We start from the raw sequence: 56891 nt of genomic DNA, 5'->3' as shown, positions 1-56891 counted from the left end.
CCTGGTGCTGGCCCGCCATGCACGGCAGGCGGGGCGCGTGGTGGCGGTGATCGCCTTGCCGGGCAAGCCACCTTCAACCGTGCTGGCACAGCGTGCAGCATCGGATTTCAAATCCGACGGCGGCATTGTCATGGAATTCGATGGGGCCCTGCCCGAGGCGGATATCTGGGTCGATGCCCTGTTCGGGCTGGGCTTCGACCGCGCGCCCGAAGGCGCGGCGCAGGCGCTGATCGCCGCCGTCAATGCACAGGCAGCACCGGTGCTGGCGCTGGACGTCCCCAGTGGCGTGGATGCCGACCGCGGCGCGGTGCCGGGTGTGGCGGTGAACGCCGCGCTGACCCTGCAGTTCATCGTGGCGCATCGCGGCCTGTATACCGGGGATGCGCTGGATCATTGCGGGCAGAAGGCGTTGGCACCGCTGCAGCTGCCAGCGGCTGCATGGCAGGGCGCATCGCCCGCCGCGGAGCACTGGACACAGGCGCGTTTGCCGGCACTGCTGCCACCACGCCGCGCCAACACTCACAAGGGCGAATCCGGGCATGTGCTGTGCGTCGGCGGCAACCATGGCAGCGGTGGGGCCATCGCGATGGCAGCCGAAGCGGCACTGCGTGCCGGTGCGGGGTTGTTGAGCCTGGGCACCCGGCGCGATCACGTCGGCCCGTTGCTGGCTCGGCTGCCCGAGGCCATGACCCATGCGCTTGAAGATGGCGATGTGCTGCCGGCGCTGCTGGACAAGGCCAGGGTGGTGGCGATCGGCCCCGGCCTGGGCCAGGACGAATGGGCGCGCGCACTGTTTGCGCGGGTGCTGGCCGGCGACAAACCGCTGGTGGTTGATGCCGATGCACTGAATCTGCTGGCGCAGGATCCGCGCGCGCTACCGGACGCCATCCTTACGCCACACCCGGGCGAGGCCGCGCGCCTGCTCGGCTGCAGTACCGCCGACATCCAGGCCGATCGCTACCGCTGTGCGCAGGCGTTGGCCGAACGCTTCCACGCCGTGGTGGTGCTGAAGGGCGCGGGCAGCATCGTGACGGCCCCAGGGCAGGCGCCCCGACTGATCGCTGCAGGCAATCCCGGCATGGCCGTAGGGGGCATGGGCGACCTGCTCACCGGCATCATTGCCAGCCTGCGCGCGCAGGGGCTGGCCGCCTTCGACGCTGCCGCCGCTGGTGCACTGCTGCATGCGCTCGCTGGCGACGCTGCGGCCGCCGACGGCGCACGCGGCCTGCTTCCCACTGATCTGCTGGTGCCGCTGCGGCGACTGGCCAACCCGGAACGCTCTTCATGACTGATTTCTTCCTTGCCGACAGCGACGCAACCGAACTGCTCGGGCAGTGGCTGGCGGCGACCCGACCGCCGCAGGCGCTGATCGAACTGCGCGGCGACCTCGGTGCCGGCAAGTCCACCACGGCCCGTGCACTGTTGCGCGCGCTGGGTGTGCAGGGTGCCATCCGCAGCCCGACCTATACCCTGGTCGAGCGCTATCCGCTGGCCAGTGGCGGCGAGGCCTGGCACCTGGACCTGTATCGCATCGGCCAGGCCGGCGAGCTGGATTTCCTTGGCCTGGATGAGGGCAGCGCGGTGTTGTGGCTGGTCGAATGGCCCGAGCGGGGCGCCGGCGCGTTGCCACCGACCGATCTGGTGGTAGCGCTGGAAATCGAGGGTCAGGGACGCCGCGTGCGTCTCACTGGGGCCAGCGACGTGGGGAATGAATGGCTGAAACGGCTCCCTCAAGGGGGCGACTTGCAGGCCATTTCTGTCGGCTGACGAGAACAAACACCGGCAGGTTACGGATTATTAAGGAAAAAGGTGTTGCATTCCGTTCAGCGCGGTGATTGAATCCTGAGCCATGCGCCCGGGGAACCGTCTCATCGCCATCTGTGCTGCCGTCGGACTGGGTCTGGCGAGCGTCAGTGCGTGGGCCGGTGAGGTCCGCCAGGTTCTGCTGAATACGGGCGCCACCGGCACCCGTGCCGAGATTTCGCTGGTCGGTAGTGGCGGTTACAAGACCCTGTCGCTGGCCGGACCGAACCGCCTGGTGGTCGATTTCCCGGACTCCAGCGCCATACGCAACCTGAAGATGCCGGCTGCGCAGGGCGTGGTTACGGCGGTGCGGACTGGACAGCCGGTGCCGGGGACCTTCCGTGTCGTTTTCGACCTCGCTGAATCGGTGGCGCCGTTCCGCCCGCAGATGCAGCGCGAGGGCAATGAATCCAAGCTGGTGATCGAATGGCCGGGCGATGGCCCGGCCGTGGCCGCCAGCCGTCCTGCAGTGACGCCGGCGGTGCAGCCGCAGGCACCGGTGGCCACGCCCGCGCCGACCCCGGCCGAAAGCGCGCAGTCGCGTACCGATGCCGCGCGTGCGACCGCGCTGCTGACCGCGCAGGTGCGGCAGCAGGCCAGTGCCACTGCTGCCGCACCGGCCACGCCGACCCCGGCGCCGTCCACTGCACCAGCCCAGGTTGCGGCTGCCGGTACCGTGGCCAGCAGCTCGCCTTCTTCCTCGCCGGCCGCGATCCTCGCCGGCCAGCGCACCGCCGCCGTGGTGACCACGCCGCCGGCGACCGTACCGGCACCGGCACCGACGCCGGTGGAACCGCCGCGTCCGGCCATGCCCAGTGATGCCTCGCGCATCCGCATGCAGGCCGGCATGCGTCATCTGGTGGTCGCCATCGATCCCGGCCACGGTGGCCAGGATCCGGGCGCGATCGGCCCGACCGGCAAGCGCGAAAAGGATGTCACCCTCGCGGTGGCCCGTGAGCTTGCCCGCCAGGTCAACGCCACGCCGGGCCTGAAGGCGTACCTGACCCGCGACAGCGACGTGTTCATCCCGCTGCCGATGCGCGCGCAGAAGGCGCGTGCGAACAAGGCCGACATCTTCATTTCGATCCACGCCGATGCGGCCGAAAACCGTTCGGCCACTGGCTCGTCGGTCTATGTGCTGTCGACCAAGGGTGCTTCTTCGCAGCGCGCCCGCTGGCTGGCGGACAAGGAAAACGCGGCCGATCTGGTGGGTGGCGTGCGCCTGCAGCAGACCGAGGGCACGCTCGCCAACGTGTTGCTGGACCTGGCCCAGAGCGGTTACATGAAGGCCTCCGAAGACGCCGCCGGCCACGTGCTGGGCGGCCTGAAGCGGATCGGCAACAACCACAAGCCGAACATCGAACGCGCCAACTTCGCCGTGCTGCGCACCTCGGACATGCCGGCCATGCTGGTGGAAACCGCGTTCATCTCCAACCCGGACGAAGAGCGCCGCCTGATCGATCCGGCCTACCAGCGCAAGATTGCCGGTGCCGTGCTCGACGGTGTGCACACCTTCTTCAGCCGCCAGCCACCGCCGGGGACGCTGTACGCGGCCCGTGCCCAGGCCGAGATCGACGCCGCCGGCACCATGGCCGGCGGCAGCAAATAACCCGCTTCCCGTAGGGCGCGGTAGAGTCGACTGTCAGTCGACTACGCGCGCAGCGCGGGTTTCTCGGTGCCCGGTGAGGAGCAGTCGACTGACAGTCGACTCTACCGCGCAGCGCGGGGGGCGGTGCCCGGAGAAGAGCAGTCGACTGGCAGTCGACTCTACATGCAGCTGCTCCGCTATCATCGACCCATGAAGTCTGCTGCCCATCCTCTCCCATGAGCGCGCCCGGCCCGCGTCCGATCCGGCCGTTGCCGGAAATCCTGATCAACCAGATCGCCGCCGGCGAAGTGGTCGAACGTCCTGCATCGGTGGTCAAGGAACTGGTCGAGAACGCGATCGATGCCGGCGCCAGCCGTGTCGACATCGACCTGGAAGAGGGCGGTGTCCGCCTGATCCGCATCCGCGACAACGGCAGTGGCATCGCACCGGAACAGCTGCCACTGGCGGTATCGCGGCATGCCACCAGCAAGATCGCCGACCTCGACGACCTTGAATCGGTGGCCACGCTCGGTTTCCGTGGCGAAGCACTGCCCTCGATCGCCTCGGTCAGCCGCTTCACCCTGTCCTCGCGTCGCGCACATGACGAACACGGTTCGGCGCTGCAGATCGAAGGCGGCAAGATCGGCGACGTCACGCCACGTGCGCATGCACCGGGTACCACGGTGGAAGTGCGCGAGCTGTTCTACAACGTACCTGCGCGACGCAAGTTCCTGCGCGCCGAGCGTACCGAACTGGGCCATATCGAAGAATGGTTGCGTTCGCTGGCGCTGGCGCGACCGGATGTCGAGCTGCGCGTGTCGCACAACGGCAAGGCCTCGCGCCGCTACAAGCCAGGCGACCTGTATTCCGATGCGCGGCTGGCCGAAACGCTGGGCGAGGACTTCGCCAACCAGGCCGTGCGCGTGGACCACAGCGGCGCGGGCCTGCGCCTGCATGGCTGGATCGCGCAGCCGCATTACTCGCGGGCCAGCGCTGATCAGCAGTACCTGTACGTCAACGGCCGTTCGGTGCGCGATCGAAGTGTCGCCCATGCGGTGAAGATGGCGTACGGCGATGTGCTGTACCACGGCCGGCAGCCGGCCTATGTGCTTTTTCTGGAGCTGGACCCGACCCGCGTCGATGTCAACGTGCACCCGGCCAAGCATGAAGTGCGCTTCCGTGATTCGCGGCTGGTGCACGACTTCGTCTACCGCACACTGAAGGACGCGCTGGCTGATACCCGTGCCGGCATGTCGGTGCAGGAGATCGGTGCGGGTCCGGTGCATCCGGTGGACACCGCTGCTGCATCGATGGCATCGAGCGCGGGCGCGTCGGGTTTCGGGCTGGTGCGTGGGCCTGCGCCGGGTGCCGGATCAGGCGGCGGTGGTGGTGGTTTTTCCGGCTGGCGCCCGCAGCAGCCCCTTGGGCTGCAGGTGGCTGATGCGCCGGCGGCCTACGCCGCGCTGTATGCCACGCCGGCCGGTGCCGAACGCGGGGCGGCGCTGCCGCCGATGCCCACCGAGAACGGACTGCCGGTCACCAGTGCCGATGCCGGTGTGCCGCCGCTGGGCTATGCGATCGCGCAGCTGCATGGCATCTACATTCTGGCGGAGAACGCAGAAGGCCTGATCGTGGTCGACATGCATGCCGCGCACGAGCGCATCGGCTACGAGCGCCTGAAGAACGCGCACGACGGTATCGGCCTGCAGTCGCAGCCGCTGCTGGTGCCGATCACGCTGGCAGTGGGCGAGCGCGAGGCCGACACGGCCGAAAGTGAAGCCGAGACGTTGGCGGCGCTCGGTTTCGAGGTGACCCGTGCCGGCCCCGGATCGCTGCATGTGCGCAGCATTCCAGCGCTGTTGGCGCATGCCGAACCGGAAGGGCTGCTGCGCGACGTGCTGACCGACCTGCGCGAGCATGGCCAGAGCCGCCGCGTGGCCAGCGCACGTGACGAACTGCTGTCGACCATGGCCTGCCACGGTGCGGTGCGTGCCAACCGGCGCCTGACCGTGCCGGAAATGAACGCGCTGCTGCGCGACATGGAAATCACCGAGCGGTCCGGCCAGTGCAACCACGGCCGGCCGACCTGGGCCCGTTTTTCGCTGGCGGAAATCGACCGCTGGTTCCTGCGCGGACGTTGAGGGGAGCATCGATGCGTTATCGGGGAATGGGCGGCCTGCTGGCCGCCTTGCTGTTGGCCGCGTGCAGCCCGGCGACACCGCCGGCGCCGAAGGTCGCTGAAGATCCGGCCTATGCGGCCGCGCAGCAGCAATGGCGGGTAGCCCGTTACCAGGACCTGACCCGGCCCGATGGCTGGACGGCCCTGGTCGGCCTGCACTGGCTGCAGAACAAATCGCACTTCGTCGGCAGTGGTGCCACCAATGGCATCCGCCTGACGGTCGGCCCGGACAAGCTGGGCCTGCTACGTCGCGAGGGCGGCCAGTGGTGGTTCACGCCCGAAGCCGGTGTGGACGTCGGCCATGACGGCCAACCGGTGCGTGGTCGTATCCGCGTCGACACCGACAAGGATCCACAGCCGACGCTGCTGGCCTTCGACGGTGGCAAAGGCCAGCTCAGCATCATCCGGCGCGGGCCGCGCGATGCGCTGCGGGTCAAACATGCCGATGCGCCGGCGCGCCGTGATTTCGCCGGGCTGGAGTACTGGCCGGGTGGTCCGGACTGGCAGGTGCAGGCACGTTTCATCCCGCATCCGGCGGGCAAGACCCTGCCCATTGTCGACATCACCGGCCTGACCACCGAGATGCCCAATGCGGGCGCGGTCGAATTCGAACGCGATGGCCGCACATGGCGGCTGGAGGCGATCGGAGCCACCGGGCAGCCGCTGTTCCTGATCTTTGCCGACCGCACCAGTGGCCGCGGCAGTTATCCGGCCGGGCGCTACCTGGATACCGATGCACCCTCTGCCGACGGCACGGTACGCATCGATTTCAACCATGCCTACAACCCGCCGTGCGCATTCACCGCCTATGCCACGTGCCCGCTGGCGCCGCCGGAGAACCGGCTGGACCTGCGCATGGAAGCGGGCGAGAAGGCCTACCACCTGTCTGAAGGAGAAGGCTGAGATGCCGTTGAAGCAACTGTTCCGTGCAACGCTGCTGATGGCAGCGCTTGCAATCGCACCGCTGGCACCGGCGCGCAATGCACCGGCCGCCGACGCCGCTGCCACGGCGGCAGCCAAGCCGCCGGTGCCACTGCTGTGGAAGGTGACCGGCCCGGGTGATTCACGCGTGTACCTGCTTGGATCATTCCACCTGTTGAAGCCGCAGGACTACCCGCTGTCGCCCGACGTCGAGCAGGCCTTCGAGGCTTCGAAGCGGGTCGTGTTCGAACTGTCGCCGGAGGACATGCAGTCGCCGCAGCTGGCCAGTCGCATGGTGCAGGCTGCAGTGCGCACCGATGGCAGCGAGCTCAAGCGCGATCTTGACGCGGCCACTTGGCAGAAGCTGCAGGCGTTTGCATCCGGGAACAAGCTTCCGCTGGCGCAGATGCAGGGCATGAAGCCCTGGTTCGTCGGCCTGAGCATTTCGGTCGGGCAGATGCAGAAGATGGGCCTGGACCCGGCGCTGGGCCTGGACCGTCATTTCATGGAGCGCGCGCAGAAGACCGGCCGCAAGACCGCTGGGTTGGAAGACATCGATACCCAGATCGGCATGCTCGACGGCATGACCGTGCAGGAGCAGCGGCAGATGCTGTCCGAGGCGCTGGACCAGGCGGGCAAGGGCGATGAGCAGGCACGCCAGCTGCACGACGCATGGCGGCGCGGCGATGAGCGCGTGTTGTGGACGAAGATGGCCGCGGAAATGCGCCAGCAGTACCCGCAGCTTTACCAGCGCATCAACACCGGGCGCAACGATGCGTGGGTACCGAAGCTGCTGCCGTACCTGCAGGCCGGGCAGGGTGGCACGCTGGTGGTGGTCGGTACGCTGCACCTGCTTGGCAGTGACGGCGTGGTCGAGAAGCTGAAGGCGAAGGGCTACAAGGTCGAACGCGTATGCACGGGGTGCAAGGCGAAACGTTGATGCTCCGCCGGGGGCACAAAACGAAACGGCGCGCCATCGGGCGCGCCGTTTTCGCATCCGACGGTACAGCGGCTCAGCGGCGGGTCTTGCCGCCGGTGCCAGTACCGGTGCCGGGTTCGTTGGGCTTGTTGCCGGTACCGGTGCCGGTACCTGTGCCACCCGGCCGCGGACCACCGAAACCGGTGCCCATGCTGCGCTGGAATTCCTGCCACAGCTCCAGGTTGCGCTCGGTCAGTTGGTTCATCATCGCCCACGGGGTCTGCCCCAGCAGGTTGCCCATCTGCTGGCGGAACTGCTGCTGCTGGTCCAGGAAGACCTGCATGCTGCGCTCCAGGTAATTGCCCATGAAGCCCTGCAGGGAGTCGCCATAGAAGCGGATCAGCTGGCTCAGCAGCTGGGTGGACAGCATCGGTTCGCCGTCCTGTTCCTGGTCGGCGATGATCTGCAGCAGCACCGAACGGGTGAGGTCGTCGCCGCTCTTGGCGTCACGGACTTCGAAGTCTTCACCGTCCAGGATCAGCTGGCGCACGTCCTCGATGGTGATGTAGCTGGAGATCTCGGTGTCGTAGAGACGGCGGTTCGGATACTTCTTGATGATGCGGGTCGCAGCCATTGAAGCGGTCACTCGTCACAGTAGATGCGCAGCATGGCGCAGTGCAGCAGCCGTTGCAACCGCCTCAGCCCCCGCCAGGCTTGGCTTTCACGGGGGATCATGTTGCGCAACAAGGGTTTGCGTGCTGCGCAGCATGACCATTGGCAGGGGCTGCGGATGTGCGCCGCTGCGGCCGCCAGCGCCGCTTACCAACCCATATGGTGGCCGCCATTGATGTCCAGGTTGCTGCCGGTGATCCACGAGGCTTCCTCTGCGACCAGGAAGGACACGCCGTAAGCGATTTCCTCCGGCTTGCCGAGGCGCCCGGTGGGAATGTCGGCGACGATCTTGGCGCGCACTTCTTCCGGCACCGCCATCACCATGTCGGTGGCCACGTAGCCGGGCGAAATGGTGTTGACGGTAATGCCGAAGCCGGCGTTCTCGCGGGCCAGCGAGATGGTGAAGCCATGCATGCCGGCCTTGGCAGCCGCGTAGTTGGCCTGGCCGTACTGGCCCTTCAGGCCGTTGATCGAGCTGATCTGGATGACCCGGCCCCAGCCCCGCCGGCGCATGCCCTCGATGACTGGGCGGGTGACGTTGAACACCGAATTGAGGTTGGTGTTGATCACATCGTGCCACTGGTCCGCGCGCATGCGATGGAAGGTGGTGTCGCGGGTGATGCCGGCATTGTTGACCAGGATCTCGACCGGGCCCAGTTCGGCCTCGACTGCACGTACCAGTGCTTCGGCACTGTCCGGATCGGAGACATCACCCGGGAAGATCGACACGCTGTAACCGCGTTCGGCCATCGCCTGCTGCCAGGTGCGGGCTTTGCCCTCGTCGCGGTAATTGGTGGCGACCCGGTGGCCCTGGTCGGCCAGGCGCTGGCAGATGGCGGTGCCGATGCCGCCGGTTCCGCCGGTGACCAGTGCGACGCGAGATGTCATGGGATGCTGTCCGGAAATCAGGTGGGGGAGGGGGGATTCTGCAACATCGGCGCGGAAAGTGCGCCGGGTGGCAGCAGGATGTCGGCACGTGGCAGCCGCGCCGGGTCGAAGGCCTGCCGGGCGGCCGCCAGCAGCGTGTCCAGATCGTGCGCAGGTTCCAGTGCCCCGGGTGCCTGGCCGAGCAGCTGCCAAAGTTGGCGCAGCACTGGCAGCGGGCGCGAACTGTCCACCGGCAGTGCGGCCAGCGACTTGGAAAGTTTGTGGCCCGGCGTATCCAGCAGCAGCGGCAGGTGCCAGTAGCGCGGTACTGGCAGGCACAGTGCCTGCTGCAGCAGGATCTGCCGTGCGGTAGAGTCGAGCAGGTCGGCGCCGCGCACCACCTCGGTCACGCCCTGTGCGGCGTCATCGACCACGACTGCCAGCTGGTAGGCCCAGCAGCCATCCGCACGGCGCAGCACGAAGTCGCCGACCTCGGCATGCACGTCCTGCTGCTGCGGTCCACGCAGGCCATCGGTGAAGCGCACGATGCTGCCCGGTTGCACGCGGAAGCGGACGGCGGGGTCCGGTCGAGATTGCCGGGCGACGCAACGATGGTGGATGCCGCCGCTGGCAGTCAGGTCGCTGCGGCTGCAGTGGCAGACGAAGGCCTGGTCGCTGGCAAGCAGCACGTCCAGCACGGCCTGGTAGGCGTCGCCGCGCGCGCTCTGCCAGACGATCGGGCCATCGTGGACCAGGCCGAATGCCGCCAGCGCCTGCAGCTGTGCCTCGGCGGCACCGGGCACAGTGCGCGGTGGGTCGACGTCTTCGATGCGCAGCCGCCACAGGCCACCGTGATGGCGTGCAAGCAGCCAGCTGCCGAAGGCGGCGAGCAGGGATCCGGGGTGAAGCAGGCCGGTCGGCGAGGGCGCGAAGCGGCCGCAGGGAATGGGGGAGATCATGCTGGCTGAATCGTCGGTCAGGTTGGCGCTTGAATTCAAGCTGACCACACCGCAAATTGACCGGTATCGCCCCCTTCCGAGCCGGATTTTCCCATGTTTACCCGCATTGCCCTGTTCCTGGCGACCAACTTCGCGGTCCTGATCCTCGCCAGCATCGTGATGTCGTTGCTGGGGGTCAGTTCGAACCAGATGAGTGGCCTGCTGGTCATGGCCGCGATCTTTGGTTTTGGTGGCTCGCTTATCTCGCTGCTGCTGTCCAAGTGGATGGCCAAGCGCTCCACCGGTGCGGTGGTGATTACCGAGCCGCGCAACCAGACCGAGCGCTGGCTGCTGGCCACGGTCGAGCGCCAGGCCAAGGCCGCCGGCATCGGCATGCCGGAAGTCGCTGTGTACGATGGCCCGGAGATCAACGCCTTCGCCACCGGCGCCAACCGCAACAACGCGCTGGTGGCGGTGTCCACCGGCCTGCTGCACAACATGAGCGAGGACGAGGCCGAAGCGGTGCTGGGCCATGAGATCGCCCACGTCGCCAACGGTGACATGATCACCATGGCGCTGCTGCAGGGTGTGCTGAACACCTTCGTGATCGTGCTGGCCCGCGTGGTCGGCGGCATCATCGACAGCGCGCTGTCGGGCAACCGCGAAGGCGGCGGCCGTGGCTTCGCCTACTTCATCATCGTGTTCGTGCTGGAGATGGTATTCGGCCTGTTCGCCACCATCATCGCGATGTGGTTCTCGCGCCACCGCGAGTTCCGCGCCGATGCAGGCGGTGCCTCGCTGGCTGGCCGCCAGAAGATGATCGCCGCGCTGGAGCGCCTGCAGTTGAACCACGGCCAGAGCACGCTGCCGACGCAGATCGCTGCATTCGGTATTGCCGGTTCGACCGCGAAGAAGCTGTTCATGAGCCATCCGCCGCTGGAAGAGCGCATTGCTGCGCTGCGGGCGTCGACGGTGGCGTAAGTCTTCGCTCCTTGTTAGTGCAGGAACGCCTGGCCCCGCGCCGGGCGTTTTTGTTTGTGGAGAGGCATGCATCGGTAGCGCCGGGCCATGCCCGGCGGAAACGAATCTCCGTGCGCACAAACGAAAACGGCACCCTCGCAGGTGCCGTTTCAGTGAGCCGCGTTACGTGGACGCTCAGAACTTTGCGTCGAACTCGGCAGCGTAACCGGTGTTGACCAGCACCTTCTGCAACGACTCTGCCACCTTCAGGTTGCCGGCCACGATCTGGTGCGTCTCCGGGCCGCGGTTGTCCATGCGGCCCAGGGTGGCGCCCTTGAAGTCGCAGACCTTGCCGCCCGCTTCGCGGACCAGCAGCAGGCCGGCGGCGATGTCCCACGCCTTCACGCCGGCTTCGAAGTAGGCATCGGCACGGCCGCAGGCCACGTAGGCCAGGTCCAGCGCGGCCGAACCAGTGCGGCGGATGTCCTCGCCGTGCACCAGCAGGGCGTCGACCGCCTTCAGCTGGGCACTGGCGCGGCTGCGCTCGCGCGGGGCGAAGCCGGTGTGAATCATGGTGCCTTCCAGATCCTTGCGGTCGGCCACGCGGATGCGGCGGTCGTTCAGCACGGCACCGGCGCCGCGGCTGGCGGTGAACAGTTCATTGCGCAGCGGATCGAAGATGACCGCATCGGTCGGCTCGCCATTCTCGACCAGGGCGATCGACACGCAGTAGTGCGGCACGCCGCGCAGGTAGTTGCTGGTGCCATCCAGCGGGTCGATGACCCACATCTGGCGGCGCTCGCCCTGCACGCCACCTTCTTCACCGAAGATGCCGTAGTCCGGGTAGGCGCGCTTGAGTTCCTTGACGATGACCTTTTCCGCGTCCGCATCCACTTCGCTGGCATAGTCCATCCGGCCCTTCTGCACCACGTTCAGTGCCTCGAGCTTGTTGATGTTGCGCAACAGGACGTTGCCGGCGAGGCGGGCGGCCTTGACCATGACGGTGACGGCGGGTTTCTGCATGGCGTGGGCTCCCGGAAAGGCAGAAGAGATGGACTGGCGGGGGAAAAGAGCGGGTCCGGCGCAGTGGCCGGCCGCACAGTTTACCATTGGTCATCGTCCAGCTCGACCTTTTCCCTGTTCATGTCCCAGTTTCCTGCCGCAACCCGCCTCCGATTCGTCCTGGTCGGTACCCAGCACCCCGGCAACATGGGGGCTGCCGCCCGCGCCCTGAAGACCATGGGCCTGGCCCGCCTGGTGCTGGTCGCCCCCGAAAAGCCGCTCGACGAAGAGGCCTTCCGCCGCTCGGCCGGTGCCGAAGACGTGCTGGGGGACGCCCCGGTGGTGGCTACCCTGGCCGAGGCCGTGGCTGACTGTCGCCTGGTACTGGGCTGCACGGCCCGTGCCCGCCGCGTCCAGCTGGAGGAGTACCTGCCGGCCGATGCTGCCGCCCGTGCGGTGGCCAAGGCGGGCGAAGGTGCCGAGGTGGCACTGGTGTTCGGCCGCGAGCGCACCGGCCTGACCAACGAGGAGCTGCAGCTCTGCCACGCCGCAGTGCACATCCCGTCAGACCCGGAGTTCAGTTCGCTCAACCTGGCCGCCGCCGTGCAGGTGCTGGCCTATGAAACGCGCATGCAACTGCTTGGGGCGCAGCCGGTTGCAGAAACCGAACCCGGCTTCCGCGAACAGGCGGCCAGCCACGAGCAGATGGAGAGCTTCTTCGCCCAGCTGGGTGACACGCTGGACGAGATCGATTTCCACAAGGGCCGCGCCCCCGAGTCGGCGATGCGCAAGCTGCGCCGCCTGTTCCTGCGCAGCGAGCCCACCGAACAGGAAGTGCGCCTGCTGCGCGGCATCCTCGCCGACACCCAGCGCATGGCGCGACTGGCGCAGGCAGGCGGCAAGGACAGCTGACGACGTTCTCATTTTTTCGGGTAGTCTGTCTGGATACCCAGGGGGGGATGAAGCCTGTGTCGGGTCTGCGAAAGGCAATGCAGGGGGGACTGCTGAGCCTGGCCATGGTCCTGCTGGCCGGGACGGTGCGTGCAGCACCGGACCCGGTGCTGGTGCTGGGCCGGATCAGCGATGACCCCAAGGCCCACTACGAGCAGCTGCAACCCCTGCTGGACTACGTTGTGGCTCGCATGCATGACGTCGGCATCCAGGAGGGGCGGATACTGATGGCCCGCGACCCGCAGCAGATGGCCAGCTATCTGCGGCGGGGACGGGTCGACTGGGTCACGGAAACCTCCGGTACGGCAGTGGCGTTGGGCCAGCGCAGCGGCGCTCGCCCCCTGCTGCTGACCGAGCGCAACGGTGTGCGGGAGTACCAGACGGTGTTCTTCGTGCGCAGCGACAGTCCCATCCAGCGGGTGCAGGATCTGCGCGGCCATCGTCTGGCCCTGCAGAACACGGCCTCCACCAGCGCCTATCTGGTGCCGGTGATGACCCTGCTGAACCATGGCCTGTCGCCACAGATCCTGGCCGGGGTGTGGGACGTGCCAGGGCGTGACAGCGTGGGGTATGTGTTCGCGCGCAGCGAGTTGAACATCGCGACGTACGTGCACAAGGGGATGGCGGATGTGGGGGCGGTGAGCAGCGTGGACTGGAATGACGAGCGGCGGGTGCCGGCTGCATTCCGGCGCGATTTCCGCGAACTGCTGCGCACCGAACCATACCCGCGTGCGGTGGAGATGGTCCGCGCCGACCTCGATGCCCGGGTGCGCGATCGCCTGCAGGACGTCCTGCTGCAGGCAGCCAGCGACCCGCAGGCACAGGGCGCGTTGCATCGGTTTTTTGGCACTTCCGGGTTCCACCGTGTCGATGCGCATGCGCAGCAGCGGTTGGATGAATTGAAACAAGGATTGACGCGCGTGCGGATGGAAGTGGAATGAAGTGGCTCGGCTCGGGGATGCAGGCCCGGTTCCTGCTGGCGATGGGCGGAGCGATGGTCGTGGTGGTCGCGATCCTGGCGGTGCTGCTGGGGCGCCAGACGGCGATGCAGAGCGAGGTGCGCACCCTCAGCGGTGGCGTCATCCATGAATTGTTCGATCGCAGCGTGCGCAGCCGCGGCGAGGCGATGGCGCGCGAGTTGTCCGATGCGCTGGCCAACCCACTGTACTACCGCGACCTGGACCAGGTTGGCGTACTCGTGCGCAGCACCGCGCGACAGCCGGTGGTGCGTTATGTACTGGTGTTCGACGAGCGTGGCCGGCTGGTGCACGACGGATCGGTCGAGGTCTCGGGATTCGGCCAGCCGATGGCCGATCCCCTGGCGCCCAAGGCGGCGGCGGCGCAGGCATTGCTGGTGCAGGAATCGCCGAAGGTGCTGGACAACACGATGCCGATCATGGTCGGCAACCAGCGCATCGGCGGCGTCCGCGTCGGCATGGCGCTGGACGAGGTACAGCAACGCGAACAGGCGGCCAATGCCACCCTTGGCGAACGCCTGCAGCTGGTCGGCAGCCGCCACCTCGGATGGTTGCTGCTGATGCTGGGGTTGCTGGTGGTGATTGGCGTGGTGGTGATCATGTACGTGCAGCGCACGCTGGTCGCGCCGATCCGCGATCTGGCCGCAGCCGCGCGCCGCATCGAGGCGGGGGACTATCAGACACCGCTGGCCGAGAACACCCGTGACGACGAAGTGGGTGAGCTGGTGCGCGGCTTCGCCCGCATGCGCGATGCGATCGCCCGCCATGACCGTGAAGTGCGGCACATGGCCTACACCGATGCCTTGACCGGGCTGACCAACCGGCTGGCGTTCCGCGAAGCGCTGGACCATCGGCTGATGGCAGCGCGTGCCGCCAATCACCGGTTGGGACTGTTGTTCGCCGACATCGACGATTTCAAGCGGGTCAACGACACGCTTGGCCATGAGGCCGGTGACGAGGCGTTGCTGCAGTTCGCACAGCGCATCGGTCGTGCGGTCGCGGAAGCGGGCGGTGACGAGGCCCTGCTGGCCCGCTTCGGTGGCGATGAATTCGTGATTCTGGTCGGCGACGGTGACGTGGCCGCCAACGCGCGGCTGCTGGCCGAGGTGCTGGTGCGTGAGCTGGGCAGGCCACTGGTGGTGCAGGGCCGGGAGCTGTTCCTCGGTACCTCGATCGGCGTGACCCTGTTCCCCGATGATGCGGCCGACGCGACGACGCTGCTGAAGAACGGCGACATCGCGATGTACCAGGCGAAGATGGCGGGCAAGAACTGCTACCGCTACTACAGCCGGGCGATGGACCATGCGGTCGAGCGTCGCGTGCACATGGAGCAGGAGCTGCGCGGGGCCTGGGAGCGCGGCGAACTGCGCCTGGCCTACCAGCCGATCTTCCGCATGCGCGACCGTCGCATGGTTGGCGTCGAAGTGCTGCTGCGCTGGCAGCATCCGACGCTGGGCACGATTCCGCCGTCGGTGTTCATCGAAGTGGCCGAGCAGAGCGGGCTGATCGAGATCATCGGCCCGAAGGTGCTGCGTGCGGCCTGCATGGAGGCCTCGCAATGGCCACGTGGCGTGGCGGGCGATGACCTGTTCGTATCGGTCAACGTGTCACCGCGGCAGCTGCGCGGCGGCGAACTGCCGGCGCTGGTCGCGCAATGCCTGCATGAATCCGGGCTGCCAGCGTCGCGCCTGCATCTGGAGCTGACCGAAACCGCCGTGATCGGCGACGAGATGGTTGCCGCGCAGCTGCTGGACAAGCTGCACCGCACCGGCGTGAAGGTCTGGCTGGATGATTTCGGGACCGGCTTCTCCGGGCTCAGTCATCTGCGCCAGGTACCCGTGGACGGCGTGAAGATCGACAAGAGTTTCGTGGCCGACATGCAGCGTGATCCCGACGACCTCGCATTGACCACGGCGATCATCGCCATGGCCCACGCGCTGGGCATCACCGTGGTGGCAGAGGGCATCGAGCAGCAGGCGCAGTTCGAGCTGCTGGCGCAGCGCGGCTGCGATCTGGGACAGGGTTACTGGCTGAGCCACCCGGTCACCGCCACCGAAGTGGTACGGATGATCGAGTCGGGCCTCTGACCTGCTGCCGTTGTCCTGGGATCAGATCCCTTTTCCGCAGGAAAAGGGATCTGATCCCGCCCCCGGATTTACAGCGGGCGCTTGCTCGGGTCGCCCGGCAGCTCGCGCACCAGTTTCGGAATCAGGTAACCGGACAGGCGCGTGGTCAACCCGGCAATCAGTGCCTTGGCCTGGGTGTCATCCACTTCAAAGTGGGCCACGCCTTCGACCCGGTCCAGCTGGTGCAGGTAGTAGGGCAGCACGCCGGCAGCGAAGCTGCGCTCGCTCAGGTCCTGCAGCGCCTGCACGCTGTCGTTGACTCCGCGCAGCAGCACCGCCTGGTTCAGCAGTTGGGCGCCGGTGCCGCGCAGGCGCGCCATCGCGGCGTCCACGCTGGCGTCGAATTCGTTGGCGTGGTTGGCGTGGACCACGATGGCCAGCGGCCACGGCAGGCCGCCCAGCCAGGCCAGCAGCTCCTCGTCCACGCGTTCGGGCAGCACGATCGGCAGGCGGCTGTGGATGCGCAGGCGGCGGATGTGCGGGATCGCGCGCAGTGCGTCGGTCAGCTCGACCAGCTTGTGCGTGGCCAGAGACAGTGGATCGCCGCCGGACAGGATCACCTCGTCGATGTCCGGGTCGGCGGCGATGGCGGCTACGGCCTCCTGCCAGCTACCCCTGGCGGCGTTCTCCGCGCCATAGTCGAAGTGGCGGCGGAAGCAGTAGCGGCAGTTGATCGCGCAGCTGCCGGTGGCAACCAGCAGGGCGCGGCCACGGTACTTCTGGATGACGCCGGTGGCCTTCTTGGCCGCGCCATCGCCCACCGCATCGAAGCTGAACCCGGGCGCGGGACGCATTTCCTCGTCGATCGGCAGCACCTGCCGCAGCAGCGGATCGGCCGGATCACCCTTGCGCATGCGGGCCACGAACCCCTCCGGCACGCGCAGCGCGAACTGGGCCATGGCCGCTTCCGAGACGCCCAGCGCGGCCGGGTCCAGCTGCAGCCGGGCCAGCAGGGCCTGTGGGTCGCGCAGTGCCTGGCGCCAGAGCTGCTGCCAGCGCGCGGGCGCGCCTGGCGACTGGGGCCGGGGGAAGGCGGAAAGCTGCATGGAGAGGGGGCCTGCGGTTATCATGGGGGCAGAAAAACAGTCGCCCACCGGCATCCGGTGGGCTTTCCATTCTAACGGCTCGCCGCACCCGCGGTGTTTCTGCCACTCAGGAGTTTACGCATGGCCAGCTACGGCATGAACGACGTCAAGAACGGGATGAAGATCCTGGTCAACAACCAACCGGCCGTCATCATCGACACCGAATACGTCAAGCCGGGCAAGGGCCAGGCCTTCACCCGCGTGAAGTACCGCCTGATCAAGGACGGCCGTACCCAGGAAGTGACCATGAAGTCGACCGACTCGCTGGATGCAGCCGACGTCGTCGACACCGACATGAACTTCATGTACAGCGATGGCGAGTACTGGCACTTCATGGATCCGGAATCCTTCGAGCAGGTCCAGGCCACCAAGGCCGGCATGGGCGGCGCCGAGAAGTGGCTGAAGGGCGAAGAGTCCTGCGTGGTCACCCTGTGGAACGGTGAGCCGATCTTCGTGCAGCCGCCGAACTTCGTCGAACTGAAGATCACCGAGACCGATCCGGGCGTCCGTGGCGACACCTCGGGCGGCGGCGGCAAGCCGGCCACCCTGGAAACCGGCGCCGTGGTCCGCGTGCCGCTGTTCGTCAACCAGGACGAAGTGATCCGCGTCGACACCCGTTCGGGCGAGTACTCCGCACGCGTCAAGTAATCCGGCGCAGTCGGATTACCTGTAGAGCCGAGCCATGCTCGGCTTTCCGGGCACAACCCGGAACCTGTTGCTGGCGCCCATGGCGCCGCAGCGGACAGCCGCCGGGCATGGCCCGGCGCTACCGCCTCCCGCCAGGCCCTTCTCCAATAGCCAGTGAGCCCGCATGAGCGATAGCCCGCACCTCCCCGAAGCCTGCGACCTGCTCATCGAAGCCGGTTATGTCGTTCCGATCGAGCCGCATGCGGTGGTGCTGGAAGACCATGCCGTGGCCGTGCGTGGCAGCGAGATCGTCGCCATCCTGCCGCGTGCCGAGGCGCGTGCGCGCTTCCGTGCCGCGCAGGTGGTCAGCCGCCCCGAGGCGGCGCTGATGCCGGGCCTGGTCAACGCGCACACGCACAATCCGATGACCCTGCTGCGCGGCGTCGCCGACGACCTGCCACTGATGACCTGGCTGCAGCAGCACATCTGGCCGGTGGAAGCGGCGGTGATCGGCCCCGAATTCGTCGCCGACGGCACCACCCTGGCCATCGCCGAGATGCTGCGCGGCGGCACCACCTGCGCCAACGAGAACTACTTCTTCGGCGACGTGCAGGCCGCGGTCTACAAGAAGCATGGTTTCCGCGCGCTGGTCGGCGCGGTCATCATCGATTTCCCCACCGCCTGGGCCAAGACCGACGACGAGTACTTCGCCAAGGCCGGTGAACTGCATGACCAGTGGCGCACCGATCCGCTGATCGGCACCGCGTTCGCGCCGCACGCGCCGTACACCGTAAACGACGCCAATTTCGAGCGGGTGCGGATGCTGTCCGACCAGCTCGACATGCAGGTCCACCTGCACACCCACGAGACCGCGCAGGAAATCACCGATTCGATCAAGCTGCACGGCCAGCGCCCGCTGGCGCGGCTGGATCGGCTCGGGCTGGTCAACGACCGCCTGATCGCGGTGCACATGACCCAGCTGACCGACGCGGAAATCCACCTGTGCGCCGAACGCGGCGTCAGCGTGGTGCACTGCCCGGAATCGAACCTGAAGCTGGCCTCCGGTTTCTGCCCGGCCTGCGCCCTGCAGCGCGCCGGCGTGAACCTGGCCATCGGCACCGACGGCTGCGCCAGCAACAACGACCTGGACATGTTCAGCGAGAACCGCACTGCGGCGATCCTGGCCAAGGCCGTGGCCGACGACGCCACCGCGCTGGATGCAGCCACCACGCTGCGTGCCTCCACGCTGGGTGGCGCCCGCGCGCTGGGCTTCGGCGACCGCATCGGTTCGATCGAGGTCGGCAAGCAGGCCGACCTGGTCTGCGTCGACCTGTCCGCGCTGGAAACCCAGCCGCTGCACAACGTGCTGTCGCAGCTGGTGTACGCCACCGGCCGCCAGCAGGTCAGCGATGTCTGGATTGCCGGCAAGCCGAAGCTGGTGCAGCGCGAGCTGGTCGGCATGGACCTGCCGGGCATCATCGCCAACGCGCGCCAGTGGCGCGAGCGTATCCGTCATATCCGCGCCTGAACCCTGGCGCTGCAAGGACTTCCCCATGACTGCCCCCCACGCTTCCTCCAATTTCGATCAGGCCGAGCTGGACAAGTTCGCCGCGCTGGCCAACCGCTGGTGGGACGCTGACGGCCCGCAGAAGCCGCTGCATGCGCTGAACCCGGTGCGGCTGAAGTACGTGGCCGACCGCGTGCCGCTGCGCGGTGCGCGCGTGCTGGACATCGGCTGCGGTGGCGGCCTGCTGAGCGAGGCGCTGGCGCAGTCCGGTGCCGACGTCACCGCCATCGACCTGGCCCCGGAACTGGTCAAGGTCGCGCGCCTGCACGCGCTGGAAAGCGGTGCCAAGGTCGATTATCGCGTCCAGGCCGCCGAGGACCTGGCTGCCGAGCAGCCGGGCAGTTTCGATGTGGTCACCTGCATGGAAATGCTCGAGCACGTGCCGGATCCGGGCGCGATCATCGAAGCCTGCAAGCGCCTGCTGAAGCCGGGCGGTCACCTGTTCCTGTCGACCATCAACCGCACCGCTGCTGCCTTCGCGGTGGCGATTGTCGGCGCCGAGTACGTGGCGCGGCTGCTGCCCAAGGGCACACATCACTACCAGGAATTCATCAAGCCGGCCGAGCTGGCGCGCTGGTTGCGCGAGGCCGACATGCAGCTGGTGGATGTCAGCGGCATGGCCTACGAGCCGTGGCGCAACCACGCCCGCCTGAGCAGCCGCACCGACATCAACTACCTGGCCTACGCGGTCAAGCCGGCATGACCTCCCCCGGTTTCCCGCGTGCGGTGCTGTTCGACCTGGACGGCACGCTGCTGGACAGTGCACCGGACTTCGTTGCCACCTGCGATGCGATGCTGGCCGAGCGTGGCCGTGCACCGATCGATCCGGCGTTGTTGCGCCCGGTGGTGTCGAAGGGCTCGCGTGCGATGGTCTCGGCAGCCTTCCCCGAACTGGACACGGCGGCGCGTGATGCGCTGATTCCGGAGTTTCTGCAGCGCTACGAGCGGTTGATCGGCCAGCACGCGGTATTGTTCGATGGCGTTGCAGACATGCTTGCTGCACTGGATGCCGCCGGCACAGTGTGGGGCATCGTCACCAACAAGCCGGAGTACCTGGCGCGGCTGATTGTGCCGCAGTACGGCTGGCAGCAACGCTGTGCGGTGCTGGTGGGCGGCGACAGCCTGGCCGAGCGCAAGCCGCATCCGCTGCCGCTGCTGCACGCCGCGCAGGCGATTGCCGTTGCCGCCGAAGACTGCGTGTACGTGGGCGACGACGAGCGCGACATCATCGCCGCACGCGCTGCCGCCATGCCGTCGGTGGCGGCGCTGTGGGGCTACCGCCTGCACAGCGACGACCCCCTGGCCTGGCAGGCCGACGTGCTGGTCGAGAACGCCGGACTTCTGCAACTGGCCAGCCTCTGGCCGACCCGGCCGGCAACCCCGGCCCAGCCGTAAGGAATGACGTAGTGAGCAGTACCGCGCTGGACAGTTTCCTCGACAAGTGGCGCAGCCGCTGGCCGGAATGGTCGGTGGCCGCCCCGTTCGTGGCCGAATCGCAACGCGAGCTTGCAGTTGCGTGGTTCGCGCTGCTGCAGGAATTCGACGACATGCTCAACACCAGTGGCGACCCGCTGCCAGCCGATGCCAAGCTGGCATGGTGGGGCGAGGAGCTGCGCAGCTGGGCTGCGTACCGGTCGCGTCATCCGTTGGGGCGCCTGCTGGAGCCGGTGCGTGCGCCGTGGGCGCAGCTGGCCGAGGCTCTGCCGGATCTGGTTGAAGCGCGTACCGTCGCGCTGGACGCCGCCAGTGCCGAGCGTGCGCTGGTCAACTACGCTGAAGCCGTGGCTGCGGTCGAGGCGGCGTTGTTCGCGGACAAGCCGCGCACCGGTGCCGGCCGTGCGGTGCAGCTGCAGACCCTGGCCCAGCGCCTGCAGGATGCCGGCGTGGCCGGTGTACCGCGCAGCCTGCTGGATGAGGATTCCAGCACCGCTGCGCAGCGCTGGGCGCAGTACCTGCTGAAGGGGTGGGGCAGCCGCGTACCCGGTCCGCGCCCGCGCCGCGTGTGGTCCAGCCTGGCGCGCGCACGCGTGGCCGCGCAGGCCGCAGGCAAGCCGATCGAAGCCACCCCGGTGCGCACGCTGTTGCGCGTGTGGTGGGCAGCGCGCGGCTGATTGATTCTGGTGGGTGCGGACCTTGATCCGCATGCTGTCTGTAGAGCCGAGCCCATGCTCGGCTCATCTCTGCGCGACAGCCGAGCGTGGGCTCGGCTCTACAACAGCGGCTCACTACCGCACCGGGCGATGGGCGTTACTTCCGCTCCAGCACCAGCAGCGGGTCGATACGGGTGTCGAACCAGTTCATGCCCCAGTGCAGGTGCGGGCCGGTGGCGCGGCCGGTGGCGCCGACCGCCGCAATCAACTGGCCCTGCTCGACGCGATCCCCGACCTTCACGTCGATGCGCGACAGGTGCAGGAAGTTGGAACTGACGCCGAAACCGTGGTCGAGCAGCAGCGTGCCGCCGGTCAGGTACAGGTCCGGGCCGGCGAAGGTGACGATGCCGGCGGCCGGTGCCTTCACCGGGGTGCCGGTGGGCACCGCGATGTCCATGCCGGAATGACCGGCGCCGGGTTGGCCGTTGTAGACGCGCGCATTGCCGAAGCGACCGCTGATGCGGCCCTGCACTGGCCAGATGAAGGTCTGGGTGAAGTCGGTACGGTCGTCATCGCGGGCGCGTGCGGCGGTCACCTGCGCCTGTTCGCGCTTGATCCGCTCGGCAATTGCCGGCGGCGGATTGACCGTCTTCGGCGGCACGCCGTTGACCCGCTCGGTCGGCCAGTCACGCGGCGTCACCGCGATGGTCACGGTTTCGCTGCCACCGCCGGCGCGCTGCACCTGCACGCGCAACGGACCCTTCTCGTCGCGGCCGATGCCGAACACCACGCTGCCATAGCCGCTCACCCGCAGCTGGCGGCCAGCGTACTGGACGCGGCTGCCAGCGGGAACTTTGCCGATCACCAGCGCGCCCTGCGACGCGCTGGCCGGAAACACCACGCGGCTGTCGATCAGGCTGCCGATGCCATCCTGCGCGTTGGCCGAAGATGTGCAGAGCAGGGGCGCAGCCAGGAGCAGCGCCCCGGTCAGGAGAGCCGCGCGCATCAGCGGTCGTAGGTCATGCGCTGGCCGGCCGGCTCGCCGACCAGTTTGCTGCCGTCCCACACCAGCTGGCCGTTGACCCAGGTGGCGGCGACGCGCGAACGGAAGGTCGTGCCTTCAAACGGCGACCAGCCACACTTGGACAGCACGTCCTCGCGCTTGACCGTGAACGGCACGTCCTCCACCAGCACCAGGTCGGCGAAGTAGCCTTCGCGCAGGAAGCCGCGCTCTTCCACGTCGAACAGCTGTGCCGGCGCGTGTGCGAATTTCTGCACCACCTGCTCGCGGGTCAGCTTGCCTTCGTGCACGCGCTCCAGCGCGGCCACCAGTGCGTACTGCACCAGCGGCAGGCCCGACGGCGCCTGCGCGTACGGCTTCTGCTTCTCTTCCCAGGTGTGCGGCGCGTGGTCGGTGGCCAGCACGTCCAGCACGTCGTCGGCCAGCGCGGCGGTGATCGCCTCGCGGTCGGATACTTCCTTGATCGCCGGGTTGCACTTGATCAGGTTGCCCTTGGTCGCGTAATCCGGGCGCGCGAAGTGCAGGAAGTGCACGCAGGTTTCGGCAGTGATCTGCTTGCGACTGCCGTCGGCGCGGATCAGCGGGCCCTTCTCGAACAGTGCCAGCTCGTCAGCGGTGGAGATGTGCAGCACGTGCAGGCGGGTACCGTGCTTGCGTGCCAGCGACATCGCCAGCCGGGTGGACTTGATGCAGGCTTCGCGCGAACGGATGTCCGGGTGCATGTCCGGCGTCAGGGCGTCACCGTACTTTTCCTGGAAGGCCTTCAGGTTGGCATCGATCATCGGCGTGTCTTCGCAGTGCGTGATGATCGGGGTCGGGCATTCGCGGAAGATCGCGTCCAGGGTTTCCGGGTTGTCCACCAGCATGTTGCCGGTGGAGGCGCCCATGAACACCTTCACGCCCGGGGCCTTCTTCGGGTCCAGTGCACGGATCGCTTCGAGGTTGTCATTGCTGGCGCCGTGGTAGAAGCCGTAGTTGGCCCAGGCGCGGCCGCGTGCCAGTTCGTACTTGGCTTCCAGGATGGTCGAATCCAGCGTCGGCGGGTTGGTGTTGGGCATGTCCATGAAGCTGGTCAGGCCGCCGGCCACGGCCGCCGCCGATTCGCTGGCGATGTCGCCCTTGTGGGTCAGGCCCGGCTCGCGGAAATGCACCTGGTCGTCGATCATGCCGGGCAGCAGCCAGCGCCCGGCGGCGTCCACCACCTGCTCGCCGTCGCGCGGCGTGAGCCCGCTGCCGATCTGCGCGATGCGGCCGTTCTCGATGCGCAGGTCGCCGTCGAAGGTGCGGCCTTCGTTGACCATCCGGGCGTTGGTGATGAGGGTGGAGGACATGTCAGTGTTTTCCTGTGCAACGGCAAGAGGGGGCGTGGGTGGATTCGGGCACCGGGTCGAAGCCGCCGGGATGGAACGGATGGCAGCGGCCCAGCCGGCGCGCAGCCAGCCAGCTGCCGCGCAGCGGGCCGTGTCGGGAGATGGCGTCCATCGCGTATTCAGAACAGCTCGGCACGAAACGGCAACGCGGCCCCAGCAGGGGGCTGATGAAGCGCTTGTAGAAGCGCAGCAGGGAAATGAGCAGGCGCGAGATCACCCAGTCATCTTATGCCAGTTGGCATGAAGGCCGCATTTGTGCAGGATGGGCCGTTGGTCGCATGTCGCCGATGGCCTGCGACCGGTACCAGCACCCGCGGGTGCTGGCCAGGTTCCGTACCGCGCAAGGCGGTCCGTGTTCGTCGGACTGCCCCTTGGGCACCTTGACTCCAGGACTGAATGGAGCAGGGTGCCGAGGTTGCTGCTGCGGGACGGGTAGGCTATAAAGGCCCGCTTTCCCGGGCCCCGGGGAATCCAAGGAAGAGCGTTTCGTGGCTGCTAAAAAAACTGCAAAGAAGGCCGCAACGGCCGCCAAGAAAACCGCCAAGCCTGTTGTGAAGAAGTTGGCGGCAAAGCCCGTTGCCAAGAAACCGGCGAGCAAGCCGGCGACCAAGGCAGCGTCCTCGCAACCGGCGGCCAGGAAGGCCACCGCAAAGAAAACGCCGGTCAAGGCAACCAAGCCGGTGGCGAAGAAGGCCGCTGCGCCTGCCAAGGCCAAGCCTGCCGCTGCCAGCAAGAAGGCGCCGGTGGTGAAGAAGGCCGCCAGCAAGGCCGCGCCGGTCAAGAAGGCCGCCGCCAAGCCGGTGGCGAAGAAGGCAGCAGCCAAGCCGGCGCCGAAGGCTGCGGTCAAGCCGGTTGCCAAGCCCGTAGCAAAGAAGGTCGCTGCGGCTAAACCGGTCGCCACGCCTGCCGCTGTAAAGAAGGTTGCCAAGAATGTTGCCGCGCCGGCCGCGAAGCCGACCCCGGCCCCAGTAGTGAAGTCCGCACCGAAGCCTGCTGCCAAGCCGGCTCCGGCCAAGCCTGTCCCGGCCAAGACCGTGGCAGTGGCAGCAGCCCAACCGGCCTCAAAGCCGGCCCCGGCCGCCGCTCCTGCCGCTTCGAAGGCCCCGCAATCCAAGAATCCCGTGCCCGTTTCGAAATCGCCTGCCAAAACCGCCGTGAAATCCGATTCCGCCCCGAAGACCGTGTCGCGCCCTGTCGGCAAGGTTGCCGTGGCCGTCGCCGCCCGCTCGGCTGCACCGGCCCCGCGCAGCAAGTACAAGGTGGTCGAATACAAGACCGACGAGGCCACTGGCCGCCCGATCCTGCCGGCTGGCTACAAGCCGTCCTCGGAAGAGGAATACATGAGCTCGCTGCAGCAGGAATACTTCCGCCAGCGCCTGCAGAACTGGCGTGCGGACCTGGTGGAAGAGTCCAAGCAGACCATCGAGAACCTGCGCGAGGAAGTGCGTGACATCGGCGATGAAGCCGAGCGTGCGACCCGCGAGACCGAGAACTCGCTGGAACTGCGTACCCGCGACCGCTACCGCAAGCTGATCGGCAAGATCGACAGCACCCTCAAGCGCCTGGAAGCGGGCGACTACGGCTACTGCGTCGACACCGGCGAAGAAATCGGCCTGGAGCGCCTGGAGGCGCGCCTGACCGCCGAGCGCACCATCGACGCCCAGGAGCGTTGGGAGCACCTGCAGAAGCAGCAGGGCGACTGATTCCGGTTCGTTGTGATGTCATGCGAAAAGCCCGGCTTCGGCCGGGTTTTTTGTTGGGTTCGGGTTGGCTGCGAAGAGCAGCGCCTTCCGGGTATCGGGGTGAGCCTGCGGGTGGGGTCGGGCAGGACACGCTGCAAGTACATCCCTGTAAGCTCGGCCGCGGCATCCATGCCGCGGACGGTCCTGCCCGGACCCATCCGCAGGCTCTTGACGCTTCCCTGCGTGCGCGGCTGATGTAGAGCCGAGCCCACGCTCGGCTCAGGCCGAAGCCGGAGGATAGGGAAGAGCAAGAGCAAGAACAGCCAAGCATGGCTTGGCTCTACCAGAAGCGGTCATGCGTGCGCTCGCGGCTGTTAGGTCCGCCTTGTAGCGAGCCGAGCACCGCAGGGGAATCAGGGGCGAAGAGGCGGCTCTATCCTGTAGAGCCGACTGCTAGTCGGCTGGCTCTCCGCGCCGTCCCCTGATTCGCCGAGGAGCGCAGGGCACCAGTGCGCAGCACCGGCTCGCGGATGGCGGCGCGTTTCTTTGGTGACTTTCTTGATGGCGCACATCCATGTGCGCCACCCTGCGGGCCGGCTGCGCCGTTCCGCGCTGCTCCTGCAGCACGGTGCGCGCGCAAAGAAAGTGACACCCCGCCGCGGTCGCGGAAGAAGCCCGCCGGGCGCGGCCCGGCGCAACCGCTGCGTGGGCGCACGGAAATGCGCAGCCGAGCATGGGCTCGGCTCTACAGGTTCACTGCAGGTCGCGAAGATTCAGTTTCCGCAGCGTCGGGTTCTTCCACGCGGTGATCCCGGCCACGCTCAGCACCGCGAACCCGCCCAGCACCACCGCCGGCACCAGGCCGAGCAGCTTCGCCATCGTGCCGGCATAGAACGCGCCCAGTTCGTTGGACGAACTGATGAAGATGCCGTTGATCGACGATACCCGCCCGCGCATTTCCTCCGGCGTGGCCAGCTGCAGGATGGTCGAGCGGATCACCACCGACACGCCATCGAACGCCCCGTAGAACAGCAGGATCAGCGCCGACAGCCAGAAGTGCTGCGACAGCCCGAAGCTGATCACGCACAGGCCGAACCCGGCCACCGCGAACAGCAGCACGCGGCCGGCATTGCGGTGCAGCGGGTGGCGGGCCAGCCACAGGCCAACGCACACCGAACCCAGCGCCGGCATCGCGCGCAGGATGCCCAGGCCTTCCGGGCCGTGGTGCAGGATTTCGTGCAGGAAGGCCGGCAGCATCGCCACCACGCCGCCCAGAAGCACCGAGAACATGTCCAGCGCCATCGCGCCGACCATGATCCGGTTGCCGACCACGAAGCGCGCGCCTTCGGCGATGCTCTTGAAGATCGGCGCGGCCGGACCGGTGTGCACTGGCTCTTCCACTTTCAGCGCGGCCAGGCAGGCCATCGCCACCAGCGCGAAGCCGGTGGCCACCGCATACGACAGGCCCTTGCCGCCGAAGCCGACCAGTACGCCGCCCAGCGCCGGGCCGGCGACCATGCCGGCCTGGAACACCACGGCGCCGAGCCCGGCGCCGCGTGCGAACTGGTCGCGGGCCAGCACGCGGGCGAACAGCGCGTTGTAGATGGGCGAGAGGAACGCACGGACCATGCCGGTCAGCGCAATGGCCGCATAGATCGGCCACACGCCTTCAAACGGCAGCCACCCGGTGGCAACGCCGGTCAGCACCAGCGCCGTGGCGATCAGCCCGGAACAGGCGACCATGCCCAGCCGGCGGCGCGGCAGGTGGTCGACCAGATAGCCGGCGAACGGCGCCACGCAGAAGAACGGCAGCACCTCGGCCAAGCCGACCAGGCCCAGCGAGAACGGATTGCGGGTGACTTCGTAGATGTGCCAGCCGACGGTGACTGCCACCACCTGGTAGGACAGCATCGCGAAGATGCGGTAGGCCAGCAGCTTGGCGAAACCGGGCCGGGACAGCAGGCCCAGCGCGGTGTCTTCGGCTGTGGCAGGCTCGCTCACGACGGATCGCGCTGCAGCTGGGCCTGCGCGGTCTCGCGGATGAAAGCCAGCATCGCCGCCACGCCGTTGCTGCGGGTGGGGGAGAGGTGGCGGGCCAGCCCGATGTCCTGGATGTAGCTGGGCTCGGTATCCAGGATTTCCTGTGCCGAGCGCCCGGAGTACACGCGCAGGGCCAGGAAGATCAGTCCGGAGACGATGGCCGAGTCGCTGATGGCGTGGAAGCGCAGCGACTGCGCGTTGCCTTCCGGCACGATCCAGACCATCGACTGGCAGCCCAGCAGGCGGTGCTCTTCGGTCTTCCACTCGTCCGGGAAGGCGGGCAGCTTGCGGCCGAGGTCGATCAGGTACTGGTAGCGCTCGGACCAGTCGCCGAAGAAGCCGAATTCCTCGGCGATGGCGGTCTGGGCCTCGGCGGCGGTGGGTTCAAGCGGGAACGGGGAGTCGGTCACAACAGTCTCTACGGTGGGGGCGTGGCCGGCGGACCGGCCACGGGGCAGGGCAGGTCAGCCGCGCTTGCGCGACCAGCGAACGCCCTGCGGGGTGTCATCCAGCACGATGCCTTCGGCGGCCAGCTGGTCGCGGATGGCGTCGGCACGGGCGAAGTCACGCGCCTTCTTGGCCGCAGCGCGCTCGTCGATCAGGCCCTGGATGCGGGCATCGTCGCCGTCATCGCCGGCGGCGGTACCGAACCACTGCGCCGGATCGGCCTGCAGCAGGCCCAGCGCCAGGCCGGCGCCGAGCAGCTCGCCCTTCAGGCGCGCCTGTTCGGCCTTGTCGGTGGCACGACGCGCCTCGGCGGCGATGCGGGCCACTTCGGCCAGCGCCTGCGGGGTGTTCAGGTCGTCATCCAGGGTCGCCTCGACGCTGGCCGGGATCACCGCGCTGGCTTCGATCGACGCCAGTTCGCGCAGGGTGCCGTACAGGCGGTCCAGGGTGCGCACCGACTGCTCGATCAGGCCATCGGACCAGTCCAGCGGCTGCCGGTAATGGGCCGACAGCAGCGCCAGGCGCAGGGCCTCCGGCGGATGCTGGCGCACCAGGTCATGCACGCGCTCGATGTTGCCCAGCGACTTGCTCATCTTGGCGCCGCCGAAGTTGAGCATGCCGTTGTGCAGCCAATAGCGAGCGAAGATCCTGCCGCCATGGGCGCATTCGCTCTGCGCGATTTCGTTCTCGTGGTGCGGGAACTGCAGGTCGACGCCGCCGGCATGGATGTCGATGGTCTCGCCCAGATGGGCGGCGGCCATCGCCGAGCATTCGATGTGCCAGCCCGGGCGCCCACGGCCCCACGGCGATTCCCAGCCGGGCAGGTCGTCGGTGGAGGGCTTCCACAGCACGAAATCGCCGGGATCGCGCTTGTAGGGGGCGACATCGACACGGGCGCCGGCCAGCATCTCTTCCGGGTCGCGGCGTGACAGCTTGCCGTAGCCGTCGAAACTGGCCACCGCGAACAGCACGTGGCCCTCGGCGGCATAGGCATGGCCGTTGGCGACCAGCTGCTCGATCATGGTGATGATCTGCGGCATGTGTGCGGTCACTTCCGGTTCGATGTCCGGCGGCACCACGCCCAGCGCGGCCATGTCTTCACGGTAGGCGGCGGCGAACTTGTCGGTGATGGTGCTGATCGGCACCCCCTGCTCGCGCGCGGCGGTGTTGATCTTGTCGTCCACGTCGGTGATGTTGCGGGCGTAGCGCAGTGTGCCGAAACGCCGCCGCAGCAGGTCGGCCAGCACCCCGAACACCACCGGGCCGCGGGCGTTGCCGATGTGCACGTAGTTGTAGACCGTGGGGCCACACACATACAGGGTCGGACAGGCCGGATCGAGCGGGGTGAACGGTTCGAGCTGGCGAGTCAGGTTGTTGTGCAGGCGCAGGGTCATGGGGCTGTGGCTGGGGGACAAGCCTGTGATTTTAGAACGTGTCGGCCCCCTTTGGGGACGCCGATTGCCACCGGTGGACGCCGGCTCCACCCAAGGTGGGGTGGGCAGGAGCGGCGTGGACGGGTAATGTTCAGCCCCTTGCGCTCGTCACTGCCTACACTATTGCCGTGTCCTTGCTCCCGTCGCCACTGAAATCCACCGCGTTGCTGACCCTGGCCTGCCTGTCGGCGACGGCCGCCGTGGTCCAGGCGCAGGAGGCCGAGCCGCGCAACCGGGTGGTGATCGTCGAGAACGTGAAGTTCGACTATGCGCAGGTGCTGAACGTCGAGCCGGTGTTCCAGACCCTGCGCGCAACCCGCACCGAGGAGCATTGCGAGCCGATCTCGACCCGTACCCTGGCCCCGGTCAACGTGACCGGTGAAGAGCCGGTCGAGGACAAGGGCCGGATCAGCCGCTTCTGGGACTCAGTGCGCTCGATGTTCAAGCGCAGTGACGAGGAGATCCCCGAGGAGGCCGCGACGGAGACGCCGGCTCCGGCGCCAGCCAACAACGGTCCGATGCTGACCCGCGACTGCCGCATCGTGCCGGTCGGGCGTGAATTCCGCCGGCCGATCGCCTATGACGTGGATTACGTCTACAAGGGCACCAAGTACCGCTCGCGGCTGCCGGAAGACCCCGGCAACCGGCTGAAGATCCGTGTCTCGATCACCCCCTGGGTGGGCCCCGAGCAGGGTGCCGCCGGCAATCCCTGATTCCGTGGCCCCAGCCCCTTGCGCCGGCCCCGGCCGCATGCAAAGATTGTCGGCCATGAAGCTCACCGACTTCCAGCACGACAGCAGCGCAGCCCGACAGGCGTCGGGCATGACCTCGCGTGCCCGTCGACCGGAACCCCACATTCTCGCTGGGTAACCGGAGCTTTTTGCTGTTCGTCCGAAAAAAACCCAGCCCGCCGGCTGGGTTTTTTCGTTTACGCGTTCTGAAAGCTGCAACTGCAATCTTTTCGTTCCACCTTTGCTTCCTGCTTTTCCCTTCCACCGCGCCGGACCCGGCGCTGCCACGCAAGGAAAGATGATGTCCCCCAAGCACTTCCTGAACACCCAGGACTGGAGCCGCAGCGAACTCGACGCGCTGCTGACCCAGGCCGCGCTGTTCAAGCGCAACAAGCTCGGCGACCAGCTCAAGGGCAAGTCGATCGCGCTGGTGTTCTTCAACCCGTCCATGCGCACCCGCACCAGCTTCGAACTGGGCGCGTTCCAGCTCGGCGCCCACGCGGTGGTGCTGCAGCCGGGCAAGGATGCGTGGCCGATCGAGTTCAACCTCGGCACGGTGATGGACGGCGATACCGAAGAGCACATCGCGGAAGTGGCCAAGGTGCTGGGCCGTTACTGCGACATCATCGCTGTGCGTGCGTTCCCCAAGTTCCAGGACTGGGCCTACGACCGCCAGGACATCGTCCTCAACAGCTTCGCCAGGTACTCGCCGGTGCCGGTCATCAACATGGAGACCATCACCCATCCGTGCCAGGAACTGGCGCATGTGATGGCCCTGCAGGAGCACTTCGGCACCCAGGACCTGCGTGGCAAGAAGTACGTGCTGACCTGGACCTACCACCCCAAGCCGCTGAACACCGCCGTGGCCAATTCGGCGCTGACCATCGCCACCCGCATGGGCATGGACGTGACCCTGCTGTGCCCGACCGCCGACTACATCCTCGACGACCGCTACATGGGCTGGGCCGAGCAGAATGTGGCCGAGAGCGGCGGTTCGCTGAAGATCAGCCATGACATCGACAGCGCCTACGCCGGCGCCGACGTGGTCTACGCCAAGAGCTGGGGCGCGCTGCCGTTCTTCGGCAACTGGGAGCCGGAAAAGCCGATTCGCGACCAGTTCAAGCACTTCATCGTCGACGAACGCAAGATGGCGCTGACCAACAACGGCGTGTTCAGCCACTGCCTGCCGCTGCGCCGCAACGTGAAGGCCACCGACGGCGTGATGGATTCGCCGCAGTGCATCGCCATCAACGAAGCCGAGAACCGCCTGCACGTGCAGAAGGCGATCATGGCCGCGGTTGCCGGGCGCTGATTTTTTTCCGATTTAATCATTCCGCCGGGCACGGCCCGGCGCTACCAGGACATACCCTCCCCATGAGCAACAAAGACGTCGTTCTCGCTTTCTCCGGCGGCCTGGATACCAGCTTCTGCGTGCCGTACCTGCAGGAGCGTGGCTACAACGTGCACACCGTGTTCGCCGACACCGGCGGCGTGGATGATGAAGAGCGCGATTTCATCGAGAAGCGTGCCGCCGAGCTGGGCGTCACCAGCCACGTCACCGTCAATGGTGGCCCGGCCATCTGGGAAGGCTTCGTCAAGCCGTTCGTGTGGGCTGGCGATGGCTACCAGGGCCAGTACCCGCTGCTGGTGTCGGACCGTTACCTGATCGTCGATGCCGCGCTGAAGCGTGCCGCCGAACTGGGCACCAACATCATCGCCCACGGCTGCACCGGCATGGGCAACGACCAGGTCCGTTTCGACCTGGCGGTGAAGGCGCTGGGTGACTACCAGATCATCGCGCCGATCCGCGAGATCCAGAAGGAGCACACCCAGACCCGCGCCTACGAGCAGAAGTACCTGGAAGAGCGCGGTTTCGGCGTGCGCGCCAAGCAGCAGGCCTACACCATCAACGAGAACCTGCTGGGCCTGACCATGTCCGGCGGCGAGATCGACCGTTGGGAAGCCCCGGGCGAGGGTGCGCGTGGCTGGTGCTCGCCGCGCAGCGAGTGGCCGGAACAGGCCCTGACCGTCACCCTGAAGTTCGTCGAAGGCGAAGCCGTTGAACTGAACGGCAAGGCGCTGCAGGGCGACCAGATCCTGGCCCAGCTCAACAAGCTGTTCGCCCCGTATGGCGTTGGTCGTGGCGTGTACACCGGCGACACCGTGATCGGCCTGAAGGGCCGCATCGTGTTCGAGGCCCCGGGCCTGGTCTCGTTGCTGGCCGCACACCGCGCGCTGGAAGATGCCGTGCTGACCAAGCAGCAGAACCGCTTCAAGCCGGACGTGGCGCGCAAGTGGGTGGAGCTGGTGTACGAAGGCTTCTACCACGACCCGCTGAAGACTGACATCGAGGCCTTCCTGAAGTCCTCGCAGGCCAAGGTGAACGGTGAAGTGGTGCTGGAAACCCGCGGCGGCCGCGTCGATGCGGTGGCGGTGAAGTCGCCGCACCTGCTCAACACCAAGGGTGCCACCTACGCGCAGTCGGCCGACTGGGGCGTGGAAGAGGCGGAGGGCTTCATCAAGCTGTTCGGCATGAGTTCGACGCTTTACGCGCAAGTCAACCGCTAAGCGGTTGACCACGCATTCCACCTCAACCCCGCGCCGTTGGCGCGCCCCCTTGAACAACAAGGGGGCTCTCCACCAGACGCATTCCGGTAGCGCCGGGCCATGCCCGGCGGAATCCCACAGGATTGTTGATTCATGCTTGAACAGACGCTCGATCACCTGCAGGCCCTGGTGTCCTTCGACACCCGCAACCCGCCGCGTGCGATCACCACCGGCGGCATCTTCGATTACCTGCGCGACAACCTGCCCGGCTTCAATGTCGAGGTGATCGACCATGGCGCGGGCGCGGTCAGCCTGTACGCGGTGCGTGGTACGCCGAAGTACCTGTTCAACGTGCACCTGGACACCGTGCCGGACTCGCCGCACTGGAGTGCCGACCCGCACGTGATGCGGCGCCTGGACGACCGCGTGGTCGGCCTGGGCGTGTGTGACATCAAGGGCGCGGCCGCTGCACTGGTGGCCGCAGCCAATGCCAGCGACGGTGACGCGGCATTCCTGTTCTCCAGCGACGAGGAAGCCAACGATCCGCGCTGCATCGCCGCGTTCCTGGCCCGCGGCATTCCGTACGAAGCGGTGCTTGTGGCCGAGCCGACCATGAGCGAAGCGGTGCTGGCGCATCGCGGCATCAGCTCGGTGCTGATGCAGTTCGCCGGCCGCGCCGGGCATGCCTCGGGCAAGCAGGATGCCGCCGCCAGCGCGCTGCACCAGGCGATGCGCTGGGGCAACCGTGCGCTGGACCATGTCGAATCGTTGGCGTCGGCGCGCTTTGGCGGGCTGACCGGCCTGCGCTTCAACATCGGCCGCGTCGAAGGCGGCATCAAGGCCAACATGATCGCGCCCACCGCCGAAGTGCGCTTCGGTTTCCGGCCGCTGCCGTCGATGAACATCGACGCGTTGCTGGCCACCTTCGCCGGTTTCGCCGAGCCGGAAGCGGCGGTATTCACCGAAACCTTCCGCGGCCCCAGCCTGCCGGCCGGCGACATCGCCGAAGCCGAGAACCGCCGCCTGCTGGCGCGCGACGTGGCCGATGCGCTGGACCTGCCGATCGGCAACGCGGTGGACTTCTGGACCGAAGCCTCGCTGTTCTCGGCCGGTGGCTACACCACGCTGGTGTTCGGCCCGGGTGACATCGCCCAGGCCCACACCGCCGACGAGTTCGTGACGCTGGACCAGCTGCAGCGCTACGCCGGCGCCGTGCACCGCATCATCGCCGCCGGCGCCTGATTCTTTCCTTTCCGACGAAACCGAAATGTCTCCTGCCCTCCAGCCCCATCGCCAGACCCGCCAGACCATCGTGCGCCTGCTTTCCAGCATGGCTAGCGCGAAGGAGATCAGCCAGTACCTCAAGCGCTTTTCGCAGCTGGATGCCAAGCGCTTCGCCGTGGTCAAGGTCGGCGGCGCAGTGCTGCGCGATGACCTCGACGCACTGACCTCCTCGCTGTCGTTCCTGCAGGAAGTCGGCCTGACCCCGATCGTGCTGCACGGCGCCGGCCCGCAGCTGGATGCCGAGCTGTCGGCGGCCGGCATCGAGAAGCAGACCGTGAACGGCCTGCGCGTGACCTCGCCGGAAGCATTGGCGATCGTGCGCCGAGTGTTCCAGCAGTCCAACCTGCGCCTGGTCGAGGCGCTGCAGCAGAACGGCGCGCGCGCCACTTCGATCACCGGTGGCGTGTTCGAGGCCGAGTACCTGGACGTGGATACCTACGGCCTGGTCGGCGAGGTGAAGAAGGTCAACCTGGCGCCAATCGAGGCCAGCCTGCGCGCCGGTTCGATCCCGGTCATCACCAGCCTGGGTGAGACCGCCGGCGGCCAGATCCTCAACGTCAACGCCGACTTTGCCGCCAACGAGCTGGTGCAGGAACTGCAGCCGTACAAGATCATCTTCCTGACCGGCACCGGTGGCCTGCTGGACGAGGCGGGCAACGTGATCGATTCGATCAACCTGTCCACCGAGTACGACCATCTGATCGCGCAGCCGTGGATCCACGGCGGCATGAAGGTGAAGATCGAACAGATCAAGGATCTGCTTGATCGCCTGCCGCTGGAATCGTCGGTGTCGATCACCCGTCCGGCCGACCTGGCCAAGGAACTGTTCACCCACAAGGGCTCGGGCACGCTGGTGCGCAAGGGCGAGAAGGTGCTGCGCGCCACCGTCTGGAACGAACTGGACCTGCCGCGCCTGAAGGGCCTGATTGAATCCAGCTTTGGCCGCACCCTGGTGCCGGACTACTTCGAGAAGACCAGACTGCTGCGCGCCTATGTCAGCGAGAACTACCGCACCGCGGTGATCCTCACCGATGAGGCCGAAGGCGTGTACCTGGACAAGTTCGCCGTGCTCGACGACGCGCAGGGTGAAGGCCTCGGTCGTGCGGTCTGGAACGTGATGCTGGAGGAAACCCCGCAGCTGTTCTGGCGCTCGCGGCATGGCAACCCGATCAACCATTTCTACTACGCCGAATCCGATGGCTGCTACAAGCAGGATCAATGGAAGGTGTTCTGGTTCGGTGCCGATGGCATTGATCGCATCCGCACCTATGTCGACCACTGCGCCAAGCGCACGCCAAGCCTGCAGGGCTGAGCGATGAGCAACCCCGACGCCTGGAATTCGGTACCCACCCTGCGCGGCCAGCACGTGATGCTGCAGCCGCTGCAGATGGAACACGTGCCCGGCCTGCGTGCTGCGCTGGACGGCAGCGGCCTGGACCAGCTCTGGTATACCCAGGTGCCGTCGCCGGAGCGGGCCGAGGCCTATGTGCAGGCCGCGCTGCAGGCGCAGGCCGAGGGCAAGGTGCTTCCGTTCGTGATCTGCGATGCCGCCGGTGAGATCATCGGCAGCACGCGCTTCTACGACATGGATGCGAGCGTGCCGAAACTCAGCCTCGGCTACACCTGGTACACGCCGCGCGTGCAGCGCACCGGGGCCAATACCGAAGCCAAGCTGTTGCTGCTGCAGCACGCCTTCGAAACGATGGGCTGCATCAGCGTGGTGCTGGAAACCAGCTGGTTCAACACCACTTCGCGCGCCGCCATTGCCCGCCTCGGCGCCAAGCAGGATGGCGTGCTGCGCAACCACAAGCGGCATGCCGACGGCACGCCGCGCGACACCGTCATCTTCTCCATCATCGATGCGGAATGGCAGGGCGTGAAGCGCCACCTGCAGTACCGCCTGGACAGTCACGCATGAACGATTCGACTTTCACCCTGGGCATCGTCGGTGCCCGCGGCCATACCGGCGCCGAGCTGATCAAGCTGGTTGCCGCCCATCCGCGCCTGGAACTGGCCTTCGTGTCCTCGCGCGAACGCGCCGGGCAGCGCCTGTCCGATCACCATCCGGAATTCCAGGGTGAACTGCAGTACGAGAACCTGGACGCCGACGCGGTGGCCGCCAAGGGCGTGGATGCGGTGATCCTGGCCCTGCCCAATGGCCTGGCCGCGCCGTTCGTGGCCGCGCTTGAGGCAGCGAAACCGGACACCGTCATCGTCGACCTGTCGGCCGACTACCGCTTCGACAAAAGCTGGTACTACGGCCTGCCGGAGCTGACCCGCGGCCGCTACAACGGCCGGAAGCACATCAGCAATCCGGGCTGCTATGCCACTGCGATGCAGCTGGCGGTGCATCCGCTGCTGGACCTGCTGGCCGGTCCGCCGCAGTGCTTCGGTGTCTCCGGCTACTCCGGTGCCGGTACCACGCCGTCGGACAAGAACAACGTCGACCTGCTGGCCGACAACCTGATGCCCTACGCGCTGACCAACCACGTGCACGAGCGCGAAGTGTCGGTGCAGCTGGGCGTGGCCGTCGAGTTCATGCCGCACGTCGCCCCGCATTTCCGTGGCATCACGCTTACCGCCAACCTGTGGCTGAACCAGGTGCAGACCCGCGAGCAGATCGTCGAGCGCTTCCAGCAGGCCTATGCCGGTGAACCGCTGATCGAGGTGGTGGACGAAGCGCCCTGGGTCAGCCGCATTGCCGGCCGCCATGGTGCCCAGGTCGGTGGCTTCACCCTGGCCCCGGGCGGCAAGCGCGTGGTCGTGGTGGCGACGCTGGACAACCTGCTGAAGGGCGCGGCCACCCAGGCCATGCAGAACCTCAACCTTGCGCTGGGCATCGACGAACTGACGTCGATCCCGCACTGAACCCGCCTTCCGGAGCCCCCATGGCAGACCTTCTTTGGCAGAAGCCCGGCGTCGCCGTCGACGCCCAGATCCAGACCTTCCTCGCCGGCGACGACGTGATCCTCGATCGCGAGTTCTTCCTGCATGACATCGCCGCCAGCGCCGCGCATGCGCAGGGCCTGCAGCACATCGGCATCCTCAGTACCGACGAGCTGGCTGGCCTGCTGCGCGAACTGGAGATCCTGGCGCAGGACTTCCGCGAAGGCCGCTTCGTGCTGGATACCCAGTATGAGGATGGTCACTCGGCCATCGAAGCGCGCCTGACTGAACGCCTCGGTGATGCCGGCCGCAAGATCCACACCGGCCGCAGCCGCAACGACCAGATCCTGGTGGCCACCCGCCTGTGGCTGAAGGAAAAGCTGCAGCGCGTTGCCCAGCTCAGCGCCGAAGTGGCAAAGGTCGCGCTGGACCGTGCCCAGGCCGAGAAGGACCTGCCGATTCCCGGTTATACCCACATCCAGCGTGCCGTGGTGTCCTCGGCCGGCATGTGGTGGGCGGGCTGGGCCGAGGCCTTCATCGACAATGCCATCCGTGCCCGCGACACCCATGCGCTGGTCGACGCCAATCCGCTCGGCACGGCTGCCGGCTACGGCGTGAACCTGCCGCTGGACCGCGAGCACACCACCGCCGTGCTCGGTTTCGCACGCATGCAGATCTCGCCGATCTACGCGCAGCTGTCGCGGGGCAAGTTCGAGCTGGCCGCGCTGGAAGCACTGGGTGGTGCCACGCTGGACCTGCGCCGCATTGCCTGGGACCTGTCGCTGTTCACCAGCGCCGAGTTCGGCTTCGTCGCACTGCCGGCGCAGTACACCACCGGCAGCTCGATCATGCCCAACAAGCGCAACCCGGATGTGATCGAGCTGATGCGCGCCACCCATGCCAGCGTCGCCGCCGCGCGCACCGAGATCGAGCAGCTGCTGTCGCTGCCGTCGGGCTACCATCGCGACCTGCAGTCGTCCAAGGGCGCCATCTTCCATGGCTTCGGCCGTGGCCTGGCCGCGCTGGAGCTGCTGCCGGCGCTGCTGGCCAATCTGGAGTGGCGTGACGACAGGCTGCGCGCAGCGATCGACTCGGGCATGTATGCCACCGACGTTGCCGTGGAAGCGGCCGTGGCTGGTGTGCCGTTCCGCGAGGCCTACAAGGCCGCTGCGGCCGGTGCCGACAGTGCAGGGCAGGGGCGCACGCCGGAAGGCAGCCTGGCCGCTCGCGTGTCGCCGGGTTCGGCAGCCAACCTGCGCCTGGATGAACTGCGCGCGCGCTGGCAGGCGCTGTCCTGATGGCGGGCACGGTCTACCTGGTGTTGGCCATGCGCCGGCCCGGTTTCAATGCCGCCGCCGTGCAGCCGCATCGTGACTTCCTCGATGCGTTGCAGGCGCAGGGAAAGCTGCAGCTGACCGGCGGCTTCGCCGATGGCAGCGGTGGCGCCTATGTGCTGTGCAACGTGGACAGCCTGGCGCAGGCACAGGCCATCGTCGCCACCGATCCGCTGGTGACGATGCAGGCCTCCGACCTGACCGTGCACGAATGGAACACCCGCTGAGGCCCTGACCGATGACCCTGCATGCCAGCCACGTCGCTTCGCCGTTCCCGGAACAGGCGCTGCCGCCGTGGCGGCGTGCGGTGCTGAAAGTCGGCAGCAGCCTGTTGGCGGCCGACGGCGGTGGCCTGTCGCCACGCCATGCGCTGGGCCTGGCGCAGTTCGTCTCTGCCAATGTACTGGCCGGGCGTGAGGTAGTGATCGTATCGTCCGGCGCGGTCGCTGCCGGGCGCGCGATCCTGCCGCGGGCCGATGAGCCCGGCGCGGCGATGGCGGCGCGGCAGGCGCTGGCCGCGCTCGGCCAGGCCCAGCTGATCGGGCTCTGGCAGCGCTTCTTCGAGCGCCCGGTGGCGCAGGTGCTGCTGACCCATGACGACCTGCGCAACCGCCGCCGCTACCTCAACGCCCGCGCCACCCTCAACGAACTGCTGCGGCTGGGCGCGTTGCCGGTGGTCAACGAGAACGACACCGTGTCGGTGGACGAACTCAAGCTTGGCGACAACGATAATCTGGCGGCGACGGTGGCGGCGCTGGTCGATGCCGATGCGCTGTTCATCGCCACCGACATCGACGGCCTGTACAGCGCCGACCCGCGCTCGCATGCCGACGCACGGCCGCTGCACGACGTTGCGGAACTGAATGATGAAGTGCTGGCGATGGCGGGGGGCGCGGGATCACGTACCGGTACCGGTGGCATGCGCACCAAGCTGGAAGCGGCAGCCAAGGCGGGTCGCCTCGGCATCGAGACCTACCTGTTCAATGGACGCAGTGGCGAGGTGGTGCGCGCGCTGGCACAGGATCGCCTGTTCGGCACCCGCATCCACGCCGCGCGCAGCCGCGAGGCCGCACGCAAGCACTGGCTGCGGCACGCACCGCTGGCCGAAGGCGCGATCCTGATCGATGCCGGTGCGGCACAGGCGATGCGCGAGAAGGGCGCTTCGCTGTTGCCTGGCGGCATCACCGGTGCGGAAGGGACGTTCCGCCGTGGCGACATGGTGCAGGTGTGCTGGGACGCATCGCAGGGGCGCGTATGCATCGCCCGCGGTGTCAGCCAGTACGCGGCCGACGACGTGCGCCGCATCGCTGGCCGCCATTCGCGCGACATCCAGGCCGTGCTCGGCTACAACTACGGCGGCAGCGTCGTCCACCGTGACGACCTGGTGCTGCCATGACCGCATTGAAGGATATTCCGATGAGTGACATCGAAGCGCAGGCGCGGGCCTGCCGTGACGCGGCCCAGGTGGTCGCCGGTCTCGACAGTGACGCCCGGCGCGCGCTGCTGCTGGCGATGGCACAGGCACTGGAAGTGAACGCCGGGCTGATCCTGGCCGGCAACGCGCGCGACCTTGCCGCTGCACGCGGGAAAGGCGTGGGCAGCGCCATGCTTGATCGCCTGGCACTGGACCCGCCGCGCCTGTTCGCGATGGCCGAGGCCGTGCGCGAAGTAGCCGGATTGCCAGATCCGGTCGGCCAGGTGACCCGCGATGACGTACGCCCGAACGGAATCCGCGTGCAGAAGGTGCGCGTGCCGCTGGGCGTGATCGCGATGATCTACGAGGCGCGCCCGAACGTGACCGCCGAAGCCGCCGCGCTGTGCCTGAAGGCTGGCAATGGCGTGATCCTGCGCGGTGGCTCCGAAGCAATCCATTCCAACACCGCCATCGCCCAGGCGCTGGCGGGCGCACTCAAGGCCAACGGCGTGCCACCGGCCGCGGTGACGGTGCTGACCGACCTGCGCCGCGAAGCGATGCTGGAATTGCTGCAGCTGCACGAGCTGATCGACCTGGCGATTCCGCGTGGTGGCGAAGGCCTGATCCGTTTCGTCGCCGAACACGCACGGGTGCCGGTGATCAAGCACTACAAGGGCGTCTGCCACTTGTTCGTGGATGCCAGTGCCGACCTTGGCAAGGCCATCGATCTTCTGGTGGATGGCAAGTGCAGTCGTCCGGCCGCCTGCAACTCACTGGAGACCCTGCTGGTGCACCGTGATGTGGCCGAAACCCTCCTGCCGCGCGTGGCGCAGGCACTCGGTGAGCGCGGCGTGGAGCTGCGCGCCGACGCGGCTGCGCAGCCGTTGCTGCCGGGTAGCACCGCAGCCACCGATGCGGATTACGCCGCCGAGTTCCTGGATCTGGTGCTGGCCGTGCGGGTGGTGGATGACCTCGATGCGGCCATTGCGCACATCCGCCGCTATACCTCCGACCATACCGAAGTGATTGCGACCGAAGACGCCGGCCACGCCGAACGCTTCGTCAACGCGCTGCGTTCGGCGGTGGTGATGGTGAATGCCTCATCGCGCTTTTCCGATGGCGGCCAGCTCGGCTTGGGCAGCGAGATCGGCATTTCCACCACACGGCTGCATGCCTACGGCCCGATGGGATTGGAGGCGCTCACCGTCGAGCGTTTCGTGGTGCGTGGCGAAGGGCAGACGCGCAAGTAGATCCACGCCGTGCGTGGATGCTCTTCGCGGTAGACCCCGGTGCCGACCAAGGTCGGCATCTACCAAAGCAAGTGCCGACCAGGGTCGGCACCCACCGGGTTGTCGGGTTACACCACCTCGCGGCGGATGCCCATCGGCCGCGCATGCTCATCCATGTGCAGCGTAGCGCACTTGCAGCCCAGCAGCCGCTCGGCCAGGCCGGTGCTGGCGCCGAGATCGGCGGCTACTTCATTGAGGCTGGCCAATGGCCGTGGCTGGCGCCGCTCGCGGCCACGGAAACGCGCGCGGTTGTACTCGGCCCAGCCGATCAGCAGCACGCTTGCACACAACAGCATCAGCGGCAGCGCGACCAGCACATAGGGGTCGAACTGGTTCTTGCGCTCGTACAGCTGCTGCCAGGCCATCTGCCCGCCGATCAGCCACGAGAGCAGGGTCACCAACGGTGCCCACAGGTAGAAGTAGAACCCCCAGAACGCCAGGGTGACGAAGCCCCAGGCGGTGCGCTGGAAGCGCGGTTGATGATGTGGCTTGCGGATCATCCGCGAGTCGAAGCGGTTGGACGGGTGGTGGGCGTTCATCGGATTCCCCGGTCAGGGCTGGTCCAGGTAGCGCGCTTGCTGCGACGGCGCAGCAGGGTCTTGGGAAGCGCCACCAGGGTGGTGGAAAGGCTGATCAGCCAGTACGCCATCGGGTACCAGATGACCCAGAAGTAGTTGCGTCCAATCTGTGTTTCGTAACGGCGGTCGATGATCAGGCTGCTGGCGAACTGCAGCAGGCAGACCAGGGCCAGGATCACGCCATGCCATTGCGGCAGCAGGCTGGCGATATACAGCTGCGGCGGCATGTCGATGAGCTTGCCAAGCACCCACAACACCACGATGAACAGCATGGTGTAGGCCCAGATCACGCTCAGCACATACTCCAGCAGCACGCCCCACATGCGCCGCTCCTTCCAGTGCAACAGTGAACGCGCATGCCGCAGCATCACTTCCACGCCGCCCTGCGCCCAGCGCAGTCGTTGCCGCCACAGGCCCTTCAGCGTTTCCGGCATCAGGATGAAGCACAGCGCGTTGGGCTCGTAGCGGATGTCCCAGTGCGCGCGCTGCAGGCGCCAGCTGATGTCGATGTCTTCGGTCACCATGTCGTCCGACCACCAGCCGACCTGGTGCAGTGCGGTGCGACGGAAGCCGGCGATGACCCCGGAGATCGTGAAGATGCGCCCGTAAACACGTTGCGCGCGCTTGATCATGCCGATGATCGAGGAGAACTCGGCCACCTGCAGGCGCCCGAGCAGGGTTGAGCGGTTGCGGATGCGTGGGTTGCCGGTGACCGCGCCGACCCGGTTGCCACTGACCAGATGCCAAACCATCCAGTGGAGGGCGTGCTCCTCCAGCATGGCATCGCCATCGATGCACACCAGGTACTCCGAGCGTGCCGCCAGCGCCGCCATGCGCAGCGCATTGGCCTTGCCGAGGTTGCGGTCCAGGTGCAGCACGCGCAGCCGTGGATGTTTCGCCGCCAGCACGTCGAGCCGGGCGCCGGTGTCGTCACTGCTGCCATCGTCGATGGCGATCACCTCGTAGTCGGCCGGATAGCGCTGCGCCAGCGCGGCTCCCAGGGTGTCGTCCAGGTTCTCGGACTCGTTGTGGCAGGGAATCAGCAGGCTTGCGAACGGTGGGTCGACCATCAACGGAGGATCATTGCGCGGGCGCGAATGGCGTTCACGCCGGAAGTAGTAATACAGCCCGCCCGACATCCAGAAGAACGCCATCACCATCGGGTAGTAGAAGGCGAACTGGAACAGGACCTGCAGCAGCGGATGCATGTCCATGTCACTTCTCCGGGTACGGGAAGTTGCCGGCGGACATGGCCGCGCGGGCATCATGGGTGGAGGGCTGGTCGGCGATGAAATCATCCGGATACCAGGCGAAGTGATGCACCCCCTGGGCCTGCAGCCGGCGGATCTGCGCGCGCAGGCGTTCGGCGGGAATCGGCTGGCCGGTGCGCCAATCCACGGTCTGCAGTTCGAACAGGGTGTGCTGCAGCTGGGGATCATGCGCGCGCACCGCGGCCAGCAGCTGGTCCAGCCAGCGCTCGGGGTGCTTGCTGCCTTCCATCCACGGCATCGCCATCAGCGCGGTCTGGTCGTAGGCCTTGTTGAACAGGTCCAGCCGCTGTGCGAACCACGCCTCGCTCTGCGGGCGCAGCACCGGCTCGGCATACAGGTTGCGTACCGTCGCCAGCTTTGGTCGCCAGCGCTGTGCACTGTCGCGGAGGGCCAGGGTGAAGTCGATCAGTGCCTGGGTGCGTGCGCTGCCATCACCGCCGGCCGCCAGCGCCGGCAGTTCCGTGTCGCGCAGGTAACCATCATCATGGAAGAGCAGGCCTTCGAAGTACGAGTTGACGGCCAGATCCTCGTAGATGTCGAGCATGATCTGGCGTGCCTTCGGGTTGGTGAAGTCCAGCCGGTACATGCCGTCGGTATCGCCGTTGTGGATCGCCAATGCCTTCCGCTGCACCGGATCGGGCAGCTCGAACCCGAGCACCGGCAGCCAAGCGTATACCTTCACTCCCGCGCGCGACTTCAGTTGCCAGGCGACCCGGCTGAACAGGTCCGCGCGCATCGGCATGTGCCGGTTGGGGAAGTACAGCGCGTCGGCGGTGTTGTTGCCGTCGGGGTCGGCGAAAGCCTGCAGGTAGACGTGGGTGGGCGATATGCGCTTGACTCGCTCGATCAGCGCATCGAGGTTGCGCGCCTGCTGTGCCGGGTCCGGGTCATACACATCATCCAGGTCGACCTGCAGCGCACGGATGCCATCGAGTGCAACATCGCGGCGCAGCTCGAAGGCCAGCCCCTCCACGGTCGGGTTGTCGCTCACCAGGAAACGCGCCAGCCCGTGCAGGTCGCTGGCCACCGGTGTGCTGCGGCCTTCCAGATCGAAGGATATCGGCATGCCCAGCTGCTCGGCGATGTCGTTGCTCAGCTGGTTGTAGGCGGCATAGGGCCAGACGATGGCGCGCGGGCGTATGCCCAGGTGCTGCTGGATGCGCTGCACGCTACGGCCGAGGTCGGCGCGCAGGCGCTGCTCGTACTGCGCCTCGCTTTCGTAGCTGTGCGTGGTCGGGCTGTAGATGCGGGTGACCACCGCTGGCGTCGAATTGCCCTGCGGATTGGCAAGCACGCCATGATGCAGGTCGTCGGTATGGCTGGCCACTTCGATCAGGCCGCTGTCGTGCATCTGCTTCAGCTGCGCCCAGGTAACGAAGTCATCGTGGCCGAACGGCCGGTAGCCATAGTCGATCGTGCGCCCGGGCGCCATGTCCACGTAATCGGTGATCACCGCCACCAGCGCCGGGTAGCGGTAGGCCTGCAGCAGCGGGAACGCCTTGTCGTAGACGCTGCGCAGGCCGTCGTCGAAGGTCAGCAGCACGGGCCTTGGTGGCAGCGTGGCGCGCCCCTGTGAGGCGTCGATCACCTGCGACAACGACACCGGGTGATAGCCGTGCGCACCCAGCCAGTCCAGGTGCGCGGCGAAGTTCTGCGTGCTCACCGCGTAGGTATCGGCGTCGCCCTTGGCCGCGACCTGGTCGCGGATGTCGTGGTAGCTGAGGATCAGCAGGCCGTTGTCAATGGCATCGAGATGCAGGGCCTGCTGGGCGAACGCCGGCGGCGAGGCGGACAGCAGCAGGAGCACGATCAGTCGCAGGATGCGGGCCATGTCATTCTCCCCAGCGCAGTGCGGCTTCGAAGCCGATATGACGCTCGCGGTGGCCGTCGTAGACCGGCCGCGACCAGCGCACGCCGTACTCGAACACGCGGCCCTGGCCCAGCTGCCATTCGTGCATGTAGGACACCGAAGGGACCAGCGCACTGCCGAAGCCATCCTGCCAGTAGTCACCCAGTGAAACCGTCAGCCGGTGCCGGAAATGGCGCTCGTAGTGCCGCCACAACTGCTGGTCGATGCGCATTCCGATCTCGACCATGCGGTCGCGCTTCGGGTTGAAGTAGGGGGCGTCGTCGCGGCTGCCGCGGCTGGTGTAGGCACTGGCGAGACCATCGATCAGCCAGCGCGGGCGGGTCAGCAGGCGCTGTTCAACGCTGGTGCTGAACAGTTCGCGGTGGTTGCCGTCGTCGTAGCGGAAGCGGCTGGCGCCGAACATCCAGTGGGTCAGCTCGCTGCGCCGGTAGTCCACCTGCGCGCTCACGCTGTCGGCGGTGATGCCGGCCACGCGCGCCTGCATCGAGGCGTCCGGATCGTTGCGTACAGCCACCAGCCCGGCGTGCCAGTAATCGTTGAACTGCCAGCCGACACCAAGACGCAGGCCGGTATCGCCGATGTGATCGTTGGCGCGAAACACCGCTGCTTCTGCATCCAGTCGTCCGAAACGGTAGCGCACGCCGGCACCCAGCCACAGCGGATCAATGCGCTGGTCCTGGAAATCGACCGTGCGGCGGTCGGCGAAGGCAAACAGCCGCCAGCGGTCATCCAGCAACGGCGTTTCCACCTCAAGACCGTAATGGCGGTCGTTGTTGCCCAGTGGCGAGGTGCCACCGCCGCCCGAGCTGCGGCCGATATCCGTCCATGCCTTCACGTGCCAGCCGCGATGCGCGCGCCAGGCCTGGTCCATGCGTTCGACTGCCGGTTGGGTGGGATAGCGCGCGACCAGATCGTCGTGCAGCGGCCGTGCCAGGTCGTCGCGTTGCAGGGCAACGTACGCCTCTTCCATGCCGAGCCGTGGCTCGATGTCGCGTGGGTCCAGCGCATGCGCCATCTGCTGCCGCTGCAGCGCCATGCGTGGCCATCCGCGCATCATGTACACGCTGCCCAGCGCACTCTGCAGGCCGCCGTTGCCAGGTGCGATGTCGACCATCGATTCCAGGTCGTGCTGTGCGGTGCGCAGGTCGCCGCTGTAGGCGCGCACCATTGCCAGGTTCAGGTCGGCCTCGTAGCGCGACCAGTTCGCGTACGGTGACTTGCCGTTGCTCCAGCGCCATGGCGGCTCCTTGTCGCGCCAGGCCTGCAGCAGGTCGATGGCCTTTTCCTGTTGCTCGCTTTCCAGGTAGGCATAGGCCAGTTCCGAATGCGAGGCGTCACGCGTCGGATCGGCGGCTACTGCGGCCTGCAGTACCGGGATGGCTTCCTCCGGGTGCAGGGTGCCCATCAACGAATCACCCACGGCGGGCAGCACGTAGTCGGGCAACGTGTGGCCTTCGGCCTGCAGTGCCCGCGCTTCCTCGCGCACCTGCGCGTGGCGCCCCAGGCGGTTGAGCAGGATCAGCCGGTCCAGGCGGATGCGCAGTGGCGCCTGCGCGGGTGGGGTGCCCTCTGCGCCGACGTAGCGCTGCATGCGCGCCAGGGTTGATTCGGCCTCTTCCAGCCGGCTGTCTTCGCTGCTGCTGTAGGCCAGGCTCCAGACCACCAGCTTGGCCAGGTAGTCGCCTTCGATGCGTTGCTTCTGTGCAGCGTCGAACAGCTGCGGGCGCTGCTGGAGCAGCTCCCAGGCGCGCCAGGCATTGCCGATGTCGCCCAGGGTCAGTACGCGCAGCTTGAACAGCAGATCGTCGTTGGGCTGCTGCTGGCTGGCGCGCTCGATCGCACCGAGGGCATCCAGCCAGCGGGCCTGGTCGCGGTAGCGGCCGATCTCGGCCAGGGCCGTCTCGCGGTCGGGCGGCGCAGCGCTGCTGGCCCAGGCCAGGGCAGTGCAGGCGAGGCCGACGCAAAGCGCCAGCCGACGGTGGACAACCATTGGGGACCCCCTTGGCTTCCGAACCAGACAACCTGAAAAATGTGACGCACATCACATGCCAGATTTTGGGATGGCCGTGGCCTGCGTCACTCCCCTCGCGAACTCCCATCCAGCAGGGATGGGCGGAACCAGGACAGCGACCTGCAATGTCTTGTCTGAAACGAGAGTCCCCCGCACACCGAGTGGTGGCCTGGGCGGCGCTGCCGCCCCCATGCCCGATGCCGGCACGCGGCAAGGAAGGGCATTCGTGGGCACTATCCGCCCGGAATTGTCAGCCCGGCGTCAAAATGCGCAAACGGGCTGACGAGCGGTAGGCGGGACCGTCTGGTGGCCCCGGCCGGTTACCAGAGATCTTCCAGTTTGCGCGGCTTGCAGGCCACCCAGGAGGCGCACAGCATCAGGGTGGCGCAGCCGAACAGGAAGCTGAACGGGAGCGTCCAGCCGTTGCTGACCGTATGCAGCCAGCCGACCAGGAACGGCCCCAGGCAGCTGAAGCTGTAGCCCACGCCCTGCATGAAGCCGGACAGCGCCGCCGAGCCGGTGGGGGTGCGCGTGCGCAGGTTGATCAGGGTCAGCGCCAGCGGGAAGGTTGACGGACCGACGCCGAGCAGGCAGGCCCACAGCAGCGGGGCCTTCATCGGTGCCAGCAGCAGGCCGGTGAAGGCGATCACGAACGAGAAGAAGCCGATCAGCACCAGCGGGAACGGGTTCTGCATGCGAACCGCCATCGATGGGATGACCAGTGAAGGCAGCAGGCCCAGCGCCGAGAACACCGCGACCATCACGCCACCGAAGGCGGGCGTGCCACCGGCCTCGACCACGATGCGCGGCAGCCAGGTGAACATCGAATAGGTCATCAGCGAGGTCATGCCGAACATCAGCGTCATGCTCCAGCCCAGCGACGTGCGCCACACCTTGCCGTGCGGCTGTGCGGTGGGATCGGTGGCGTCGGCCTGCGGCTTCGGTGCGCGCCTGGCCAGCACCAGCCACGGCAGTGCCGCGGCCAGCGCGAGCAGCGCCCACATGCCCAGCGAGACGCGCCAGCCAGCGGCGTTGGCCACTGGCACCGCCAGCAGCGCCGGCAGCATCGTGCCCAGCTGCAGCACGCTGATGTAGAGCGTGCTCATGGTGCCGACCTTGTTGGCGAAGTAGCGCTTGACCAGCGGCGGTACCACCACGTTGCCGATGCCCATGCCGGCCAGCGCCAGCACCGACCCCAGCAGCAGCGTGCCGACGTTGCCGGCGCTGGAGCGCAGCAGCAGGCCGGCCATCGCCATCACCATCGCCAGCAGCGTGGTGCGTTCCAGCCCCAGGCGCCGCGCCAGTGCCGGCGTGGCCACGCCGAACAGCGCGAACGAGGCGGTCGGCAGCATGCCCAGTACGCCGGTCATGGTGGTACCGAAGCCGAACTGCTGGCCGAGCACGTCCAGCAGCGGCGTGATCGAGGTAACCGCGGTGCGCAGGTTGATCGCTGCCAGCAGAATGGCGGCGAAAGCCAGCACGCGCCCGTGCAGCAGCGATGGCGAATCGGAAGTGGAGGAACTCATCGGTGGTCCTTGCAGGTGTCGCACGCCAGGGCAATGGCATGCAGCGCCGGCATCGGTCTACGCCGAAGCGGCAGGTGGGGGAGTGGCGGCTGCAGGTGGGGCCGGCAGCGCGGCCATTGTACGTGCGCGCTCCGGCAAGGTCCCGTCATGCGGGCGGCCTGGCACTGGGTACAAAAAAACCCGGAGGACAGTGATGTCTTCCAGGCTTCTTGGTGACCACCGAAGTGGTCGGGGAGACAGGATTCGAACCTGCGACCTCTACGTCCCGAACGTAGCGCTCTACCAGACTGAGCTACACCCCGAAGGGAGCCGCCTATTCTAGCGATTCACCCCGATGGCGGCAAGGGGTAAATGCTGTTTTCTTCACACTGCCGAAGCAGTGCCACTTCAGGGAACAAAAAAGCCTGGACGACTTCACCAGGCTTCAATGCGACCACGTGAGTGGTCGGGGAGACAGGATTCGAACCTGCGACCTCTACGTCCCGAACGTAGCGCTCTACCAGACTGAGCTACACCCCGAAGGAGCCGCCTAAGATACCGTGTGAAGGCCAGGGCGGCAAGGTTTTTTTACAGCTCAGCGACGATTTTCCTTCTCGATGCGGTTCTGCTCGCGGGCTTCGAACCACATGCCGTTGAGGATGGCCACCGTCGAGGCGAGGCCGGCACCGAGAATCCAGGCGAAATACCACATGGTCGATCTCCTTTGTTCAAGGGATGTGCCGGCCGTGGGCCGGCACACCGTCAATCAGTAAGCGTTCGGGTTGTTGCCCATCTCTTCGGTGGTGGTCTTGCCCTTCAGTACGCGGTACACCCAGGTGGTGTAGGCGAGGATGATCGGCAGGAACACCGCCGTGGCCAGCAGCATGATCCACAGGGTCAGGTGGCTGGACGAGGCGTCCCACACGGTCAGGCTGGAGGTGGGCTGGCTCGAGGACGGCAGCAGGAACGGGAAGATGGCGAAGCCGACGGTCAGGATGATGCCGGCGATGGCCGCACCGGAGGCGATGAAGGCCAGGCCGCCGCGACGGGCACGCAGCAGTACCGCACTGGCCAGCAGGCCGGCCAGGCCGAGCAGCGGGGCCAGGATCGTGGCTGGCATCGCGCTGTAGTTGCGCATCCAGCCACCGGCGGCGCCGAGTTCGGCGGTCTTCAGCAGCGGATTGGTTGCACCATCGGTGACCACCTGCGAGGTGATCTGGTAGCCCGGCAGGCCGAAGGCCACCCAGGCACCGCCCACGGCGAACAGCACGAAGGCGATGATCGCGGCGATGCTGCCGAAACGGGCTGCACGTTCGGCCACCGGGCCGTCGGTCTTCAGGACCAGCATGGCGGCACCGTGGGCGACCAGCATCGACACGCTGAGCAGGCCGGCCAGCAGTGCGAAGGGCATCAGCAGACCGAAGAACGAGCCGGTGTAGAAGATGCGCATGCTGTCATCGAAGTGGAACGGCACGCCCAGCACCACGTTGCCCACCGCCACGCCCATGATCAGCGCCGGGATGAAGCCACCGATGAACAGCGCCCAGTCCCAGGTGTTGCGCCAGCGTTCGCTGGGCATCTTGCTGCGGAACTTGAAACCGACCGGACGCAGGATCAGCGCGAACAGGATCACGAACATCGCCAGGTAGAACCCGGAGAAACTGACCGCATAGAGCGGCGGCCAGGCGGCGAAGATCGCGCCGCCGCCCAGGATCAGCCACACCTGGTTGCCTTCCCACACCGGGCCGATGGTGTTGATCACCAGCCGGCGCTCGGCGTCGTTGCGGGCGACGAAGGGCAGCAGGGTGCCCACGCCCAGGTCGAAACCATCCATCACGGCGAAACCGATCAGCAGGATGCCGAGCAGCAGCCACCAGATCACGCGCAGCGTGGTGTAGTCCAGAAGAATGAAATCCATCTTGGTTCTCCTGCCTCAGGCCTGGCCGGCGGCCGGCGCCGAGGCATTGTGGGAAGCATGCGGCTGGGGCGACTGCAGTGACGGCAGCACCTCGTCCGGACCCTTGCGGATCGCCTTGAGCATCAGCTTGATCTCGACCACGATCAGCGCGGTGTAGATGGCAGTGAAGCCGGCCAGGGTCAGCACGATTTCATGCAGGGCCAGCCCCGATGCTGCATAGAAGGTCGGCAGCACGCCATCGACCGCCCACGGCTGGCGACCATACTCGGCCACGAACCAGCCGCACTCGATCGCGATCCACGGTGCCGGCAGCGTCCACAGGGCCAGCGTGAGGAACCAGCGCTTGTCCTGGAAATTGTTGCGGCAGGAGTAGTAGAAGGCCAGGGCGAAGAAAGCGATGAGGTAGAAGCCGAGGCCGGCCATCACGCGGAAGGTCCAGAACAACGGCATCACGCGCGGCACCGTGTCCATCGCCGCCTGCGAGATTTCCTGCGGGGTGGCGTTGAGGATGTCATCGCGATAGCGCTTGAGCAGCAGGCCGTGGCCCAGGTCCTGCCAGTGACGGTCGAACATCTCGCGCGCTTCAACGTCGTTCTTGTTGGCGCGCAGGCGTTCCAATGCACCGTAGGCCAGCTGGCCGCCACGCACGCGGTGTTCGGCGCGCTCGACCAGTTCCAGGATGCCGGGAATCGGCTGGTTCAACGAGCGGGTGGCGATCAGGCCCATCAGGTAGGGGATCTTCACCGCGTAGTCGTTCTGGTGGGTCTCCTGGTTGGGGATGCCGAAGGCGGTGAAGTCGGCCGGCGCACGCTCGGTCTCCCACATCGCTTCGATCGCGGCCAGCTTCATCTTCTGGTGTTCGCTGGCGGCGTAACCGCTCTCGTCACCCAGCACGACCACCGACAGCGATGACAGCAGGCCGAACGCCGCGGCCACCGCAAACGAACGACGGGCCAGGTCCTTGTGCTTGTTGCGCAGCAGGAACAGCGCGCTGATCGCCATCACGAACACCGCACCGGTCACGTAGCCGGCGCTGACGGTGTGCACGAACTTGGCCTGCGCCACCGGGTTGAACACCACCGCCATGAAGTCGACCACTTCCATGCGCATGGTTTCCGGGTTGAACACCGCACCGGTCGGGTTCTGCATCCAGCCATTGGCCACCAGGATCCAGATTGCCGACAGGTTGGTGCCCAGCGCCATCAGCCAGGTCACCATCAGGTGCTTGACCTTGGTGAGGCGGTTCCAGCCGAAGAAGAACAGGCCGACGAAGGTGGCTTCCAGGAAGAACGCCATCAGGCCTTCGATCGCCAGCGGCGCACCGAAGATGTCACCCACGTAGTGGCTGTAGTAGGACCAGTTCATGCCGAACTGGAATTCCATGACGATGCCGGTGGCAACGCCCATGGCGAAGTTGATGCCGAACAGGACGCCCCAGAACAGGGTCATCCTGCGCCAGATCTCCTTGCCGGTCATCACGTACACGCTCTCCATGATGGCCACCATGAAGGACAGGCCGAGGGTGAGCGGTACGAATAGGAAGTGGTACATCGCGGTCAGCGCGAATTGCAGCCGCGACAGTTCTACGACTGTCTGATCAATCATGGCCTGGCTACCTCGTTGGATAGTGCCGTTGCAGGTGGCGGGAAGGGTGGTCTACGACGTGAATGATGTGACCGACTACTTCAAACAGCCTTGATCCAGATCAATGTATGAACAGGTGCCCCGGTTGATCGTATGCCAACCTGATGAAGACTGCGACCGCCGGCCGCAGGGGCGGGCTGTTGCCTGCGCCTACAATGCCGTGTCTCCCCCGTTGCCCGTGAAGACCTCTTGAGCGCTGCCGAAACGACCCCTGACGGCCTGTACCCGGAAGCTGAAACCGCCCGCCAGCGGCGTGTGCGCACGGCCTGGCTGGCCGACCTGTCACGCTCCGCCCGGGGTCGCCAGCGCCTGGCCGCGCTGTGCATCAGCCTGTCCGGCGCACTGTTGATCGGCCAGGCTGCCGCCATTGCCTGGCTGGTGCAGCAGGTGCTGGTCGAGCGCGCGCCATTGGCATCGGGCCTGCCGGTGCTGGGGGGGCTGGCGCTGGTCCTGGTGCTGCGCACGCTGCTCGGCAGCGCCACCCAGGCTGCTGCCGGTGATGTGGCCGATGCCGCGCGCCTGGCCCTGCGTGAGCGCGTGTTCGCCCGCCTGCTGGGCCACGGTCCGCTGTGGCTGCGGCAACGCCGCACCGGTGAGCTGGGCGAACTGATGCTGCATCACGGCGATGCGATCGAGAACTATTACAGTGGCTTCCTGCCGGTGCGCACCGAAGTGGTGGTGGTGCCACTGCTGATCCTGGCCGCGGTGGCCTGGGTTGATTGGGTGGTGGCGCTGATCCTGCTGTTCACCGCGCCACTGGTGCCGTTCTTCATGATGCTGGTGGGCTGGGGTGCCGAAGCTGCCGGTCGTGCCCAGCTGGGCGAACTGGCGCGGATGAGCGGCCACTTTGCTGATCGCATCAAGGGCCTGGGCCTGCTGCGCCTGTATGGCCGTGGCGAGGCCGAGCTGGAAGGTATCGAGGCCGCCGCCGAAGGGGTGCGCGTGCGTACCCTGAAGGTGCTGCGCATCGCCTTCATGTCGTCCACGGTGCTGGAATTCTTCGCCTCGGTCAGCGTGGCGATGGTCGCGTTGTACCTGGGCCTGAGCTACCTGGGCATGATGTCGCTGCACTCGACGGTGCCGACGCTGGGCGCGGGCCTGTTCTGCCTGCTGCTGGCGCCGGAATTCTACGCGCCGCTGCGGCGCCTGGCCGCGCACTACCACGATCGTGCCAATGCACTGGCCGCTGCTGCCGAGGTGGAACGCCTGCTGCAGTCACTGCCCGAGGAGCATGGCCTGATCGAGAACGAGATCGCACCGCTGGCGGTGGAGCCGGCCGAAGCTGCATTGCCGCCGTTGCAGGCTCAGGGACTGGTGCTTCGCCCGTTGGGCGCGCCGCACGATGTGCTGCACGATCTGGATGTGCTGCTGGAGCCGGGCCAGCGGCTGGCCCTGGTCGGTCCCAGCGGGTCCGGCAAGAGCACGCTGCTGGAAGCGCTGGCCGGTTGGCTGCCGCCGCGCGCCGGCAAACTGCAGCTGCGTCCTGGCGTGCAGGTGGCCTATGCCAGCCAGCGTCCGTACCTGTTCCACGGCAGCATTGCCGACAACCTGCGCCTGGCCGATCCGGGTGCCAGCGATGCGCGACTGCGTGCGGTGGCCGAGGCCGCGCAGGTGCTTCAGTTCGCACAGCGCCTGCCACAGGGGCTGGAGACGGTGATCGGCGAACGTGGCTTCGGCCTGTCCGGCGGCGAAGCCCGTCGCATCGGCCTGGCCCGGTTGTTGCTGCGCGACCCGCAGGTGCTGTTGCTGGACGAACCCACCGCGTTTCTCGACGCCGATACCGAGGCCGCACTGCTGCGCAGCCTGGCGGCCTATGCACGAGGCCGCAGTGTGGTGGTCGCCACCCACAGCCCGGCGGTGATCGCCTGGGCCGATCGCTGCCTGCTGTTGCCGGAAGGTCGCCTGGTGGAACCAGCACAGGCGGTGCGCGCATGAGCCGTTCACCTGATTCGTTGCGTGCGGTGTTCCTGCGCCATCGGCCGCGCCTGCTGCTGACGATCCTGCTGTTGTGGACCACCATGCTGGCCGGCACCGCACTGCTGGGCCTGTCCGGTGGTTTCCTCACCGCCGCTGCATTGGCCGGTGCGGCCGGCCTCGGCAAGGGCTTCAACTTCTTCTCGCCGTCCGCGGGTATCCGCGGGCTGACCATGGCGCGCATCGTGTCGCGCTACTTCGAAAAGCTGGTGGGCCACGACGCCACCCTGCGCATCGCCCGCGACTTGCGCGTGTGGTTCTTCCGCCGCGCGCTGCCGCTGGCACCGGCACGGCTGGGGGCGACGCGCACCGGCGATCTGCTGGCGCGCCTGCTCGGTGACATCGGTGAAGTGGACGGCCTGCTGGTGCGTGCGATCGGGCCGCTGGTGGCGCTGGGTGCGCTGACGCTGGTGGCGGTGGCCTCGGCGGCGCTGATCCTGCCGTCGGCAGCAGTGTTGCTGGCAGTGCTGGCGCTGCTGATCGCCTTCGGCGTGCCGTGGCTGGGTGTGCGCGGCCGCGACGATGAAGAGGCCGACCGTGCCGCGCATCGTGCTGCACTGCGCACCGCCGCCTTTGAAGGATTGGAGGGTGCGGGCGATCTGGCCGCGCTGCATGCCGATGCGGCCTGGCAGCTGAAGGTGCGCGTGGCGGCCAAGCAGCTGGCCGCGCGTGATCGTCGTCGGCGCTGGCGCCTGATCGCAGCCTCGACCCTGCATGGCGTGGTCGCGGGGCTGGGGCTGGTGGCGATGCTGGCGCTGGCGCTCCTCGCGGCCGAACAGCAGCGCATCGCGCCGGAAATGGCGGCGGGCCTGGTGTTCCTTACCGTGGCACTGATCGAACTGTGGGCGGGCATGGGCCTGGCCTGGCAGTCGCTGCAGGCCGGGCGCATCGCCGCCGATCGCCTGCAGGCCATCGTCGAGCAACCGCCGACGGTGGAGGATCCGCAGGCGCCGCAGGCAGTGCCGGAGGCCGCGCGCGTGCATTGGGATGACGTGCATTTCCAGTGGCCGGGTGCGGCGCGACCGGTGTTGTCCGGCCTGCAGTTGACCCTCGCGCCGGGCGAACGAATCGCCATCCGCGGCGACAGCGGCAGTGGCAAGACCACGCTGTCCAGCCTGCTGCTGCGCTTGTGGGATCCGCAGCAGGGGCGAATCACCTATGGTGGCCGCGACCTGCGCGATTTCAGCCAGGCCGACTGGCATCGACAGCTGGCCTGGCTGCCGCAGAACGCGCCGGTGTTTGCCGGCAGCGTGGCCGAGAACCTGCGCCTGGGTGATCCCGATGCCAGCGACGCTGCGTTGTGGGCGGTGCTGCGCCGCGTTCGCCTGGGCGACTGGGCCGAGAACAACGGTGGTCTGCAGACCTGGGTGGGCGAGAACGGCGCGACAATGTCGGCCGGCCAGGCGCGGCGCCTGGCGCTGGCGCGCGCGCTGCTGCGCGATGCGCCGATCCTGCTGCTGGACGAACCCACCGAAGGCCTGGACGTGGATACTGCACGTGCGCTGCTGCAGGATCTTTCCGGGCTGCTGGACGGGCGCAGCCTGCTGATGATCACCCACGACGACCTGCCCGAAGGCGTGGTCGATGCGCAGTACCGGCTGCGTGACGGGGCCCTGGTCCGCGAACTTTGACCGATGCACATCCACGCGCGATGCACCACCACGCGTGGCGTGGATCTCGTGCAGCGCCGCGCCCATGCGCGGCTGCCTCGGTACGGCGCCGAGCATGGGCTCGGCTCTACAGGTTGGCTATCGCGAAAACTCGCGCAGCATCACCGCGATCGAGGCCACGTTTGCCAGCACGCACAGCCAGAACGCCCACTGGAACGTGGCCTTGCGGTGCTTGTGGCGGAACAGCGCCTGGCCCAGCAGCGCGCCGGGCCAGCCACCGGCAAAGGCCAACAGCTGCAGGGTGCGTTCGGGAATCCGCCACTGCTTTCGCTGCGCCGCGCGCTTGTCGTGACCGTACAGGCCGAAGGACACCGCGCTGGCCAGCAGGCACCAACCGCCCAGCCACAGTGGCAGCACGCCGCTGATCATCAGCGCGATCAACGCGCCGAACGCGGCCAGCGCCAGGTTGCGCCGCCAGCCCACTTACAGCGCGTCGAGGAAGCCGCGCACGGCCGGGCCGAAACGATCGAAGTCGACCAGGAAGGCGTCGTGGCCCTGCGGTGACTCCAATCCGATGAAATGCGCTTCAGCGCCTCCGGCACGCAGGCCGTCGGCGACCTGTTGCTGCTGCTGCACCGGGAACAGGATGTCGGTGTTGGCGCCGATGGCCAGCGCCTTCTCCACCCGGATCTTCGCCAGCCCCGCCAGCACATCGCCATCGGCGTACTCGGCCAGGTCGAACCAGTCCATCGATCGGCTCAGGTACAGATAGCAGTTCGGGTCGAAGAAACGCACGAAGCGCCGCGCGTGCCCTTCCAGATAGCTTTCCACCTGGAATTCCAGGCCGAACGGATCATCATCGGTCTGGTCCGAATCCAGCCGCACGCGGCCGAAACGGCCGTCCCATTCCAGTGCCGAGCGATAGGTGATCACGCCCAGCTTGCGCGCCATGCGCATGCCGGACTCGGGATACGCGTCGTCGTCGTAGTGGCCGCCGTTCCAGCGCGGATCAAGGCGGATCGCTTCGCGCTGCAGCGAGCGGATCGCGATCGAGAACGGCAACGCCTGCGCGCTGCCGGAAATGTTGACGTGGCTGCGCGCGATGCCCGGATGCAGCATCAGCACCGCCAGGGCGGTCATGCCGCCCATCGAATTGCCGATCACGCAGGCCAGCCGCTCGATGCCAAGCGCATGCACGACCTCGATGGCGGCGCGTGCGCCGTCTTCGATCGACAGCTCGGGGAAGTCGAGGCGATACGGTTCGCCCGTGGCCGGATTGAGCGAGGCGGGGCCGGTGGAGCCTTTGCAGCTGCCCAGCGAGTTCACGCACACCACGAACCAGCGGTTGGTATCGACCGGCTTGCCGGGACCAACCATGCCTTCCCACCAGCCCGGTGCCGGATTGGCGTCGTTGGCCGCTGCGTGCGCATCCGGCGAAAGACCGGTCACGATCAGGATCGCGTTGCCTGCGTCGGCAGCCAGCGTTCCCCAGGTTTCATAGGCCACGCGGGCGCCGTGCAGGGCGCCACCGCGCTTGAACGGGAACGGCGAGGGCAGGGCATGGAAACGGGTGCCGGGTGGGATGAATTCAGTCATGCGGGCATTCTAGCGGGGCCGGATGTGCAGCTGGCGACATGCTGGTTTCCATCGGTGGCCGTATCCACGCATGGCGTGGATCTACTGTAGCGCCGAGCCCATGTTCGGCTGCCGCGGCGGGGGGGCGGGCGCGACGTGCGGGGACACCCCCCGGCACCACCCCC

General features: G+C 67.2%; 50 protein-coding genes and 2 tRNA genes (1 of these 52 running past the window's edge). 29 read left to right on the top strand and 23 right to left on the bottom strand.

Annotated features, from left to right (window positions below; translation table 11 throughout):
- The 6 genes from V3B41_RS09135 to V3B41_RS09110 all read left to right on the top strand — a co-directional run.
- Positions 1-1288, top strand: partial view of an NAD(P)H-hydrate dehydratase gene (locus V3B41_RS09135; RefSeq protein ID WP_049428581.1) — the 3' portion only. 197 nt of this gene lie to the left of the window's left edge; the window shows 1288 of its 1485 coding nt (coding positions 198-1485); its start codon lies off the left edge, out of view; it ends in the stop codon at positions 1286-1288.
- Complete coding sequence (gene tsaE / locus V3B41_RS09130) at positions 1285-1767, top strand: tRNA (adenosine(37)-N6)-threonylcarbamoyltransferase complex ATPase subunit type 1 TsaE (RefSeq protein WP_099497572.1); 483 nt, start codon at positions 1285-1287, stop codon at positions 1765-1767. The genes V3B41_RS09135 and tsaE overlap by 4 nt, the downstream gene beginning before the upstream one ends.
- An 82-nt stretch (positions 1768-1849) precedes the next feature.
- Positions 1850-3412, top strand: coding sequence for an N-acetylmuramoyl-L-alanine amidase (locus V3B41_RS09125; protein WP_049428585.1), 1563 nt, complete (start codon positions 1850-1852; stop codon positions 3410-3412).
- 215 nt (positions 3413-3627) lie between these two features.
- A complete protein-coding gene (mutL, locus tag V3B41_RS09120; protein WP_049428586.1) occupies positions 3628-5532 on the top strand; it encodes a DNA mismatch repair endonuclease MutL in 1905 nt (634 codons plus the stop codon).
- Between the two features lie 11 nt (positions 5533-5543).
- Positions 5544-6473, top strand: a complete 930-nt coding sequence (locus V3B41_RS09115; RefSeq protein ID WP_329860766.1) for a DUF1684 domain-containing protein — start codon at positions 5544-5546, stop codon at positions 6471-6473.
- 1 nt (position 6474) lies between these two features.
- Positions 6475-7431 (top strand): TraB/GumN family protein, encoded by a 957-nt coding sequence (locus tag V3B41_RS09110; RefSeq protein ID WP_049428591.1) that lies wholly within the window; start codon positions 6475-6477, stop codon positions 7429-7431.
- A gap of 73 nt (positions 7432-7504) precedes the next feature.
- On the opposite strand, the gene phaR is transcribed toward V3B41_RS09110, so the two are convergent.
- The 3 genes from phaR to gluQRS all read right to left on the bottom strand — a co-directional run bounded on the left by phaR (position 7505) and on the right by gluQRS (position 9908).
- A complete protein-coding gene (gene phaR, locus V3B41_RS09105) occupies positions 7505-8044 on the bottom strand; it encodes a polyhydroxyalkanoate synthesis repressor PhaR (protein ID WP_049428593.1) in 540 nt (179 codons plus the stop codon).
- A 185-nt stretch (positions 8045-8229) separates the two neighbouring features.
- Positions 8230-8970 (bottom strand): acetoacetyl-CoA reductase, encoded by a 741-nt coding sequence (gene phbB, locus V3B41_RS09100; RefSeq protein WP_049428595.1) that lies wholly within the window; start codon positions 8968-8970, stop codon positions 8230-8232.
- Positions 8971-8987: 17 nt separating this feature from the next.
- The gene (gene gluQRS, locus V3B41_RS09095; protein WP_295551143.1) at positions 8988-9908 is read right to left on the bottom strand and encodes a tRNA glutamyl-Q(34) synthetase GluQRS; all 921 of its coding nucleotides are present in this window, start codon (positions 9906-9908) and stop codon (positions 8988-8990) included.
- 93 nt (positions 9909-10001) lie between these two features.
- Here gluQRS and htpX point away from each other — a divergent pair, with 93 nt between their 5' ends.
- On the top strand, positions 10002-10868 hold the full coding sequence (gene htpX / locus V3B41_RS09090; protein WP_197620781.1) for a protease HtpX: 867 nt from the start codon (positions 10002-10004) through the stop codon (positions 10866-10868).
- Positions 10869-11042: 174 nt separating this feature from the next.
- On the opposite strand, the gene V3B41_RS09085 is transcribed toward htpX, so the two are convergent.
- On the bottom strand, positions 11043-11870 hold the full coding sequence (locus V3B41_RS09085; protein WP_005417749.1) for an inositol monophosphatase family protein: 828 nt from the start codon (positions 11868-11870) through the stop codon (positions 11043-11045).
- Between the two features lie 120 nt (positions 11871-11990).
- Here V3B41_RS09085 and V3B41_RS09080 point away from each other — a divergent pair, with 120 nt between their 5' ends.
- From V3B41_RS09080 to V3B41_RS09070, 3 genes are read left to right on the top strand one after another with little or no spacing between them, the layout of a single operon-like run.
- On the top strand, positions 11991-12761 hold the full coding sequence (locus tag V3B41_RS09080; protein ID WP_049426846.1) for an RNA methyltransferase: 771 nt from the start codon (positions 11991-11993) through the stop codon (positions 12759-12761).
- A 47-nt stretch (positions 12762-12808) separates the two neighbouring features.
- Complete coding sequence (locus tag V3B41_RS09075) at positions 12809-13741, top strand: phosphate/phosphite/phosphonate ABC transporter substrate-binding protein (protein ID WP_049426845.1); 933 nt, start codon at positions 12809-12811, stop codon at positions 13739-13741.
- Positions 13738-15864: a GGDEF domain-containing protein gene (locus tag V3B41_RS09070; RefSeq protein WP_049426843.1), complete on the top strand. Its 2127-nt coding sequence runs from the start codon at positions 13738-13740 to the stop codon at positions 15862-15864. The genes V3B41_RS09075 and V3B41_RS09070 overlap by 4 nt, the downstream gene beginning before the upstream one ends.
- A 68-nt stretch (positions 15865-15932) precedes the next feature.
- Here V3B41_RS09070 and epmB read toward each other — a convergent pair whose 3' ends face one another.
- Positions 15933-16973: an EF-P beta-lysylation protein EpmB gene (gene epmB, locus V3B41_RS09065; protein ID WP_329860759.1), complete on the bottom strand. Its 1041-nt coding sequence runs from the start codon at positions 16971-16973 to the stop codon at positions 15933-15935.
- 96 nt (positions 16974-17069) lie between these two features.
- Here epmB and efp point away from each other — a divergent pair, with 96 nt between their 5' ends.
- From efp to V3B41_RS09040, 5 genes are all read left to right on the top strand, one after another.
- Positions 17070-17636 (top strand): elongation factor P, encoded by a 567-nt coding sequence (gene efp, locus V3B41_RS09060; RefSeq protein ID WP_005410381.1) that lies wholly within the window; start codon positions 17070-17072, stop codon positions 17634-17636.
- 163 nt (positions 17637-17799) lie between these two features.
- Positions 17800-19143, top strand: coding sequence for a TRZ/ATZ family hydrolase (locus tag V3B41_RS09055; protein WP_006457248.1), 1344 nt, complete (start codon positions 17800-17802; stop codon positions 19141-19143).
- A 25-nt stretch (positions 19144-19168) separates the two neighbouring features.
- The gene (gene ubiG / locus V3B41_RS09050; protein WP_049429626.1) at positions 19169-19885 is read left to right on the top strand and encodes a bifunctional 2-polyprenyl-6-hydroxyphenol methylase/3-demethylubiquinol 3-O-methyltransferase UbiG; all 717 of its coding nucleotides are present in this window, start codon (positions 19169-19171) and stop codon (positions 19883-19885) included.
- Entirely contained in the window at positions 19882-20577 is a 696-nt protein-coding gene (locus V3B41_RS09045; protein WP_049429625.1) for a phosphoglycolate phosphatase, read from the top strand. Before ubiG ends, V3B41_RS09045 begins: the two co-directional genes overlap by 4 nt.
- Before the next feature lie 11 nt (positions 20578-20588).
- A complete protein-coding gene (locus V3B41_RS09040) occupies positions 20589-21293 on the top strand; it encodes a squalene/phytoene synthase family protein (RefSeq protein ID WP_329860755.1) in 705 nt (234 codons plus the stop codon).
- Positions 21294-21429: 136 nt separating this feature from the next.
- On the opposite strand, the gene V3B41_RS09035 is transcribed toward V3B41_RS09040, so the two are convergent.
- From V3B41_RS09035 to yidD, 3 genes are read right to left on the bottom strand one after another with little or no spacing between them, the layout of a single operon-like run.
- The gene (locus V3B41_RS09035) at positions 21430-22278 is read right to left on the bottom strand and encodes a M23 family metallopeptidase (RefSeq protein ID WP_329860753.1); all 849 of its coding nucleotides are present in this window, start codon (positions 22276-22278) and stop codon (positions 21430-21432) included.
- Entirely contained in the window at positions 22278-23624 is a 1347-nt protein-coding gene (locus tag V3B41_RS09030) for a dihydroorotase (RefSeq protein ID WP_049429622.1), read from the bottom strand. Before V3B41_RS09030 ends, V3B41_RS09035 begins: the two co-directional genes overlap by 1 nt.
- Position 23625: 1 nt before the next feature.
- Entirely contained in the window at positions 23626-23880 is a 255-nt protein-coding gene (gene yidD / locus V3B41_RS09025; protein WP_049429621.1) for a membrane protein insertion efficiency factor YidD, read from the bottom strand.
- A 271-nt stretch (positions 23881-24151) separates the two neighbouring features.
- On the opposite strand from yidD, the gene dksA reads away from it, so the two are divergent.
- On the top strand, positions 24152-25366 hold the full coding sequence (gene dksA, locus V3B41_RS09020; protein WP_049429620.1) for an RNA polymerase-binding protein DksA: 1215 nt from the start codon (positions 24152-24154) through the stop codon (positions 25364-25366).
- Positions 25367-26098: 732 nt separating this feature from the next.
- Here the strand turns inward: dksA and V3B41_RS09015 are convergent.
- From V3B41_RS09015 to cysS, 3 genes are read right to left on the bottom strand one after another with little or no spacing between them, the layout of a single operon-like run.
- Complete coding sequence (locus V3B41_RS09015) at positions 26099-27346, bottom strand: MFS transporter (RefSeq protein WP_329860749.1); 1248 nt, start codon at positions 27344-27346, stop codon at positions 26099-26101.
- Complete coding sequence (locus tag V3B41_RS09010) at positions 27343-27795, bottom strand: SufE family protein (RefSeq protein ID WP_005410372.1); 453 nt, start codon at positions 27793-27795, stop codon at positions 27343-27345. Before V3B41_RS09010 ends, V3B41_RS09015 begins: the two co-directional genes overlap by 4 nt.
- Positions 27796-27849: 54 nt before the next feature.
- Positions 27850-29226 (bottom strand): cysteine--tRNA ligase, encoded by a 1377-nt coding sequence (cysS, locus tag V3B41_RS09005; RefSeq protein ID WP_329860747.1) that lies wholly within the window; start codon positions 29224-29226, stop codon positions 27850-27852.
- A gap of 188 nt (positions 29227-29414) precedes the next feature.
- Between cysS and V3B41_RS09000 the strand changes: the two genes are divergently transcribed.
- The 11 genes from V3B41_RS09000 to V3B41_RS08950 all read left to right on the top strand — a co-directional run bounded on the left by V3B41_RS09000 (position 29415) and on the right by V3B41_RS08950 (position 40711).
- The gene (locus tag V3B41_RS09000; protein ID WP_329860782.1) at positions 29415-29978 is read left to right on the top strand and encodes a hypothetical protein; all 564 of its coding nucleotides are present in this window, start codon (positions 29415-29417) and stop codon (positions 29976-29978) included.
- 319 nt (positions 29979-30297) lie between these two features.
- On the top strand, positions 30298-31308 hold the full coding sequence (locus tag V3B41_RS08995) for an N-acetylornithine carbamoyltransferase (protein WP_286073917.1): 1011 nt from the start codon (positions 30298-30300) through the stop codon (positions 31306-31308).
- Between the two features lie 62 nt (positions 31309-31370).
- Positions 31371-32564, top strand: coding sequence for an argininosuccinate synthase (locus V3B41_RS08990; RefSeq protein WP_329860743.1), 1194 nt, complete (start codon positions 31371-31373; stop codon positions 32562-32564).
- A gap of 132 nt (positions 32565-32696) precedes the next feature.
- Positions 32697-33785: an acetylornithine deacetylase gene (locus V3B41_RS08985; RefSeq protein ID WP_295548686.1), complete on the top strand. Its 1089-nt coding sequence runs from the start codon at positions 32697-32699 to the stop codon at positions 33783-33785.
- Positions 33786-33810: 25 nt separating this feature from the next.
- Positions 33811-35139: an acetylglutamate kinase gene (locus V3B41_RS08980; protein WP_329860741.1), complete on the top strand. Its 1329-nt coding sequence runs from the start codon at positions 33811-33813 to the stop codon at positions 35137-35139.
- Positions 35140-35142: 3 nt separating this feature from the next.
- Positions 35143-35745, top strand: coding sequence for a GNAT family protein (locus tag V3B41_RS08975; RefSeq protein ID WP_049429615.1), 603 nt, complete (start codon positions 35143-35145; stop codon positions 35743-35745).
- Positions 35742-36695 (top strand): N-acetyl-gamma-glutamyl-phosphate reductase, encoded by a 954-nt coding sequence (gene argC / locus V3B41_RS08970; protein WP_329860738.1) that lies wholly within the window; start codon positions 35742-35744, stop codon positions 36693-36695. Before V3B41_RS08975 ends, argC begins: the two co-directional genes overlap by 4 nt.
- Before the next feature lie 20 nt (positions 36696-36715).
- A complete protein-coding gene (gene argH, locus V3B41_RS08965; RefSeq protein WP_295548681.1) occupies positions 36716-38011 on the top strand; it encodes an argininosuccinate lyase in 1296 nt (431 codons plus the stop codon).
- Positions 38011-38274 carry a YciI family protein gene (locus tag V3B41_RS08960; RefSeq protein WP_010486652.1) on the top strand — a complete coding sequence of 88 codons (264 nt, stop codon included), beginning with the start codon at positions 38011-38013 and terminating at the stop codon, positions 38272-38274. Before argH ends, V3B41_RS08960 begins: the two co-directional genes overlap by 1 nt.
- Positions 38275-38285: 11 nt before the next feature.
- Positions 38286-39443, top strand: a complete 1158-nt coding sequence (gene proB, locus V3B41_RS08955; protein ID WP_329860735.1) for a glutamate 5-kinase — start codon at positions 38286-38288, stop codon at positions 39441-39443.
- A complete protein-coding gene (locus tag V3B41_RS08950; protein WP_329860733.1) occupies positions 39440-40711 on the top strand; it encodes a glutamate-5-semialdehyde dehydrogenase in 1272 nt (423 codons plus the stop codon). The genes proB and V3B41_RS08950 overlap by 4 nt, the downstream gene beginning before the upstream one ends.
- Before the next feature lie 107 nt (positions 40712-40818).
- On the opposite strand, the gene pgaD is transcribed toward V3B41_RS08950, so the two are convergent.
- From pgaD to V3B41_RS08900, 10 genes are all read right to left on the bottom strand, one after another.
- On the bottom strand, positions 40819-41289 hold the full coding sequence (gene pgaD / locus V3B41_RS08945; protein ID WP_295548675.1) for a poly-beta-1,6-N-acetyl-D-glucosamine biosynthesis protein PgaD: 471 nt from the start codon (positions 41287-41289) through the stop codon (positions 40819-40821).
- Entirely contained in the window at positions 41286-42542 is a 1257-nt protein-coding gene (gene pgaC / locus V3B41_RS08940) for a poly-beta-1,6-N-acetyl-D-glucosamine synthase (protein WP_049429608.1), read from the bottom strand. Before pgaC ends, pgaD begins: the two co-directional genes overlap by 4 nt.
- 1 nt (position 42543) lies before the next feature.
- Positions 42544-44430 (bottom strand): poly-beta-1,6-N-acetyl-D-glucosamine N-deacetylase PgaB, encoded by a 1887-nt coding sequence (gene pgaB, locus V3B41_RS08935; RefSeq protein WP_049429607.1) that lies wholly within the window; start codon positions 44428-44430, stop codon positions 42544-42546.
- A 1-nt stretch (position 44431) separates the two neighbouring features.
- Positions 44432-46459, bottom strand: coding sequence for a poly-beta-1,6 N-acetyl-D-glucosamine export porin PgaA (pgaA, locus tag V3B41_RS08930; protein ID WP_049429606.1), 2028 nt, complete (start codon positions 46457-46459; stop codon positions 44432-44434).
- 341 nt (positions 46460-46800) lie between these two features.
- A complete protein-coding gene (locus tag V3B41_RS08925; RefSeq protein WP_049429605.1) occupies positions 46801-48006 on the bottom strand; it encodes an MFS transporter in 1206 nt (401 codons plus the stop codon).
- A gap of 225 nt (positions 48007-48231) precedes the next feature.
- Positions 48232-48308, bottom strand: a tRNA-Pro gene (locus V3B41_RS08920).
- A 140-nt stretch (positions 48309-48448) separates the two neighbouring features.
- Positions 48449-48525, bottom strand: a tRNA-Pro gene (locus V3B41_RS08915).
- A 55-nt stretch (positions 48526-48580) separates the two neighbouring features.
- On the bottom strand, positions 48581-48697 hold the full coding sequence (cydX, locus tag V3B41_RS08910) for a cytochrome bd-I oxidase subunit CydX (protein ID WP_005410354.1): 117 nt from the start codon (positions 48695-48697) through the stop codon (positions 48581-48583).
- Positions 48698-48751: 54 nt separating this feature from the next.
- Positions 48752-49903, bottom strand: coding sequence for a cytochrome d ubiquinol oxidase subunit II (cydB, locus tag V3B41_RS08905; RefSeq protein ID WP_005410353.1), 1152 nt, complete (start codon positions 49901-49903; stop codon positions 48752-48754).
- Between the two features lie 15 nt (positions 49904-49918).
- On the bottom strand, positions 49919-51508 hold the full coding sequence (locus tag V3B41_RS08900; protein WP_049431332.1) for a cytochrome ubiquinol oxidase subunit I: 1590 nt from the start codon (positions 51506-51508) through the stop codon (positions 49919-49921).
- 228 nt (positions 51509-51736) lie between these two features.
- Between V3B41_RS08900 and cydD the strand changes: the two genes are divergently transcribed.
- Complete coding sequence (gene cydD, locus V3B41_RS08895) at positions 51737-53482, top strand: thiol reductant ABC exporter subunit CydD (RefSeq protein WP_329860728.1); 1746 nt, start codon at positions 51737-51739, stop codon at positions 53480-53482.
- Positions 53479-55152: a thiol reductant ABC exporter subunit CydC gene (cydC, locus tag V3B41_RS08890; RefSeq protein WP_197650446.1), complete on the top strand. Its 1674-nt coding sequence runs from the start codon at positions 53479-53481 to the stop codon at positions 55150-55152. The genes cydD and cydC overlap by 4 nt, the downstream gene beginning before the upstream one ends.
- Positions 55153-55269: 117 nt before the next feature.
- On the opposite strand, the gene V3B41_RS08885 is transcribed toward cydC, so the two are convergent.
- Together V3B41_RS08885 and V3B41_RS08880 are read right to left on the bottom strand one after the other, a co-directional pair.
- Positions 55270-55614 (bottom strand): DUF1294 domain-containing protein, encoded by a 345-nt coding sequence (locus V3B41_RS08885; RefSeq protein WP_197650445.1) that lies wholly within the window; start codon positions 55612-55614, stop codon positions 55270-55272.
- The gene (locus V3B41_RS08880; RefSeq protein WP_049431342.1) at positions 55615-56727 is read right to left on the bottom strand and encodes a homoserine O-acetyltransferase; all 1113 of its coding nucleotides are present in this window, start codon (positions 56725-56727) and stop codon (positions 55615-55617) included.
- Positions 56728-56891: the final 164 nt, after the last annotated feature.

The sequence above is a fragment of the Stenotrophomonas sp. SMYL89 genome, assembly GCF_036319985.1.
In the GTDB taxonomy this organism is placed as follows: Bacteria; Pseudomonadota; Gammaproteobacteria; order Xanthomonadales; family Xanthomonadaceae; genus Stenotrophomonas; species Stenotrophomonas maltophilia_Q.
This window is presented reverse-complemented; position numbering and strand designations above follow the sequence as displayed.

Coding starts and splice junctions, on each gene's coding strand:
- mutL (WP_049428586.1), top strand. CDS start 3,628: ATGAGCGCGCCCGGCCCGCGTCCGATCCGGCCGTTGCCGGAAATCCTG.
- V3B41_RS09125 (WP_049428585.1), top strand. CDS start 1,850: ATGCGCCCGGGGAACCGTCTCATCGCCATCTGTGCTGCCGTCGGACTG.
- V3B41_RS09070 (WP_049426843.1), top strand. CDS start 13,738: ATGAAGTGGCTCGGCTCGGGGATGCAGGCCCGGTTCCTGCTGGCGATG.
- phbB (WP_049428595.1), bottom strand. CDS start 8,970: ATGACATCTCGCGTCGCACTGGTCACCGGCGGAACCGGCGGCATCGGC.
- V3B41_RS08985 (WP_295548686.1), top strand. CDS start 32,697: ATGCTTGAACAGACGCTCGATCACCTGCAGGCCCTGGTGTCCTTCGAC.
- pgaB (WP_049429607.1), bottom strand. CDS start 44,430: ATGGCCCGCATCCTGCGACTGATCGTGCTCCTGCTGCTGTCCGCCTCG.
- cydB (WP_005410353.1), bottom strand. CDS start 49,903: ATGGATTTCATTCTTCTGGACTACACCACGCTGCGCGTGATCTGGTGG.
- V3B41_RS08880 (WP_049431342.1), bottom strand. CDS start 56,727: ATGACTGAATTCATCCCACCCGGCACCCGTTTCCATGCCCTGCCCTCG.
- cydC (WP_197650446.1), top strand. CDS start 53,479: ATGAGCCGTTCACCTGATTCGTTGCGTGCGGTGTTCCTGCGCCATCGG.
- V3B41_RS09085 (WP_005417749.1), bottom strand. CDS start 11,870: ATGCAGAAACCCGCCGTCACCGTCATGGTCAAGGCCGCCCGCCTCGCC.
- cydX (WP_005410354.1), bottom strand. CDS start 48,697: ATGTGGTATTTCGCCTGGATTCTCGGTGCCGGCCTCGCCTCGACGGTG.
- ubiG (WP_049429626.1), top strand. CDS start 19,169: ATGACTGCCCCCCACGCTTCCTCCAATTTCGATCAGGCCGAGCTGGAC.
- pgaC (WP_049429608.1), bottom strand. CDS start 42,542: ATGGACATGCATCCGCTGCTGCAGGTCCTGTTCCAGTTCGCCTTCTAC.
- V3B41_RS08990 (WP_329860743.1), top strand. CDS start 31,371: ATGAGCAACAAAGACGTCGTTCTCGCTTTCTCCGGCGGCCTGGATACC.
- V3B41_RS08900 (WP_049431332.1), bottom strand. CDS start 51,508: ATGATTGATCAGACAGTCGTAGAACTGTCGCGGCTGCAATTCGCGCTG.
- V3B41_RS08995 (WP_286073917.1), top strand. CDS start 30,298: ATGTCCCCCAAGCACTTCCTGAACACCCAGGACTGGAGCCGCAGCGAA.
- tsaE (WP_099497572.1), top strand. CDS start 1,285: ATGACTGATTTCTTCCTTGCCGACAGCGACGCAACCGAACTGCTCGGG.
- V3B41_RS08975 (WP_049429615.1), top strand. CDS start 35,143: ATGAGCAACCCCGACGCCTGGAATTCGGTACCCACCCTGCGCGGCCAG.
- V3B41_RS08980 (WP_329860741.1), top strand. CDS start 33,811: ATGTCTCCTGCCCTCCAGCCCCATCGCCAGACCCGCCAGACCATCGTG.
- cysS (WP_329860747.1), bottom strand. CDS start 29,226: ATGACCCTGCGCCTGCACAACAACCTGACTCGCCAGCTCGAACCGTTC.
- V3B41_RS09035 (WP_329860753.1), bottom strand. CDS start 22,278: ATGCGCGCGGCTCTCCTGACCGGGGCGCTGCTCCTGGCTGCGCCCCTG.
- V3B41_RS09110 (WP_049428591.1), top strand. CDS start 6,475: ATGCCGTTGAAGCAACTGTTCCGTGCAACGCTGCTGATGGCAGCGCTT.
- V3B41_RS08950 (WP_329860733.1), top strand. CDS start 39,440: ATGACCGCATTGAAGGATATTCCGATGAGTGACATCGAAGCGCAGGCG.
- V3B41_RS08960 (WP_010486652.1), top strand. CDS start 38,011: ATGGCGGGCACGGTCTACCTGGTGTTGGCCATGCGCCGGCCCGGTTTC.
- proB (WP_329860735.1), top strand. CDS start 38,286: ATGACCCTGCATGCCAGCCACGTCGCTTCGCCGTTCCCGGAACAGGCG.
- efp (WP_005410381.1), top strand. CDS start 17,070: ATGGCCAGCTACGGCATGAACGACGTCAAGAACGGGATGAAGATCCTG.
- pgaA (WP_049429606.1), bottom strand. CDS start 46,459: ATGGTTGTCCACCGTCGGCTGGCGCTTTGCGTCGGCCTCGCCTGCACT.
- V3B41_RS09045 (WP_049429625.1), top strand. CDS start 19,882: ATGACCTCCCCCGGTTTCCCGCGTGCGGTGCTGTTCGACCTGGACGGC.
- V3B41_RS09115 (WP_329860766.1), top strand. CDS start 5,544: ATGCGTTATCGGGGAATGGGCGGCCTGCTGGCCGCCTTGCTGTTGGCC.
- phaR (WP_049428593.1), bottom strand. CDS start 8,044: ATGGCTGCGACCCGCATCATCAAGAAGTATCCGAACCGCCGTCTCTAC.
- epmB (WP_329860759.1), bottom strand. CDS start 16,973: ATGATAACCGCAGGCCCCCTCTCCATGCAGCTTTCCGCCTTCCCCCGG.
- V3B41_RS09055 (WP_006457248.1), top strand. CDS start 17,800: ATGAGCGATAGCCCGCACCTCCCCGAAGCCTGCGACCTGCTCATCGAA.
- pgaD (WP_295548675.1), bottom strand. CDS start 41,289: ATGAACGCCCACCACCCGTCCAACCGCTTCGACTCGCGGATGATCCGC.
- V3B41_RS09030 (WP_049429622.1), bottom strand. CDS start 23,624: ATGTCCTCCACCCTCATCACCAACGCCCGGATGGTCAACGAAGGCCGC.
- argH (WP_295548681.1), top strand. CDS start 36,716: ATGGCAGACCTTCTTTGGCAGAAGCCCGGCGTCGCCGTCGACGCCCAG.
- htpX (WP_197620781.1), top strand. CDS start 10,002: ATGTTTACCCGCATTGCCCTGTTCCTGGCGACCAACTTCGCGGTCCTG.
- V3B41_RS08925 (WP_049429605.1), bottom strand. CDS start 48,006: ATGAGTTCCTCCACTTCCGATTCGCCATCGCTGCTGCACGGGCGCGTG.
- argC (WP_329860738.1), top strand. CDS start 35,742: ATGAACGATTCGACTTTCACCCTGGGCATCGTCGGTGCCCGCGGCCAT.
- V3B41_RS09075 (WP_049426845.1), top strand. CDS start 12,809: ATGAAGCCTGTGTCGGGTCTGCGAAAGGCAATGCAGGGGGGACTGCTG.
- V3B41_RS09080 (WP_049426846.1), top strand. CDS start 11,991: ATGTCCCAGTTTCCTGCCGCAACCCGCCTCCGATTCGTCCTGGTCGGT.
- gluQRS (WP_295551143.1), bottom strand. CDS start 9,908: ATGATCTCCCCCATTCCCTGCGGCCGCTTCGCGCCCTCGCCGACCGGC.